At 63.5% G+C, this 55,892-nt stretch carries 56 protein-coding genes and 1 tRNA gene (2 of these 57 only partly in view); 30 read left to right on the plus strand and 27 right to left on the minus strand.

The window, feature by feature from the left end; all coding sequences use genetic code 11:
- Positions 1-905, plus strand: the 3' portion of a protein-coding gene (ggt, locus tag KUF59_RS00525; RefSeq protein ID WP_212456430.1) for a gamma-glutamyltransferase. The gene continues 844 nt to the left of window position 1, outside the view; 905 of the gene's 1,749 nt are visible here — the last part of the coding sequence; the start codon falls outside the window, past its left edge; it ends in the stop codon at positions 903-905.
- A gap of 133 nt (positions 906-1,038) precedes the next feature.
- Here the strand turns inward: ggt and KUF59_RS00530 are convergent, their stop codons facing one another.
- Positions 1,039-1,704: a glutathione S-transferase family protein gene (locus KUF59_RS00530; protein ID WP_212456429.1), complete on the minus strand. Its 666-nt coding sequence runs from the start codon at positions 1,702-1,704 to the stop codon at positions 1,039-1,041.
- A gap of 160 nt (positions 1,705-1,864) precedes the next feature.
- Here KUF59_RS00530 and KUF59_RS00535 point away from each other — a divergent pair, with 160 nt between their 5' ends.
- From KUF59_RS00535 to panE, 4 genes are all read left to right on the plus strand, one after another.
- Positions 1,865-2,449, plus strand: coding sequence for a DUF2239 family protein (locus KUF59_RS00535; protein WP_212456428.1), 585 nt, complete (start codon positions 1,865-1,867; stop codon positions 2,447-2,449).
- An 88-nt stretch (positions 2,450-2,537) separates the two neighbouring features.
- Positions 2,538-3,887 (plus strand): MATE family efflux transporter, encoded by a 1,350-nt coding sequence (locus KUF59_RS00540; RefSeq protein WP_212456427.1) that lies wholly within the window; start codon positions 2,538-2,540, stop codon positions 3,885-3,887.
- 100 nt (positions 3,888-3,987) lie between these two features.
- Positions 3,988-4,596, plus strand: coding sequence for a 2-hydroxychromene-2-carboxylate isomerase (locus KUF59_RS00545; RefSeq protein ID WP_212456554.1), 609 nt, complete (start codon positions 3,988-3,990; stop codon positions 4,594-4,596).
- Positions 4,597-4,706: 110 nt separating this feature from the next.
- Positions 4,707-5,630, plus strand: a complete 924-nt coding sequence (panE, locus tag KUF59_RS00550) for a 2-dehydropantoate 2-reductase (protein WP_212456426.1) — start codon at positions 4,707-4,709, stop codon at positions 5,628-5,630.
- 112 nt (positions 5,631-5,742) lie between these two features.
- Here the strand turns inward: panE and KUF59_RS00555 are convergent, their stop codons facing one another.
- The 7 genes from KUF59_RS00555 to KUF59_RS00585 all read right to left on the minus strand — a co-directional run bounded on the left by KUF59_RS00555 (position 5,743) and on the right by KUF59_RS00585 (position 11,176).
- Positions 5,743-6,327: a c-type cytochrome gene (locus KUF59_RS00555; protein ID WP_212456425.1), complete on the minus strand. Its 585-nt coding sequence runs from the start codon at positions 6,325-6,327 to the stop codon at positions 5,743-5,745.
- A gap of 212 nt (positions 6,328-6,539) precedes the next feature.
- Positions 6,540-7,814, minus strand: coding sequence for a PQQ-dependent sugar dehydrogenase (locus tag KUF59_RS00560; RefSeq protein WP_212456424.1), 1,275 nt, complete (start codon positions 7,812-7,814; stop codon positions 6,540-6,542).
- 380 nt (positions 7,815-8,194) lie between these two features.
- Positions 8,195-8,680, minus strand: coding sequence for a hypothetical protein (locus KUF59_RS00565; RefSeq protein WP_249140075.1), 486 nt, complete (start codon positions 8,678-8,680; stop codon positions 8,195-8,197).
- Complete coding sequence (locus tag KUF59_RS00570) at positions 8,677-8,904, minus strand: hypothetical protein (RefSeq protein WP_212456423.1); 228 nt, start codon at positions 8,902-8,904, stop codon at positions 8,677-8,679. Before KUF59_RS00570 ends, KUF59_RS00565 begins: the two co-directional genes overlap by 4 nt.
- Positions 8,905-8,936: 32 nt before the next feature.
- On the minus strand, positions 8,937-9,932 hold the full coding sequence (locus KUF59_RS00575) for a L,D-transpeptidase family protein (RefSeq protein ID WP_212456422.1): 996 nt from the start codon (positions 9,930-9,932) through the stop codon (positions 8,937-8,939).
- A gap of 102 nt (positions 9,933-10,034) precedes the next feature.
- Complete coding sequence (locus KUF59_RS00580; RefSeq protein WP_212456421.1) at positions 10,035-11,021, minus strand: NAD-dependent epimerase/dehydratase family protein; 987 nt, start codon at positions 11,019-11,021, stop codon at positions 10,035-10,037.
- A gap of 80 nt (positions 11,022-11,101) precedes the next feature.
- Positions 11,102-11,176: transfer RNA gene (locus KUF59_RS00585), tRNA-Gly, on the minus strand.
- 277 nt (positions 11,177-11,453) lie between these two features.
- On the opposite strand from KUF59_RS00585, the gene trxA reads away from it, so the two are divergent.
- The gene (gene trxA, locus KUF59_RS00590; RefSeq protein ID WP_212456420.1) at positions 11,454-12,377 is read left to right on the plus strand and encodes a thioredoxin; all 924 of its coding nucleotides are present in this window, start codon (positions 11,454-11,456) and stop codon (positions 12,375-12,377) included.
- Between the two features lie 40 nt (positions 12,378-12,417).
- Complete coding sequence (locus KUF59_RS00595) at positions 12,418-13,095, plus strand: LON peptidase substrate-binding domain-containing protein (RefSeq protein WP_212456419.1); 678 nt, start codon at positions 12,418-12,420, stop codon at positions 13,093-13,095.
- Between the two features lie 67 nt (positions 13,096-13,162).
- On the opposite strand, the gene KUF59_RS00600 is transcribed toward KUF59_RS00595, so the two are convergent.
- From KUF59_RS00600 to KUF59_RS00610, 3 genes are read right to left on the minus strand one after another with little or no spacing between them, the layout of a single operon-like run.
- Positions 13,163-13,975, minus strand: coding sequence for an SDR family oxidoreductase (locus tag KUF59_RS00600; RefSeq protein WP_212456418.1), 813 nt, complete (start codon positions 13,973-13,975; stop codon positions 13,163-13,165).
- A gap of 10 nt (positions 13,976-13,985) precedes the next feature.
- Positions 13,986-14,435 (minus strand): PaaI family thioesterase, encoded by a 450-nt coding sequence (locus KUF59_RS00605; RefSeq protein WP_212456417.1) that lies wholly within the window; start codon positions 14,433-14,435, stop codon positions 13,986-13,988.
- A gap of 13 nt (positions 14,436-14,448) precedes the next feature.
- Positions 14,449-14,799 (minus strand): hypothetical protein, encoded by a 351-nt coding sequence (locus KUF59_RS00610; RefSeq protein ID WP_212456416.1) that lies wholly within the window; start codon positions 14,797-14,799, stop codon positions 14,449-14,451.
- A gap of 115 nt (positions 14,800-14,914) precedes the next feature.
- On the opposite strand from KUF59_RS00610, the gene KUF59_RS00615 reads away from it, so the two are divergent.
- Together KUF59_RS00615 and KUF59_RS00620 are read left to right on the plus strand one after the other, a co-directional pair.
- Positions 14,915-15,460, plus strand: coding sequence for a TetR/AcrR family transcriptional regulator (locus KUF59_RS00615; protein ID WP_212456415.1), 546 nt, complete (start codon positions 14,915-14,917; stop codon positions 15,458-15,460).
- Between the two features lie 60 nt (positions 15,461-15,520).
- Positions 15,521-15,718, plus strand: a complete 198-nt coding sequence (locus KUF59_RS00620) for a Trm112 family protein (protein WP_212456414.1) — start codon at positions 15,521-15,523, stop codon at positions 15,716-15,718.
- A 58-nt stretch (positions 15,719-15,776) separates the two neighbouring features.
- On the opposite strand, the gene KUF59_RS00625 is transcribed toward KUF59_RS00620, so the two are convergent.
- Positions 15,777-17,006 (minus strand): ubiquinone biosynthesis hydroxylase, encoded by a 1,230-nt coding sequence (locus KUF59_RS00625; protein ID WP_212456413.1) that lies wholly within the window; start codon positions 17,004-17,006, stop codon positions 15,777-15,779.
- A gap of 196 nt (positions 17,007-17,202) precedes the next feature.
- On the opposite strand from KUF59_RS00625, the gene tesB reads away from it, so the two are divergent.
- Positions 17,203-18,063, plus strand: coding sequence for an acyl-CoA thioesterase II (gene tesB, locus KUF59_RS00630; protein ID WP_212456412.1), 861 nt, complete (start codon positions 17,203-17,205; stop codon positions 18,061-18,063).
- Between the two features lie 16 nt (positions 18,064-18,079).
- Here tesB and KUF59_RS00635 read toward each other — a convergent pair whose 3' ends face one another.
- Positions 18,080-18,964, minus strand: coding sequence for a DUF4339 domain-containing protein (locus KUF59_RS00635; protein ID WP_212456411.1), 885 nt, complete (start codon positions 18,962-18,964; stop codon positions 18,080-18,082).
- A gap of 239 nt (positions 18,965-19,203) precedes the next feature.
- Between KUF59_RS00635 and KUF59_RS00640 the strand changes: the two genes are divergently transcribed.
- On the plus strand, positions 19,204-19,542 hold the full coding sequence (locus KUF59_RS00640; RefSeq protein WP_212456410.1) for a P-II family nitrogen regulator: 339 nt from the start codon (positions 19,204-19,206) through the stop codon (positions 19,540-19,542).
- Positions 19,543-19,676: 134 nt separating this feature from the next.
- Complete coding sequence (locus KUF59_RS00645; RefSeq protein ID WP_212456409.1) at positions 19,677-20,984, plus strand: ammonium transporter; 1,308 nt, start codon at positions 19,677-19,679, stop codon at positions 20,982-20,984.
- 24 nt (positions 20,985-21,008) lie between these two features.
- On the opposite strand, the gene KUF59_RS00650 is transcribed toward KUF59_RS00645, so the two are convergent.
- Entirely contained in the window at positions 21,009-21,425 is a 417-nt protein-coding gene (locus KUF59_RS00650) for a hypothetical protein (protein ID WP_212456408.1), read from the minus strand.
- 504 nt (positions 21,426-21,929) lie between these two features.
- On the opposite strand from KUF59_RS00650, the gene KUF59_RS00655 reads away from it, so the two are divergent.
- Positions 21,930-22,268, plus strand: a complete 339-nt coding sequence (locus KUF59_RS00655) for a P-II family nitrogen regulator (protein WP_258768082.1) — start codon at positions 21,930-21,932, stop codon at positions 22,266-22,268.
- 36 nt (positions 22,269-22,304) lie between these two features.
- A complete protein-coding gene (locus tag KUF59_RS00660) occupies positions 22,305-23,753 on the plus strand; it encodes an ammonium transporter (RefSeq protein WP_212456407.1) in 1,449 nt (482 codons plus the stop codon).
- 220 nt (positions 23,754-23,973) lie between these two features.
- Here KUF59_RS00660 and KUF59_RS00665 read toward each other — a convergent pair whose 3' ends face one another.
- The gene (locus tag KUF59_RS00665; protein WP_212456406.1) at positions 23,974-25,104 is read right to left on the minus strand and encodes a DUF3800 domain-containing protein; all 1,131 of its coding nucleotides are present in this window, start codon (positions 25,102-25,104) and stop codon (positions 23,974-23,976) included.
- A gap of 192 nt (positions 25,105-25,296) precedes the next feature.
- Here KUF59_RS00665 and KUF59_RS00670 point away from each other — a divergent pair, with 192 nt between their 5' ends.
- Positions 25,297-25,701, plus strand: coding sequence for a GFA family protein (locus KUF59_RS00670; protein ID WP_212456405.1), 405 nt, complete (start codon positions 25,297-25,299; stop codon positions 25,699-25,701).
- A 219-nt stretch (positions 25,702-25,920) separates the two neighbouring features.
- Here the strand turns inward: KUF59_RS00670 and KUF59_RS00675 are convergent, their stop codons facing one another.
- The gene (locus tag KUF59_RS00675) at positions 25,921-26,703 is read right to left on the minus strand and encodes a GGDEF domain-containing protein (protein ID WP_258768083.1); all 783 of its coding nucleotides are present in this window, start codon (positions 26,701-26,703) and stop codon (positions 25,921-25,923) included.
- Between the two features lie 307 nt (positions 26,704-27,010).
- Between KUF59_RS00675 and KUF59_RS00680 the strand changes: the two genes are divergently transcribed.
- From KUF59_RS00680 to xth, 4 genes are all read left to right on the plus strand, one after another.
- A complete protein-coding gene (locus tag KUF59_RS00680; protein ID WP_212456403.1) occupies positions 27,011-28,225 on the plus strand; it encodes an aminotransferase class I/II-fold pyridoxal phosphate-dependent enzyme in 1,215 nt (404 codons plus the stop codon).
- Positions 28,226-28,233: 8 nt separating this feature from the next.
- Positions 28,234-30,708: a DNA translocase FtsK gene (locus KUF59_RS00685; protein ID WP_212456402.1), complete on the plus strand. Its 2,475-nt coding sequence runs from the start codon at positions 28,234-28,236 to the stop codon at positions 30,706-30,708.
- A gap of 164 nt (positions 30,709-30,872) precedes the next feature.
- On the plus strand, positions 30,873-31,634 hold the full coding sequence (locus KUF59_RS00690; RefSeq protein ID WP_212456552.1) for an outer membrane lipoprotein carrier protein LolA: 762 nt from the start codon (positions 30,873-30,875) through the stop codon (positions 31,632-31,634).
- A gap of 167 nt (positions 31,635-31,801) precedes the next feature.
- Complete coding sequence (xth, locus tag KUF59_RS00695) at positions 31,802-32,617, plus strand: exodeoxyribonuclease III (RefSeq protein ID WP_212456401.1); 816 nt, start codon at positions 31,802-31,804, stop codon at positions 32,615-32,617.
- On the opposite strand, the gene KUF59_RS00700 is transcribed toward xth, so the two are convergent.
- Complete coding sequence (locus tag KUF59_RS00700) at positions 32,618-33,061, minus strand: cyclic nucleotide-binding domain-containing protein (RefSeq protein WP_212403298.1); 444 nt, start codon at positions 33,059-33,061, stop codon at positions 32,618-32,620.
- Between the two features lie 59 nt (positions 33,062-33,120).
- Positions 33,121-33,807, minus strand: a complete 687-nt coding sequence (locus KUF59_RS00705; RefSeq protein ID WP_027525091.1) for a response regulator transcription factor — start codon at positions 33,805-33,807, stop codon at positions 33,121-33,123.
- A gap of 200 nt (positions 33,808-34,007) precedes the next feature.
- Between KUF59_RS00705 and KUF59_RS00710 the strand changes: the two genes are divergently transcribed.
- A complete protein-coding gene (locus KUF59_RS00710; RefSeq protein WP_212456551.1) occupies positions 34,008-34,577 on the plus strand; it encodes a L,D-transpeptidase family protein in 570 nt (189 codons plus the stop codon).
- A gap of 6 nt (positions 34,578-34,583) precedes the next feature.
- Positions 34,584-35,369 (plus strand): 2-keto-4-pentenoate hydratase, encoded by a 786-nt coding sequence (locus KUF59_RS00715; RefSeq protein ID WP_212456400.1) that lies wholly within the window; start codon positions 34,584-34,586, stop codon positions 35,367-35,369.
- A 41-nt stretch (positions 35,370-35,410) separates the two neighbouring features.
- On the opposite strand, the gene KUF59_RS00720 is transcribed toward KUF59_RS00715, so the two are convergent.
- Positions 35,411-36,100, minus strand: a complete 690-nt coding sequence (locus KUF59_RS00720) for a YggS family pyridoxal phosphate-dependent enzyme (protein WP_212456399.1) — start codon at positions 36,098-36,100, stop codon at positions 35,411-35,413.
- 106 nt (positions 36,101-36,206) lie between these two features.
- Here KUF59_RS00720 and KUF59_RS00725 point away from each other — a divergent pair, with 106 nt between their 5' ends.
- From KUF59_RS00725 to holA, 4 genes are all read left to right on the plus strand, one after another.
- Entirely contained in the window at positions 36,207-37,904 is a 1,698-nt protein-coding gene (locus KUF59_RS00725; protein ID WP_212456398.1) for a diguanylate cyclase domain-containing protein, read from the plus strand.
- Between the two features lie 123 nt (positions 37,905-38,027).
- Positions 38,028-40,664, plus strand: a complete 2,637-nt coding sequence (gene leuS, locus KUF59_RS00730; RefSeq protein ID WP_212456397.1) for a leucine--tRNA ligase — start codon at positions 38,028-38,030, stop codon at positions 40,662-40,664.
- On the plus strand, positions 40,651-41,202 hold the full coding sequence (gene lptE / locus KUF59_RS00735; protein WP_212456396.1) for an LPS assembly lipoprotein LptE: 552 nt from the start codon (positions 40,651-40,653) through the stop codon (positions 41,200-41,202). The genes leuS and lptE overlap by 14 nt, the downstream gene beginning before the upstream one ends.
- Before the next feature lie 112 nt (positions 41,203-41,314).
- Entirely contained in the window at positions 41,315-42,343 is a 1,029-nt protein-coding gene (holA, locus tag KUF59_RS00740) for a DNA polymerase III subunit delta (protein WP_212456395.1), read from the plus strand.
- Positions 42,344-42,634: 291 nt separating this feature from the next.
- Here holA and KUF59_RS00745 read toward each other — a convergent pair whose 3' ends face one another.
- The 7 genes from KUF59_RS00745 to hemJ form a co-directional block, all read right to left on the minus strand.
- Positions 42,635-43,519, minus strand: a complete 885-nt coding sequence (locus KUF59_RS00745) for a ParB/RepB/Spo0J family partition protein (RefSeq protein ID WP_212456394.1) — start codon at positions 43,517-43,519, stop codon at positions 42,635-42,637.
- A 161-nt stretch (positions 43,520-43,680) separates the two neighbouring features.
- Positions 43,681-44,535 (minus strand): ParA family protein, encoded by an 855-nt coding sequence (locus KUF59_RS00750; RefSeq protein WP_212456393.1) that lies wholly within the window; start codon positions 44,533-44,535, stop codon positions 43,681-43,683.
- Between the two features lie 29 nt (positions 44,536-44,564).
- A complete protein-coding gene (rsmG, locus tag KUF59_RS00755) occupies positions 44,565-45,206 on the minus strand; it encodes a 16S rRNA (guanine(527)-N(7))-methyltransferase RsmG (protein ID WP_212456550.1) in 642 nt (213 codons plus the stop codon).
- Between the two features lie 105 nt (positions 45,207-45,311).
- On the minus strand, positions 45,312-47,195 hold the full coding sequence (gene mnmG / locus KUF59_RS00760) for a tRNA uridine-5-carboxymethylaminomethyl(34) synthesis enzyme MnmG (RefSeq protein WP_212456392.1): 1,884 nt from the start codon (positions 47,193-47,195) through the stop codon (positions 45,312-45,314).
- A gap of 205 nt (positions 47,196-47,400) precedes the next feature.
- Positions 47,401-48,753: a tRNA uridine-5-carboxymethylaminomethyl(34) synthesis GTPase MnmE gene (mnmE, locus tag KUF59_RS00765; protein ID WP_212456391.1), complete on the minus strand. Its 1,353-nt coding sequence runs from the start codon at positions 48,751-48,753 to the stop codon at positions 47,401-47,403.
- Between the two features lie 318 nt (positions 48,754-49,071).
- The gene (gene rho, locus KUF59_RS00770; RefSeq protein ID WP_091882608.1) at positions 49,072-50,337 is read right to left on the minus strand and encodes a transcription termination factor Rho; all 1,266 of its coding nucleotides are present in this window, start codon (positions 50,335-50,337) and stop codon (positions 49,072-49,074) included.
- A 246-nt stretch (positions 50,338-50,583) separates the two neighbouring features.
- Positions 50,584-51,006: a protoporphyrinogen oxidase HemJ gene (gene hemJ / locus KUF59_RS00775; RefSeq protein ID WP_212456390.1), complete on the minus strand. Its 423-nt coding sequence runs from the start codon at positions 51,004-51,006 to the stop codon at positions 50,584-50,586.
- A gap of 462 nt (positions 51,007-51,468) precedes the next feature.
- Between hemJ and KUF59_RS00780 the strand changes: the two genes are divergently transcribed.
- The 4 genes from KUF59_RS00780 to dnaQ are packed head-to-tail and all read left to right on the plus strand — an operon-like array spanning position 51,469 to position 54,288.
- Positions 51,469-52,308 (plus strand): pyruvate, water dikinase regulatory protein, encoded by an 840-nt coding sequence (locus tag KUF59_RS00780; protein ID WP_212456389.1) that lies wholly within the window; start codon positions 51,469-51,471, stop codon positions 52,306-52,308.
- A 9-nt stretch (positions 52,309-52,317) separates the two neighbouring features.
- Positions 52,318-52,926 carry a Maf family nucleotide pyrophosphatase gene (locus KUF59_RS00785; protein WP_212456388.1) on the plus strand — a complete coding sequence of 203 codons (609 nt, stop codon included), beginning with the start codon at positions 52,318-52,320 and terminating at the stop codon, positions 52,924-52,926.
- A gap of 22 nt (positions 52,927-52,948) precedes the next feature.
- Positions 52,949-53,548, plus strand: coding sequence for a dephospho-CoA kinase (gene coaE, locus KUF59_RS00790; protein ID WP_212456387.1), 600 nt, complete (start codon positions 52,949-52,951; stop codon positions 53,546-53,548).
- A gap of 26 nt (positions 53,549-53,574) precedes the next feature.
- Positions 53,575-54,288, plus strand: a complete 714-nt coding sequence (gene dnaQ, locus KUF59_RS00795; RefSeq protein WP_212456386.1) for a DNA polymerase III subunit epsilon — start codon at positions 53,575-53,577, stop codon at positions 54,286-54,288.
- A 140-nt stretch (positions 54,289-54,428) separates the two neighbouring features.
- Here the strand turns inward: dnaQ and secB are convergent, their stop codons facing one another.
- Entirely contained in the window at positions 54,429-54,911 is a 483-nt protein-coding gene (gene secB, locus KUF59_RS00800) for a protein-export chaperone SecB (protein WP_212456385.1), read from the minus strand.
- A 403-nt stretch (positions 54,912-55,314) separates the two neighbouring features.
- On the opposite strand from secB, the gene KUF59_RS00805 reads away from it, so the two are divergent.
- Positions 55,315-55,892, plus strand: the 5' portion of a protein-coding gene (locus tag KUF59_RS00805) for a Tim44/TimA family putative adaptor protein (protein ID WP_212456384.1). The gene runs 127 nt beyond the window's last position; the window shows 578 of its 705 coding nt (coding positions 1-578); the start codon lies at positions 55,315-55,317; its stop codon lies beyond the right edge, outside the window.

Raw genomic sequence — 55,892 nt, forward strand, 5'->3', positions numbered from 1 at the left:
GCGGCACCTATCGCGGCCACGACATCGTGTCGATGCCGCAGCCGTCGTCCGGCGGCATAGTGCTGGTGGAAACACTCAACATTCTGGAAGGCTTTCCACTCTCCGACCTGAAACAGGGCTCGCCTGCATCGCTGCACCTGCTGATCGAGGCGATGAAGCGCGCCTATGCGGATCGTGCGCGCTACCTCGGCGATCCCGCCTACGTCAGGGCGCCGATCCAGACCCTGATCGCAAAGGATTATGCGGACAGACTGCGCGCCGGCATCAAGGCCGATAGCGCCACGCCGTCGCGCGAGATCGTCGCGGCCGCGACGCCGCCGCGCGAAGGCAGCAACACCACGCACTACTCCGTCGTCGACAGCCGCGGCAATGCCGTGAGCAACACCTACACGCTCAACTTCAGTTACGGCGTCGGCCTCGTTGCCGAGGGCACCGGTGTGCTGCTCAACAACGAGCTCGACGATTTCACCGCCGCGGTCGGCGCATCCAACGCCTATGGCCTCGTCGGCTACGAGGCCAATTTGCCCGGCCCCGGCAAGCGGCCGCTATCCTCGATGTCGCCAACCATCGTGCTCAGGGATGGCAAGCCGGTGCTGGTCACGGGCTCGCCCGGCGGCAGCCGCATCATCTCGAGCGTGCTCCAGGTGATCGTCAACGTGCTCGACTACAAGATGGACGTCGCCGCCGCGGTCGCCGCGCCACGGCTGCATCATCAATGGCTGCCCGATGAAGTCAGGATGGAGCGCGGCTTTTCCGACGATGCAATCAATGAGCTGAAGCGCTTGGGCCACGCCATCGGCGGGACCATGGAACAGACCTCGGCCAATTCGATCGCGGTGACGCCGAACGGTCCGCTCGGCGCGCCCGATCCGCGCACCCGCGGCGCGGAGGCGGCTGGGCAATAGCGCCTCGTTGGGCCGCGCGTCAGGGAGGTGATCGCGGCGGTGAACTAGGTCGTCATTCCGGGATGGTGCGCTAGCACCAGACCCGGAATCTCGAGATTCCGGGTTCACGCTTCGCGTGCCCCGGAATGACAATCTACCGCGCCAGCTCGTACGGCCCGCCCTTCTGCAGCGCGCGTTGATAGGCGGGACGCGCGTGGATGCGCTCGAGGAACGCCATCGCCTTCGGATGGCCCTGCTCCAGACCGCCGCGCGACTGCGCGGCTTCCAGCGGAAAGCTCATCTGGATGTCGGCCGCGGTGAACTCATTGCCTGCGAACCATTCGCTCTTGCCGAGCTCGCCTTCCCAATAGTCCATGTGCTGCTTAAGCTGCGGATTGACCAGCGACGTTAGCGCCGTGTTCGAGACCTTGCGCACCAGAGGACGCAACAGCGCCGGCGCGCGCTTCGGCATCAGCGTGAACAACAGTTTGAGCAGCAGCGGCTGCATCGCGGATCCCTCCGCATAGTGCAGCCAATAGGTGTAGCGCAGCCGTTCCGGCGTGTTCGGCGGCGGGACGAGCCTGCCGTTGCCGTAGGTGCTGACGATGTAGTCGATGATCGCGCCTGACTCGGCGACGGTGTTGCCGTTGTCGGTGATGACAGGCGACTTGCCGAGCGGATGGATGGCGCGCAGCTCTTTTGGCGCGCGCATGTCCGGCTGGCGCTGATAGCGCACGATCTCGTACGGCACGCCCAGCTCCTCGAGCAGCCACAGCACGCGCTGCGAGCGCGAATTGTTGAGGTGATGAACGGTCAGCATCGCTTTGATCCCCGGTCGCGTGGTCGATTGGCCCGCGTTCGTGCCAGCCCGGCGGGGGAATGTCGAGCCACCCGCCGATGGAATTTTACCCGGGCATATTGACGGGACTATTTTATCCGGGTATTAATCCGTCGAACTGATCAAATTGGCAATGATTCCAATGACTGACACTTTCACAGCCTTCGCCGGCCAGCGGCGCCTGGCATCCGGACCGATGACCGAAGTCGCGCTCGCGGTGAAGCGGGCGCAGGCCCGGGGCAACGAGCCGATCGTGATCTTCACCGATGCGACGGGACGCCCGATCGATTTCGACCTGCGCGGCGATGAACGCGAGGTGGTGGCGCGGCTGGCGAAACTCGCGCCGCCTCCTTCCGCCCAAGCAACCGAGCCGCCGAGCGAACCGCGCGGCCGCGGCCGGCCAAAACTCGGCGTGGTCGCGCGCGAGGTGACATTGCTGCCGCGGCATTGGGAGTGGCTCAACGACCAGCCGGGCGGCGCATCCGTTGCGCTGCGCAAGCTCGTCGACGACGCGCGACGTGCGAGCGGCGACAAGGATCGCGAGCGTCAGGCGCGCGATGCCGCCTACCACTTCATGGCGACCATGGCGGGCAATCTTGCGAATTTCGAGGAGGCTTCGCGCGCCTTGTTCGCGGATGACCGGCGACGCTTCGTCGGACTGATCGCGGATTGGCCCACCGACATCCGCGACCACATCGTCAAGCTCGCCTGCAGCGACCGCGCCTAGGCGAGCCTCACTCTCACACTGATCGACGGCCCAAGCCGCGCGCACCTCGCGCGGCAACGGCTTCGCACGCCCATTGAAAGGAAGACCCATGTCCGCCCCCCATTTACTCTGGAAGACGTTCCTCGCCTTCCTCACACCTTTGATGCTGAGCAACGCCCTACAGTCGCTGTTCGGGACCGTCAGCAATGTCTATCTCGGCCACATGATCGGGGTCGACGCGCTCGCGGCCGTGTCGGTGTTCTTCCCGGTGATGTTCTTCCTGTTCGCCTTCGTCATGGGGCTCAGCACGGGTGCGACCGTGTTGATCGGCCAGGCCTGGGGCGCCGGCGCACACGACAAGATCAAGGCTGTCGCCGGTACTACGCTTGCAGTCGGGCTCCTGCTTGCGAGCGCGGTCGCGCTGTTCGGCGGCCTGTTCAGCCGGCAATTGATGACGGCGCTCGCAACGCCGCCTGACATTCTCGACCAGGCCAGCCACTACGCGCGCATCATGCTGCTCACGATGCCGCTCGGCTTCGCTTTTCTGTTGTCGACGGCGATGATCCGCGGCGTGGGCGACACGCTGACGCCTCTGCTGGCGCTGGCGTTGTCGACCTTCATCGGCCTCGTGCTGACGCCGGTCCTGATCCGCGGCTGGTTCGGACTGCCGACGTCCGGCATCGCCGGTCCGGCTTGGGCGTCCGCGATCTCGAATGCGCTGACGCTCGTCGTGCTCACGATATACCTTCGCCGCAAGAAGCATGCGCTGGCGCCGGACGCGGCGCTCGCGCGTCATCTGCGGATCGATGGCGCCGTGCTCGGCAAGGTCCTCGGCATCGGGCTCCCGAGCGCCGTCGGCATGGTCGCGATGGCGATCGCCGAGCTGGTGCTGCTCGGCCTCGTCAACGGCTTTGGCTCGGCTGCGACCGCGGCCTATGGCGCCGTCAACCAGGTGATGGGCTACACGCAGTTCACCGCGATGTCGATTTCGATCTCGGTGTCGATCCTCGGCGCCCAGGCCATCGGCGGCGGCAATGCGAACAGGTTGAACGAGATCGTGCGAACCGGCCTCATGTTCAACCTGTTCCTGACCGGCGGATTGGTGGCGCTGATCTATCTCGCACCGCGCGCGGTGCTCGGCATCTTCATCACCGATGCCGCGGTGCTCGATCTCGCGAAGGGACTGCTCTACATCGCCTTGTGGAGCTCGGTGCCGTTCGGCATGGCGACCGTGTTCTCGGGCGCCATGCGGGCCGGCGGCGTCGCGCTGACGCCGATGCTGCTGTCGACCCTGGCCATCGTCGCGATCGAGTTGCCGTCCGCGATCATCCTGAGCCGCAGCATCGGCATCCAGGGCGTCTGGGCCGCCTACCCGATCGTGTTCTCCGCCATGCTCATCCTGCAGATGGGCTATTACATGCTGGTGTGGCGGAAACGCGCAATCCGGCGCCTGATCTGATCGAACGCGGGCCGCTTAGGTATTATGACCGTCATTAAACGATGGACCTCCGCTCGGCCCTGCGCGACAATGCGATGAAGAAGATGTCATGGAGGTAACATTGACGCGCGCGGCCCCACAGTTCCTGTTCGATTTCGGCAGCCCCAATGCCTATCTCAGCCATGAGGCGATCCCGGCGATCGAGCAGCGGATCGGTGTAAAGTTCGCGTATGTACCGGTGCTGCTCGGCGGCATCTTCAAGGCTACCAACAACAAATCGCCGGCCGAGACGCTCGCCGGCATCAAGAACAAGCGCGAATTCCACGCCGTCGAGACCGAGCGTTTCCTCAAACGCTTCCACGTCCAGCCCTATGTATGGAACCCCGACTTTCCCATCAACACGCTGAACCTGATGCGCGCGGCGGTCGCCGCACAGCGCGAAGGCGTGTTCGAAAAATATGTCGAGGCCGCCTTCCACCACATGTGGCGCGAGCCGAAGAAGATGGATGACCCGGACATCGCGATGAAGGCGCTCGCCGCCTCCGGGCTCGATGCCCAAAAGCTGTTCGCCCGTGCGCAGGAGCCCGAGATCAAGGCCATCCTGATCAAGAACACCGAAGACGCCGTCGCCCGCGGCGCGTTCGGCTCGCCGACCTTCTTCGTCGGCAAGGAGATGTTTTTTGGCAAGGAGCAGTTGCGCGAGGTCGAGGAAATGGTGATGGGGAAGTGAGAGTGCGAATGGCGGGTGGCGAATAGCGAATGACCGCCGGATTGTGCTATGCGCTACTCCCTATTCGCCATTCGCCCCTTTCCGAAGAACAACAATAACGGAGTTCTCCCATGCGTATCCTCGTGGTCGGCGCCGGTGCCATTGGCGGTTATTTTGGCGGCAGGCTGTTGCAGGCCGGCCGCGACGTCACCTTCCTGGTACGGCCGCGGCGCGCCCAGGAGCTTGCCAGTGCAGGGCTCGTCATCAAGAGCCCGAACGGCGACTCCACGCTGAAGAATCCGCCGGCCGTGCAGGCGGACAAGCTCACCGAAAAATTCGACGTTGTGCTGCTGAGCTGCAAGGCGTTCGATCTCGACGACGCCATCAAATCCTTCGCGCCGGCCGTCGGTCCCTCGACCACGATCGTCCCCGTGCTCAACGGCATGCGGCATCTCGACGTGCTCGACCAAAGATTCGGCGCCGACCGGGTGCTGGGCGGGCTCTGTGCGATTGCCGCGACGCTGAACGAGCAGCGCGAGGTGGTGCAGCTCCAGCCGATGCAGTCGATCAATTACGGCGAGCGCGACGGCAAACTGTCGGACCGTGTGAAGGCGATCGACGAGGCCTTCAAGAGCGGCATCGCGGGCGCCGGCGCCAGCCAGAACATTTTGCAGGACATGTGGGAGAAGTGGGTCTTTTTGTCGTCGCTCGCCGCTTCAACCAGCCTGATGCGCACCTCCGTCGGCAACATCCTCGCCGTGCCTGGCGGCAAGGATTTTCTGCTCGGCATGCTCGACGAGACCAGCGCGATCGCAACCGCGTCTGGCTATACGCCGGCCGGGCCGTTCTTCGAGCGCGTCAAGGGCATGATCACCACCGAGGGCTCGCCGATGACGGCATCAATGTTCCGTGACATCAAGGCCGGTCTGCCGGTGGAGGCCGATCACGTCATCGGCGACCTCATCGCGCGCGCGGACGCGGCGAAAGTGCCGGTGCCAAAGCTGCGCATCGCCTATACGCATCTCAAGGCGTATGAGAAGCAGCGAGCGGATTAGCCGCAAACTCCGCTGTCGTCCCGGATCAGCGCTCCCGCTCTGGACAACGCTACGCGTTGCCAGGAACTGCGCTTGTCCGGGACGACAGCAGAATTTGCCGCTACACCTACCACTACTTCAAATGCGCCAAGTAATGCGCGACGGCCGTGATTTCCTCATCGCTCATGTGATAGGCGACGTCGGCCATCGCGGCGACACCGCCGCCGACGCGCTGGCCGGCTTTGTAGTCGTGCAGCGCCTTGACCAGATATTCCTCGCGCTGGCCCGCGAGACGCGCGACGGCCTTGGTGCCGGCATAGCTATCCGTATGGCATGAGGCGCAGCGGCGGCCGACGGCAACTTGTGCGCCCTTCTTCGATAAGTCCGGATCCTTGTCCTCAGCACCCTTCGGCGGCGTCATCTGCGAAAAATAGGCGCCGAAACTGCGGATGTCCTCGTTGGTGACTTCTTCGGCGACCGGCTGCATCTGCTCGTTCTTGCGCGAGCCGGCGCGGAAGAACACGAGCTGCCACTGGATGAATTGGTCCGGCTGGCCCGCGAGCGAGGGGATGTTCTCGGTCTGCGAAATACCGTTGTCGCCATGGCAGCCGGCACAGACCGCGGCCTTCTCCCTGATGTCGACAGCGTGGGCCGGGACGCAGGCGAGCGCTACGAGCGCAAGCGCGCTGATGGCATGCGAAACGATCGGCCGGCGCATGATCGGAAATCCACTCTCTAAGGGTTCGTCATTCCACATTACGCAATTGTGCAATGGGGCGCCCGAAGGGCGAGCCCGGAATCCATAACCCCCGTTCGTGGTTATGGGTTCCGGACTCGCGCTTCGCGCGATCCGGAACGACACTGTCCAAAAAAAAATCAAGAGGCTGCGGCCGCCCTTCGGCCACCGCAGCCTCTCGTTCACATCGTCAGCTACTTCTTGCTGTAGCTGATGCGATAGATCGCGCCGGCCCAATCGTCGGCGACGAGGATCGAGCCATCCTTGGCGAGGATGATGTCGTTGGGACGGCCGAGATAGCCCTGATCACCCTCGAGCCAGCCGGAGGCAAAGATCTCCTGCTTGGCGTTCTTGCCGTCGGGCCCGACGATCACGCGCTTGATGCGCGCGCCCTGGTACTTGTGTCGGTTCCAGGAGCCGTGCTCAGCAATCAAAATGTTGTTCTTGTACTCGGCGGGGAATTGGTCGCCGGTGTAGAACTTCATGCCGAGCGGAGCGACGTGTGCGCCGAGATTCGCCACGGGCGGCGTGAACTCGGAGCATTTGTGGCCCATCGCGAACTTGTCGTCAGGCAGATTACCCTGGTGGCAGTACGGATAACCAAAATGCTCGCCGATCTTCGAGATCATGTTGAGCTTGTCGCTCGGCAGATCGTCGCTGATCCAGTCGCGGGCGTTTTCGGTGAACCAGTACTTGCCGGTGCGCGGATCGACGTCGCCGCCGACCGAGTTGCGGACGCCGAGCGCATAGATCTCGGCATTGCCGGTCTTGGGATCGACGCGCCGGATCTGCGAGACGCTGGTCGGCGGAATGCCGATGTTGAAGGGCGGTCCGAACGGCAGATAGAACCAGCCGTCCTTGTCCACCGCGATGTACTTCCAGCCATGCGCGGCATAGGACGGCATATCGTCATAGACGACCTTGCCCTGGCCGAGATTGTCCACGTTGGCTTCGGCGTTGTCGTAGCGAATCAGCTTGTCGGTCGCGATGACGTAGAGTGCGCCATCCTTGAAGGCGAGGCCGGTCGGCATGTTCAGGCCCTTGAGGACCGTCTTGACTTCGCGTTTGCCGCCATTGTCCTTGATCGCATAGACGTTGCCGAGGCCGAACGAGCCGACGAACAGCGTGCCCTTGTCACCCCAGGCCATCTGCCGCGCGGCCAGCACGCCGGGCGCCCAGACCTCGATCTTGAAGCCGGCCGGTAGCTTGATCTTCTTCATCATGGCGGCGAGCTCTGCCTCCGACGCGCCGGTCGGCGGGCCCGAAGGCGGCGCGAGGCCCTTCTGCGCCTCGGTCTCGTCGCCGAGGAACCAGTCATCCGGCGGATGGGTCCAGAATTCCTTGGTGCCGGATTCGTACTTCTTCAGCGCGCGGTTCTTGTCCTGTTGCTGCGCATTGCCGGCGCTTGTCCCTGCGAGAAGGGCAACCGCTGCTAGCGCCAGGACCGATTGAAAGAATACCGATTTCATCGCGTCACTCCCCTGAGCCAGCCGCATGGACTGGCAGTTATTTGTTTTGGCTATTCGAGAGACGAAGTTCGGAGTCTGTCGAAACGACAGATGCGAAAAAGGTTAGCACATCTGCAAGCGGTGAGAAGCGCAGCCCGCCCGTCGCAATTGGGCTCAGCAAAAATTGAGACGGAAACAAAAGTGGTGAAGTGGCCTTGCGGGCCTGATCGTGTCAGCCGGTCGCGCTGCAGCGCAATATTTGGCCGGTGCTAACGCGCACCTGGGATCGGTCAAGGTTGAGGCAACGGCGCCCGCGCTCCTCCCACAGATCACGACGCCACGTCACCCACCTCGCAACCTTGGGCAGCCTCCGCTGCAACGCAGAATTTGCCGACGGACGCTTAGCCGCCGCTCAGTGAATGACTTATTCGTGTGACGATTGCGTCCCACTGCCGCTTCTCGGCTGCTGGGTAGTTGATCAGGACACATTGGGCGTAACCGCCACCGAAGTTGCAGCGGTTATACCAAATCTTGTCGCGCTTGATGCTGGAGACGACGAAAAAACGTGGTGTGACCCGCTTGTAGATGATGCCGGCCGGCGGATTCTTGCTGGCGAGGAAAGCCGCCGGCGATACACCGGGCTCAATCGGAGTGGACTGCACGCTCAGAACGGCCTGGCCGTCCGCCCTGCGCAGCCGCAGGCCGCCTCCGTCCATCTGGCCCCCGTCCTCGGTAAAAACGGAAGATGGAATATCCACGGACCCTCCGGTGTCGGGGATCCGATAGTTCATCCAGGTCTCCGCGGAGACAGGCGCGCACATTGCGGTCAACGCAAGTGCAATCACGGCAAGCTTCGTTCCAAGGTTCGTTCGATATTTCTGCATCATCGTTGATCCGTTCGTGGAATCAGGCGGAGCTCCAGCAGAGCGAGCCGCGCTAACGACTCGACGTTACGCTCACCGGCGCTGGCGGAGCGTAGAATGGACTCCGCGACTAGGTTGACGTGCCGTGATTGAATCGGCTCCGGCAGGGTGGCGATCGCAGCTTCCAATGCAGCGGTCATGATCTCGATGACCTCGGGAGAAAATGCGGTGTTGGAAAGGTTCTTCATGATGTCAGATCGGACCGCCGCTTGCGCGCCGCTCAGCGCGTCCTTTCGACGAAAGCGACCTGTGTACCCTTGGCTACGCGTTCTGCGACCCGTTCGGCATCCCAGTTCGTCAGTCGCACACAACCGTGTGACTCCCCCTTCGAGACCTTTCCCGGATGCGGCGTGCCATGGATGCCGTACCCGTCGGCCGAGAGGTTGATCCATATTGTCCCGACCGGGTTGTTCGGGCCGGGCCTGATCTTGAAGGGCCTGCGCGCGTGAACGCCCCTAAAATGATAGTCGGGATTGTAGCGATAGGTCGGGTTACGATTGACTTCGGTCACCTTCAGCGTGCCGGAGGGCGATGGCTTTTCCTCACTTCCGACCGTCGCGGGATAAAAGCCGATCAGGGCATCCGCCTTGTCGAACAGCCTCACGGTTTGCCGACCCTTGTCGACCTCGATCCTCTCGGCCTTGGCGGCAGAAGGATCTTGTCCGCCACTCGTATCGACGACGATGATCTTGTCTCCCGCGCGGTCAAAACGTTGGCCAGGGTTCAGGACTGAGAGAAGTTGTTCGCTCATGTGGAATTTTTCGGCGAGCGCTTCCCGCGCGCTGGTGAAGCCCAGCTTGGGAATGTCCTTCATGTCCTCCATCCTGGAGGGCAGTTTCGCCAGGAAGGGTCCCGAAACATCTTTGTCCGTGATCGTGTAGTCAGCGAGCACAGGCCGGTCGTCGGCGACCAACCTCTTCCAGAGCTCGTCGGTCACGGTATCGCCGCTCGGCAGTTGCAGGGCCTCAGCATAGGCCCGCAGCGCCTTCCTGGCGTTCTCTCCGAACTTGCCGTCGATCTCGCCCGGCGAGAAGTGCGCGCGATCCAGGAGGACCTGAAGACGAATGCCCAAAGGGCTCGCCTTCTCGCTCGACAGAGCTTTTGCAGGGGATTGTGCCGAATTGATCGCGTCCGGCTTCATCTCCGCGCCTGATGCCGAACTCCCTATCAGGGCAAACACAAGCCCGACACAGATGCGCCTCGCGCGGAGCGCCATGCCAAACATTCCCTGTTGTCCTCGCCATCATTGAGAACATCGGTCGGGGCTTACCGTTCCCAAGCCGGGACGGAAGTTGCCGAGTTTTCCCAACCATCCGGGTCACGAGGCGACGGGGTAAGGTCCATCGTCAAAGACGGCGTCGTGATATCCCTTCGCGCCAACCTGGCGCGCCAGCTCGCTGCGAAAATCCCGTTCCGCGCGAAGGCTATTCAGAACATGGGCAAAGTCGAACCTGGGTTGCCAGCCCAGTTCGCGGCGCGCGCGATCGTTGACGTAGACGCGGTCGATCTCGTCGAACAGACGCCAGCCGCGCCTCGCGTAGAGAGAATCGCACTCCGGATAGAGTTTTCGCACCACGCCGGCCGCATCGCGCGGAAGAGCGGCAAGGTGACGTTGCGTGAAGGGGCTCGTCGCCGACACGATGTAACGCGCAAAGCCGATCTCGCCTGCCTTCTTGCTTGCCAGGAGATGCGCCGTCACCGCGTCCTCGATATCGAGGCGGCGATAGAGGAGCTCATTCGCCTGCGCATTGTCCAGCACGTAGCTGGCACGCGCGACCGGATCGTCATCGTCTTCGGGGAAGAAGCGCGACGTTCGCAGTACGATGACGGGAAGACGATGCTCGCGGAAGAACAGCTCGCACAGATTCTCCGCCATCAGCTTTGTGGTGCCATAAATGTTCTTCGGCACCGACGGCAATTCTTCGGTGACCCAGACAGCAGCGCCGCCTGTGTCAGGCTTCAGCATCGAGCCGAATGCGCTCGTCGTGCTCGTGAACACAAAGCTCCGCACACCGGCGGCAACGGCCGCCTCGAGCAGATTGAGTGTGCCGGTGACGTTGGTGTCGATGAAGTCCCGCTTCGAATGCGTCGCGACATGCGGCTTGTGCAGCGTCGCCGTGTGGAGGACGGACGTGACGTCCTTCATCTGCGCGCGGACGAAGCCGGCGTGGACGATGGAGCCGGTGGCATCGGTGAAGGCCGACGGCTTCAGGTCGATCCCGCGCGCGGCCATGCCCCGTGCGCGCAGTGTCCGGAGGATCGCTTCCCCGAGATGGCCCGCGCTGCCGGTGACCAGGATCGTCATTGCAATTCCATGCGTCCCCGGACGAACGGCAGGACCGACGGAGGATCCGTCTCAGTCACGCCAGACGCTTGGGGGAAAATTGGAGCGGGCGAAGGGGCTCGAACCCTCGACCCCGACCTTGGCAAGGTCGTGCTCTACCACTGAGCTACACCCGCGTCCTGTGTCGGTCGCATGACGCGCCGGCAACGGCTGTCGTATGCCAAAAGCCGCCGGCGAATGCAACAGCTACCGGCGACATAGAATCGCATTCGAAGACCCCATATGGGCCCCAAACCGAAGAAAACGAGGTCGAATTGGCCTGGAAGCACCCGAATCGGTTCCGGCGGATTGAAAATCGGCCGGCCCGGCCCAATTTAGGGGCCGGTACGGCAGCATCCGCCTTGGCGGCGTGCTAAAGACCGCCCAGTTCATTTGGATAAGACGAGGGACCCCGTGACGATCATCGACCAGGGTAACGGAGCCACGGGCCAGGCTGCGGCCGATCTGATCAAGGACACGACCACCCAGACCTTCGTGAAGGACGTCATCGAGGAATCGAAGCGCCAGCCGGTGCTGATCGACTTCTGGGCCGAGTGGTGCGGACCGTGCAAGCAGCTCACCCCCGTGCTGGAAAAGGCGGTCAAGGCGGCCAAGGGCAAGGTCAAGCTGGTCAAGATGAACATTGACCAGCATCCGGCGATACCCGGCCAGATGGGTATTCAGTCGATTCCCGCCGTGATCGCCTTCGTCAACGGCCAGCCGGCCGACGGTTTCATGGGCGCGGTGCCTGAGAGCCAGGTCAACGCCTTCATCGAGCGGCTGACCAAGGGCGTCACGGCGCCCGGCGAGGTCAATGTCGCCGAGATCATCCAGGAGGCCGAGGCCGTGCTCGCCGAAGGCGACGCCGCGGCCGCAGCCCAGATCTATGCCGAGGCGCTGCAGGTCGATTCGACCAACATCGCCGCGCTTGCGGGCCTCGCCAAATGCTACGTCGTCTCGGGCGCGATCGAGCAGGCCAAGCAGACGCTTGCCATGGTGCCGGAATCCAAGCGCAATGACGCCGCCGTGAAGGCCGTGCAGGCCTCGATCGATCTCGCCGAGCAGGCACAGTCGCTCGGTCCCGTTGCCGAGCTGGAACAGAAAGTCGCCGCAAACCCGCTCGATCATCAGGCACGTTTCGACCTCGCGACCGCGCTCAACGCGCAGGGCGACCGGGCGGCGGCAACCGACCAATTGCTGGCGATCGTCAAGCGCGACCGCAAATGGAACGACGACGGCGCGCGCAAGCAGCTCGTGCAGTTCTTCGAGGCCTGGGGCGGCACGGATGATGCAACCGTCGACGGACGCAAGAAGCTGTCGACCATCCTGTTTTCTTAGGCAGGCTATGCGCTAACAAGACCACCGGGGACGGCTCCAGATGCCGATCAACATCGAATATCGCGGGCCCGCCGATCTTCCGGAAATCATCCCGGTGTTTCCGTTGCCGGGTGCGCTACTGCTGCCGCGCGGCCAAATGCCGCTCAACATTTTTGAGCCGCGCTATCTCGCCATGGTCGACGATTCCTTCCGCGACGGCCATCGGTTGATCGGCATGATCCAGCCCGATGTGGCGCATTCGCCGAAGGATTCGGACAAGCCGACGCTATTCCAGGTCGGCTGCGTCGGCCGCATCACCCAGCTCGCCGAATCCGGCGACGGCCGCTACATCCTCGAACTGACCGGCGTCGCGCGCTTCAAGGTGGTCCAGGAGCTCGAGGTGCTTACCGCCTACCGGCAGTGCAAGGTGGACTTCTTCGCCTTCACTGACGATTTTACCGCGCGCAAGGGCGAGGACGAGGTCAATCGCGATGCGCTGCTCGTCGCACTGGCGGAATTTTTGAAGGCCAACAACCTCAAGGTCGATTGGGAGGGCGTCGAGAGCGCCCCCAATGAAGCCCTCGTCAACGCGCTCGCGATGATGTCGCCCTATGGTCCCGCGGAAAAGCAGGCCATGCTGGAGGCGCCCGACCTCAAGACGCGCGCGGAAATCCTGATCGCGGTCACCGAGATGGATCTCGCCAAGAAGCGCACCAGCGGCGATCCGCCGCTGCAATAGCGGTCTTCTTGTTTTGACGCGTTTTCCAGACGCGAACCGGCGTCCACTTCGCTGGAAAACGCTCTGGCTAAGCCGCGGCGCGCGCGGCCGGATACTGACCGCGCAGCCAGTCGGCCCATGACATTTGTCCGCGCACGCCATGGCTGACGACAAAACCCATGCCGCGTGCCTTCCGCTCCGAAAGCGACATCGGCAGGATTTTCCGGTGCATGCCGCGGGCGTCGAGATACTGGCGCGCGAACTCGGTGCAACTGAGATCATCCGGCCCGCCGATCTCGGGGCGCTCGCCGCGTCCGCCGTCGAAGGCACATTGCACGATATGGTCGGCAACATCTGACGTGTCGACCGGATTGAACAGCGTCGTCGGCACCGGCCACATCGGCAACCAGCTCAAGCCAGCCAGCAGTTTGTCGAGCAGATAGTAGAACGGCATCGCGCGGACGATGGACCAGGGCAGCGCCGACCTGCGAACCAGTTGCTCGCCGGCGAGCTTGACCCGCGCGTAGGGCAGCGTGGCCTCGTCGAGCCCGACGATCGACACATGGAGGAAGTGCTGCACCGAAGCCGCGCTGCAGAAGGACAACAGCCGCTCGGTTCCTTCCACATCGACTGCAGAGGGCGAGGTGAAGAAGTCCATGGGCCGGACGCCGCCGCGGCGCGCGATCGGCGAATAGGTGGCGGCATTGATGACGATATCGACGCCCTGCAGCGCCTCCCGCAGTCCGGCGCCGGTGGCGAGATCGCCGATCGCCCATTCGACGTCGGTATCGGCTTGCGGCGAGCGGGCAAAGACGCGCACACGATGACCCTCGCGCACGAGCCGTGTGACGATGTCCTGACCAAGATGGCCTGTGCCCCCGGTGACGAGTGTCAGTGGCATGTTTTGGCCCTCACCGATTTTGCGCGTCCGCGCTGACGGGAACCAGCACGGTTTCGCCGGTTGCGACGAGCGACAAATCGCCCTGCTGGTTCGCGGCCAGGAGCTCGGCCCTGGCGAATATCTGCTTACGCCCTGCGCGTACCGTCGTTCCCTTGGCAACGAAGTAATCGCCGACCGCCGGCCGCAGGCAGTTCATCGAGAAATGCGAGGCTGTCACCGAACCGACCCTGGTCGCCGCGGCGAATCCGCAGGCCGTGTCGAGCAGGGCCGCGATCATGCCGGCATGGAGATATCCGGAATATTGGGCAAAACCGTCGTTCCAGTTCATGCGGATTTCGGCGTCGCCGTCCGCAGCCATCGTCACCTCGAACCCGGCCCAGACGTTGAAATTGGCCCAGGCATTGATGGCTGCGAGATAGCGCCGGTCGAAGCCGGCCTCGGAAGGGGCGTGCACCTCCATCGCAGCGGCACCGCTAATAGGCGGCGACCGAAAGCGCCACGACGGCACTCATCCCGATCCAGCCGAGATGCACCGTGCGCGTCGCCAGCGCATTGGCAACGGCGGCGAAGCCGAACACCACTGCCAGTGTTCCGACGATCCAATGCCGCGCCGCATCCGACCCCATCCAGGGCACCGCGATCAACAGCACGCCGCCGGCAATCCACGCCACGGTGCCGGCCTGCCAGACCAGACGGATGAGGGTGCGCAGCCGCGGAGGCTCGATCGTGGCGCGGGCAAATACTTTGGTCTCGCCGAGCACGGCGTGGGCAAGGCTGACGAGAATGGCGATGACACCCGCAGCCTGCAACAGAAGATCGCGCATTCGAACCTCCGAAAACCATACGGTGCTGACCATACAGCACTGTATGGATATAGGCTCGTGCACTGGCACCTGTCAATACACTAGTGTATGGTTGGATTTCACGAGGCGGGGAACCATGGCCGATCAGCTCTCGGCGAAGGACTGGGTCGATCTCGGCCTGAAGATACTGGCGAGAAGCGGCTTCACGGCGTTGAAGGCCGAGCCTTTGGCCAAGGCGATGGGCGTGTCGCGCGGCAGTTTCTACTGGCACTTTGCCGATATCGGCGCCTTTCACGCCGCGATCCTCGACCGCTGGCGCGAGGTCGCCACCGAGCAGATCATCGCCGGGGTCGAGGCTGCCAAAAACCAGGACAGCGGCGAAGACCCGCTGGCCGTGCTGCTGCGGCTGACTTTCGGCCGCAAGCTGTTGCTGGAGAAGGCGGTCCGGAGCTGGGCCGCGAACGACGCGCGGGCACGCGCCGCGGTCGTGGCGATGGACCGGCGCCGGCTCGACTATATCGAGGAGCTCCTGAAGCAAGCCGGCCTTGCCGAGGAGATCGCCCGCGCCCGCGCGCAAATCCTGTTCTGGGCCTTCTTCGGCTTCGCGCTGTCGGACCAGCAGCTATCGCCGGACCGGCAGCAGGACGTGCTCGACGAACTCTTGCGGATCGTCGCGCGCTAGCCATGTTACGCCGCGCGAACGGATGTGCTAGAGCAAGCCGCGAACCCGAGATTTGATGTGATGAACACGCCCACCGAACGCCCCGAAAACACCGTCGATCCCAAGCTTCTGGAGATCCTGGTGTGCCCGCTGACCAAGGGACCGCTGGAGTTCGATGCGAACAGGCAGGAACTGATCTCGCGTTCGGCCAAGCTCGCCTATCCCATCCGCGACGGCATCCCGATCATGCTGCCGGAAGAGGCGCGGAAGATCGATTGAAGAGGGCGAATGGGGAATGGCGAGTAGCGAAAGACCCATTCGCCATTCGCTACTCGCCTTACAACGCCTCGCCCTTCAACAGTTTTGGCACGTCGCCGGTAAGTCCGGCCGCCTCGCGGATGAAGAGATTCTTCAGCGGCGGGGCGCGGTCGACGAGGCCGAGGCCGATGTCGCGCACGGTGCGCAGAAGCGTCGACTTGTTGGAGAACAGGAAATTCAGCGTGTTGGTCGCAAGCCCCATCGCCATGGTGTCGAAGCGGCGCCAGCGCTGATAGCGCTCGAGCACGTCGGCCTGGCCGATATCGATGCCGAGCCGTGCCGCATCGACCACGACTTCCGCCAGCGCCGCAACGTCCTTCAGGCCCATATTGAGGCCCTGGCCCGCGATCGGATGGATGACATGCGCGGCATCGCCGACCAGCGCCAAACGCTCCGCGATGAAGGAGCGCGCCACGAAATAGGACAGCGGAAACGCGCGCGGCTTGTCCAGCGCCTTCACCTCGCCGAGATGCAGGCCAAAGCGCTGTTCGAGCTCGCTGTGAAATTCCTCGTCACTGAGCGCGATGATGCGCGCGGCCTCCGCGCGTCGCTCGGTCCACACCAGCGACGAGCGCTTTCCCGTGAGCGGCAGGATCGCAAACGGACCTGCGGGAAGAAAATGCTCTTCGGCGCGGCCCTCATGATCGCGCTCGTGACCGACGGTGACGACGATGCCGGATTGATCGTAGTCCCAGCCATGGGTGGCGATCCCGGCGCGTTCGCGCAGTTTTGACTTCGCGCCGTCGGCCGCGATCAAGAGGCTCGCGGCAATGGTGCTGCCATCGCCGAGCGTCACGTCGATGCCGTCGGGGCGCGCGTCATAAGACGTCACAGCCGTCGCCCTGAGATCGACGCCGGCGGCTTCCGTGCGCGCAACCAGCGCGTCGATCAGCCGCCTGTTCTCGACCATATGCGCAAAAGGCTCGCCCGGCGCGACATCGCCGGCGAAGGTCAGGAAGGTGGGGCGCGTCGCGTCTTCCAGCTTGGAATCGGTGACGACCATATCAAGGATCGGCTGCGCCTCGCCCCTGACGTCGTCCCAGGCGCCGATCGCCTCGAACAGCCGGCGGCAAGCCGCGACGATGGCGGTGGCGCGAGGATCGCGGCTCGGCCGCATGCTGAGGGCGGGATCAGCGACGATTACAGGAATTTCGGGCCCCAAGCCCTGGCGCAGCGCCAACGCCAGCGCCAGGCCGGCAAACGCGCCGCCGCCAATGACAATACTTCCTTGGCTACCCTGTACTGACATACCCGAAATCCCGGTCAATTCTTGGACTTGCTAGCAGGTTATAGCTGGGCGAAACAGTGAGATGAAACAAGGGCCGTTCCTCGCTGTCATTCCGGGGCGCGCAAAGCGCGAACCCGGAATCTAGAGGTTACTGGCTCGAGATTCCGGGTTCGATGCTCCGCATCGCCCCGGAATGACGAAATCCGAAAGCGACCCCATGTCCAAAAGCCTGATCGACCTCATCGCCATCCTCGACATCGAGCAGCTCGAGGTGAACCTGTTCCGCGGCAACAGCCCGAAGACGAGCTGGCAGCGGGTCTTTGGCGGCCAGGTGATCGGCCAGGCGATGGTCGCGGCCTGCCGCACCGTCGAGGGACGGCTGCCGCATTCCTTGCACTGCTACTTCATCCTGCCTGGCGATCCGCAGGTTCCGATCATCTACCAGGTCGAGCGGCTGCGCGACGGCAAGAGCTATTCGACGCGACGCGTCACCGCGATCCAGCACGGCAACGCGATCTTCTCGATCATGGTGTCGTTCCATGCCGAGGAGGAGACCGCGTTCGATCATCAGGAGAAGATGCCGGATGTGCCGCCGCCGGATAAGCTGACGGCCGAAGAGGTCGCCAAGCAGCCGATGTTCCGCGAAATGCCGGAGTTCATCCGCCGCTACTACGAATCCGATCGTCCGATCGAGCTACGCCCGGTCGAGCTCGGCCGCTACTTTGGCCAGAAGATCGAGGACGGCCGCATCCATGTCTGGATCAAGACCGCGGCGACGCTGCCAGACGATCCGGCGCTGCACATGTGCGCGCTCGCCTATGCGTCGGACTTTTCGCTGCTCGATGCCGTGATGGCGCGCTACGGCCGTACGCTGTTCGACAAGCGGATGATGCCGGCGAGCCTCGACCACGCGATGTGGTTTCACCGCCCGTTCCGCGCCGACGGATGGCTGCTCTACGCGCAGGATTCGCCGAGCGCACAAGGCGGCCGCGGGCTGACCCGCGGCCTGATCTTCAAGCCCGACGGCACGCTGGTGGCATCGGTGGCGCAGGAAGGCTCCGTGCGTCAGCGCAAATAGCCCTGACGCTTCACGCTCAGGCGTGCGCCATCGCGCCGCGTTCGACGACCGCGAATTGCGACACGTACCAGGCCACGTACCAGCGCAGCACCCACGGAATCGGGATGATGAAGCCGCAGGCGATCACGAACACCAGCGTGCGCCACAGGATCTGCAGGCCCGAGCCGTTGAACGTGACTTCACGCCGCGTGCCGTCGATGTTGCTGCACATCCAGCGCATCCAGAACGCGAGCACCCAGGCCCAGCCGATGATGGTGATCGCGGAGATCAGCATCAGGACATACCAGCCGATATAGCCGATCGCGCTGCCCTTGAACGAGATCGGCAGGCGTTCGCCGTTCGACGTGAGGTTTGCGGCGATCCACCGGATGATCATCCAGTTGAGGAAGGCCTGGAGCACGGTCGCGACAAGTTGCACGAACGAGCTGCCGCTGGCGCCGGCGTAGCTCAACAGCGCTGTGCCCATCAGCACGTACCAGATGTCCATCGGCTGGCCCGCGAAGCCGAAGTTGGGCCGGCCCGGCACCTGGATGTGGGACGACATCCATTGGTAGAACCAGCAGGCGACCCACGGCGCCGGAATCACGAGCAGCATGCCGATGACGAACACGATGCTGCGGCCAAGCAGGCCGAACACGCTGACGTCAGTTGAAAGCGGGCCGCTTCCGCCACCGCCGGCACTGGCGCGCGTGGCAACGCCGCCCATCTGCGGAACGACCGGAGGCCCACCGGCGCCTGCCATCAGGCCGGGGATTTCTGCCGCCTTTTGCCAGCCGGCCATGCCCTCGGACCAGACCAGAGTATCGGCCCGCACCACGCCCTGTGCGATCAACTCGCGGAATTGTGCTTCTTGATAGGGCCCCTGCTGCTTGCCCTCGGATGCGTAGAACCAACTCGCCATAGACGCCCCCCTTCCTGACTTACTTATGTGCCGATTGGGACAGGCAGGTTCACCCGATCCGGCCCCAAACGGAAATTTTGGAAACAACCCCATGCACTGTACAGAGGCGCGGGTGTGTCGTCCCCCGCGTTTTCCCCCTTCATTCTGCAACTTTTTTATGCCATTTGCCTAGAAAGATGCCAAATTGACGCAGCGCCACCAAACCGCTGCGTGGCGAAGCCCGGGGATAAGGCCTGACCATGAAACTCGTCGTCGCGATCATCAAACCCTTCAAGCTCGATGAGGTGCGCCAGGCGCTGACATCGATCGGCGTCCACGGCATGACGGTGACCGAGGTGAAGGGGTACGGCCGCCAGAAGGGTCATACCGAGATCTATCGCGGCGCCGAATATGTCGTGAACTTCCTGCCCAAGCTTCGGATCGAAATCGCGGTGCCGTCCGAGATCGCGGACAAGGCGATCAGCGTGATCACATCGACCGCGCGCACCGGCCAGATCGGCGACGGAAAGATCTTCGTCACGCCGATCGACCATGCGCTGCGCATCCGCACCGGCGAAACCGACAGCGACGCGCTCTAGATTTTTGTTTTGACGCGTTTTCTTTACGCGAACCGGTATCCACTTCGCTCGAAAGCGCTCTGACTTCGTCTTCGATCCGACGCGGGCAACGACGCCAACGCGTGCGGTCGCGATAACATGCTGGGGGAAACGACATGGCGGGATTGGTGCGCCGCGCAGCCAGGACGGCTGCGCCGATCGCGATCGCATTTGCGACTTCACTGGTAACGCCGGCGCAGGCCGCGACATCGGACATCAGCCCCGCTGACACCGCCTGGATGATCGTCGCCACCGCCCTGGTGCTGATGATGACGATCCCGGGACTCGCGCTGTTCTATTCGGGCATGGTGCGCAAGAAGAACGTGCTCGCGACCATGGCGCAGAGCCTCGCCGCGGTGACGATGATTTCCATCCTCTGGGTCGCGTTCGGCTATTCGCTGGCCTTCGTCGGCGACGGGCCCTGGCTCGGCACGCTCGACCGCTGGTTTCTCGCCGGCATGACCATGGACAGCGTCCATCCGGGCGCCAAGACGATTCCGGAAGCGTTGTTCATGCTCTACCAGATGACGTTTGCGATCATCACGGTAGCGCTGGTCGCAGGCTCGGTCGCCGACCGCATGCGCTTCTCGGCCTATCTCCTCTTTTCAATTGGCTGGTTCATCTTCGTCTACATCCCGCTCGCACATTGGGTGTGGGGCGGCGGCTTCCTCGGCAGCATGGGCGTGCTGGATTTCGCCGGCGGTCTCGTCGTGCATCTGTCCGCCGGCACCGGCGGCCTGGTCGCCGCGACGGTGATGGGACGCCGTTACGGCTATGGCAGCGAAAATCTCTCGCCGTTCGATCTGTCGCTCGCGGTGATGGGCACGGGCCTGCTGTGGGTCGGCTGGTTCGGCTTCAACGGCGGCTCGGCGCTTGCGGCCAACTCACGCGCGGTGATGGCGATCATCGCAACCCATCTGGCGGCCTGCGCCGGCGCACTGACCTGGGGCGCGATCGAATGGTCGACGCGGCGAAAGCCCTCGGTGCTCGGCATGATCTCCGGCGCGGTCGCAGGCCTCGGCACGATCACGCCGGCGTCCGGCTACGTCGCGCCCTGGCACGGCATCGTCATCGGCATCGTCGCCGGCGCCATCTGCTACTGGGCCTGCACCTGGCTGAAGCAGCGCTTCAACTATGACGACTCGCTCGACGTGTTCGGCGTCCATGGCATCGGCGGACTGACCGGGACCCTGCTTGCCGGCGTGTTCGCGACCTCGGCCATCGGCGGCACCTCCGGGTTGTTCGAGAACCATCCGCAGCAGGTCCTGATCCAGCTTTACGGGATCGCGGTGACCTTCGTCTGGTCGGGCGGGGCAACCTTCATCCTGCTCAAGCTGGTCGGCCTGTTCGTGCCCTTGCGAGTCTCGAAGGAGCACGAGCTCGAGGGGCTCGACATTTCCCAGCACGGCGAGGCGCTGCAGTAGGCGCCGGGTTCACAGGGCCAGGAACTACAGGGTCAGGACGAAGACGCCGGCAAGCGTGAGCGGCGCGACGACCGGCGCGTCACGGCGTGTGGCATAGCCAATGGCTGCGGCGGCGAACAGGCCCACCGAGACCACGATAAAATAGCTTTCCATCGTGAACCAGGGCAGCAGCGCAATCAGCGTCTTGGCGACGCCGTATGAACCGCCGATCGACGGGACGACCACGAGCAGGACAGCCGCCCCGGCGATGATCCAGACGCCGGATGCCAGCAGGGATCGGTCGCTCCATCCCGTGCCGCGATCAAGGGCAAGCATCGCGAGGCCGCCGAGCAGCAGGATGAGGTTGTTTCCGTTGGTCGCTCTGCGGGTGCGCAGATTGTCGATCAACAGCGGCAGGATGGCCAGCAGGAACCCCGCCAGCTTGACGATAAGCGGAAGCATGGGAGGTGCATGGACGCCCCGTTCAGGACAATGCCGCCCACCGATCTTGCGGACCAGGATCTGCGGCCAGGGCGTCGACGCTAAGCGCGAATTCGTAAAACAACCCTTGATTGGGCTCTTTGGATTGTTGCGCGTTTCTCGCGAGCACGCGCGCGGGGTTCGACATCCCCGGAACGGTGAGGCGCTGCAGGAGCCGCCTATCAGTAATTAGACACCGTTTCCTTGCCCGGCGCATGAGCAACAATGTGTCGGGACATTGTCATGCCTGCGTTTTGAGCAGGCGTGGCTAGGTTTTGAGCGCGACGTAATAGCGCACTGCCTCGCAGTACCCGACAAACGCGAAAAGTCCCGTTTTCATAATCCGTTAGGCAAGCCCTTCGATCTGGCACGGCATTTGATTCTATGGGCCCGGCTGTGCCCGCGTAGTGAAACGTCTCTCTCGTGGCGAACCAGTCGAGAAGCGCCCGGCCACGTCCGGACCGGGCCCAAGCGGGGATAGGACCCATGAAAATTGTTATGGCGATTATCAAGCCATTCAAGCTGGAAGAAGTCCGTGACGCCCTGACCGCCATTGGCGTTCACGGACTCACGGTGACGGAAGTCAAGGGATATGGCCGGCAGAAAGGCCATACGGAAATCTATCGCGGTGCCGAATGCGCCGTGAGCTTCCTGCCCAAGATCAAAATCGAGGTCGCGATCGCCTCCGACCAGGTCGACAAGACCATCGACGCGATCACCTCCGCAGCCAAGACCGGCCAGATCGGCGACGGCAAAATCTTCGTCATCAACCTCGACCATGCGGTTCGCATCCGCACCGGCGAGGCCGATGCCGCGGCGCTTTGATTTCGCGCTCAACCCAATTCAATCAGGAGAAATGCAATGACGTCTAAGCGTCCCTACGGCGCGGGATTGGCGGCCCTCGCAGTCGGCATGTTCGCTGCGACCGCAGCCTACGCCGAGCCAACAGTCAACAAGGGAGACAACGCCTGGATGCTGACATCGACAGTGCTCGTGCTGTTGATGACGATCCCCGGCCTCGCGCTGTTCTACGGCGGCCTCGTCCGTTCCAAGAACATGCTCTCCGTCCTGATGCAGGTCTTCTACACGGTCTGCGTCGTCACCGTGCTCTGGGCCCTCTACGGCTACAGCCTCGCCTTCACCGGCGGCTCCGACTTCATCGGCGGCTTCTCCAAGGCCTTCATGATGGGCATCACGACGGACTCCAAGGCAGCGACCTTCAGCGTCGACGCCAACATCTCGGAGCTGGTCTATGTCTGCTTCCAGATGACGTTCGCGGCGATCACGCCCGCGCTGATCGTGGGCGCTTTTGCCGAGCGCATGAAGTTCTCGGCCATTGCGCTGTTCATCCCGCTCTGGGTCACGCTGATCTACTTCCCGATCGCGCACATGGTCTGGTACTGGGCGGGTCCGGACGCGATCCAGGACGCTGCCAAGGCGATTGCCGCGGCGACTGACGCGGCCGCGAAGACGGCAGCCGAAGCCAAGCTCGCCGAGATCAAGGCCGACGCCGGCTGGATCTTCAAGAAGGACGCCATCGACTTCGCCGGCGGCACCGTGGTGCACATCAACGCCGGCATCGCCGGCCTCGTGGGCGCTCTTCTGATCGGCAAGCGCGTCGGCTACGGCAAAGAGTTGATGGCCCCGCACTCGCTGACCATGACCATGATCGGCGCCTCGCTGCTCTGGGTCGGCTGGTTCGGCTTCAACGCCGGCTCCAACCTCGAAGCCAATGGCGGCGCTGCGCTCGCCATGACCAACTCCTTCGTCGCCACCGCAGCCGCCGCGCTGTCGTGGATGTTCGCGGAGTGGATCCTGAAGGGTCATCCCTCGGTGCTCGGCGCGCTCTCCGGCGCGGTCGCGGGCCTCGTGGCGGTGACGCCGGCGGCCGGCTACGCCGGTCCGATGGGTGCGATCGTCCTCGGCCTCGTCGTCGGCATCGTCTGCCTGTTCTTCTGCACCGTGGTGAAGAACTCGCTCGGCTATGACGACTCGCTCGACGTGTTCGGCGTGCACTGCATCGGCGGCATCGTCGGCGCTCTCGGCACCGGCATCCTGGTCAACCCGGCTTTGGGTGGCGCTGGTGTCATGGACTACACCGCGATCCCGCCGAAAGTCGGCGATTACGACCTCGTGGCGCAGATGACCGCCCAGATCTGGGGCGTCTGCACCACGCTGGTGTGGTCGGGCATCGGTTCGGCGATCCTCTACAAGGTAGTCGATGTGATCGTTGGCCTGCGCGCCAATGTCGAGACCGAGCGTGAGGGCCTCGACATCGCCGAGCACACCGAGCGCGCCTACAACATGTAACTCTCTCCTCCCGGATGCGATCTCTTCGGGGATCGCATCCAGACCTACGGTTTGGGCACATACCCGGCAATGCCCTGACCGTTGAGGGGCTCCAGCGCAAGTTGGAGCCCCTTTCTTTTTGTGATCGCGGTGGTTGCAGAAAAAGGGGCGCGTTGTACCTCTCAAGCCTGAAATAGCTCACTCAAGGAAGTCGCCATGTTCGAGTGCTCGATTGAGAGGATCATTTGTCGTCCGCGCTCGGGGTCAGATGCTTTTTCATTTCAGCTAGAGCATCATCCGACAGCCGAATTGCAATTGTCGCTCCACCGCTGATCTTGACCTTCAGGAGCGCAACTCCATTGACGTATCTGACGTCAATTTTTTCCGCGCTCAGCATCGGTGCGAGGCTGCTGTTCTGATATGCCCCAGTTGCCCCTAGAAACACTGAGATCGCTTCGAAGAGCCTGGGTTCATCAAACGCAAGGGCGAAGCGATCTCCCATCAATCCGTCGAATCCCAGATAAGTGAGTTGCCCTCCACCGGCTCGCCACGTCGCGGTGCGTTCTACAGGAATGATCGGAATCGGGCTGCCGTCTTCGTACAGATGTCGAACAGCTAGGTTCTCTTCGACCTTTAAGTTGACGGAGTGTTGGGATCGCCTGCTAAGCGGCCATGCCTCCAGCGCCATTGATGACTCTTCGCCATTGGTCCCCATGTATGCAAACATGTGGGGGTGCTCCACGAGGCTTTGAAAGTCCTTGCGGGGAGGTCGCTTTGGCTTTTCGCCGCGCATAGTCGGATAACGCCAATCCTTTGCGTATTTGGTGCTCTGCCAAGCCAGTAGGTCTGCAGCACCGAGTAGTGGTGTTCCCACCTTAGACCCGAAAACGACGCTATCAATTTCGCGTGGCAGTTTCCTTGCGATATGACCGTATGCTTCGCTGCGGTTCGCATGACCGGCCTCAAAGAAGTAGGAGACGTTCCCGCTTACCCTCTGCATCCTGAGAAAGGACTTTACTGCCTGAACGCAGCCAGCCGCACAGTCGCTGTAAACATCTGGTGCCTCGGACAGGGTTTTGTAGCTATCCACGCTCGCAAAAATGGAAAAGCCCTCGACGGTATATTTTTTGATGATGGCGATTAGCTCGGTAACAAGCTCGATCCTCTCCGGCTTGCTTAGGGGCGCAAAGATGCCGTTTCCATGAGCGCAGTCCACCATATGAAAATATGCCAGTTGCCGTCGCTGTAAGGCCTCCACCCATTTTGCCTGCATCCGTCTGGCAGCTTCGGTGACCACGAAGTAGCCCGACAAGCAGAAGATGCCTGACTCCTCTTCTAAATCTCCACTTTCATCGAAGTACGCCTCAAACATGCGCAGCATCTCTCCGACCGGCCCGAGGACCTCCCAGTTACCCTAAAAGGCGTGCACGGCGGTCCCGGCGCTCCTCATGGCAACCGATTCCGTTTGGGTATTGCAAGTATAACATTCGCAAGAAAGGGATTGCCAAGCGCAGCCGACGGCGCAGAAATACCAACCTCAAGAAAACAACAACGGGAGGTCGTCATGCGGTTGGAAGGTGGATGCTACTGCGGCGAGGTGCGCTATGTCGCCGAGGGCGATCCGATGATGCAGGCGCAATGCCATTGCCGCGAATGCCAGTACATCACGGGCGGCGCGCCCAACATGTTCATCGCCATGCCGGCAGACGGCTTCACCTACATCACCGGTAAGCCAAAGCAGTTTACGCGCAAGGATCTGGAACGCGCCGTCACACGCGAGTTCTGCTCCGAATGCGGCACGCACCTGGTGACAAAAGTTCCGGGCCTGCCGGCCGTGGTGGTGAAGGTCGGCTCGATGGACGAGCCGGCCCAGTTCCAACCGCAGATGGCGATCTACACCTGCGATAAGCAGGCCTTCCACCAGATTCCCGCTGGGATAGCGACGTTCGAGAAGCTGCCGGGGCGGTAGGGGCGGGTCACATCGCGCAGCTCGTCATGCCCGGGCTTGTCCCGCCTGCGGGGCCGAAGCCCCTTCGGCGCGGCGAAGGCCCGGGCATCCGCGTTCTTGGCACGACGGGAAAAGTCGTGGATGGCCGGGACAAAGGCGAGCGGAAGCGACGCCGTCCTTTGGACGGCTATGCCCGGCCATGACGATGTGGAAACAACTCAATCCAAAAAGAGACGGAATTTACGCCGCCAACGACTGGTCATCCGCCTGGACCACACGGTCGCGGCCGCGGCGTTTCGCGGCGTAGAGCGCACGGTCGGCGATCCGCATCAGCTCGGACAGCTCCGCATCGGCGCAGGACACCGTGAAGCCGAGGCTGATGGTGACGCGCTCGAGATTTTCGCCGATCGGAATTTCACGCGCGGCGCAGGTGATCCGGAGCGCCTCCGCATATTGCTCGGCCTCGTCGCGGGTGACGCCGACCATGAGGCCAGCAAATTCCTCGCCGCCATAGCGTGCGACCAAGACGCCTTCCTTGCGCGCGAGCTGCCGCAGCACGTCGGCCACCTCGACCAGCACCTTGTCGCCGGACTCGTGACCAAAACGGTCGTTGATGGATTTGAAGTGGTCGATGTCGCACAGGAACACGGTGACGGGCACGCTGCGCTTGCGCGCCGAGGTCAGCGCCAGCGCAGCCGCATCGTCAAAGCCGCGCCGATTGAACAGGCCGGTCAACTGGTCGGTCTGGGAGATGCGCGACAGTTCGCTGCGGGTGAGGGTGAGCTCCTGCATCAACAGCGCCGAGCGATAGCTGAGCGCGCCGGACACCGCGGCCGAGATCAGGGTCGCAATGCAAAGGCCGAAGCCGACGATATAGCCGACCGTCACGGTCGCGCTGAAGTCGGTGCCGAAATGCAGCAGCAGCGTCGTCGCCGTCATGACGATGGTCAGACCCGCTGATATCGCCATGCGCCTGCCGGTGTGGCGAAGAACATCGCCATGCGTGGAAATATGAATGGTCACGAACCCGCCCCGTTGCCTGGGCGCAGCCATAGCACCGACGGGACGAACGAATCGCCAAGGCAAAAATGAAGTTGGCCGGGGCAGTTAACGATACGCGAGGCGCTTGCCTAAAATGCCCCGCACCGAGCGGCAGGGCTTGCGCATCCCTTGGCGCATCCCGTTGTTATCGGCCGAATTATTCGGCGCTGGACGGACGGGCCGGCCGATGGTTAATCGCGTCTTAACCTCGCCCTATCTATGGTGAACTGAAACGCTTCCCGCCGGCGCTCCCGCGCGACCGGCTGTTCCAAGAGTACTGGCGCCCAGAATGGCTATGACCGCTTCATCCCGTGCGCCGCTAGCCGGTGGAAGCTCCGACAACCAACGCTCGCCCTTCGTCCGGCTGAACGAGCTGCTGGCGCCGCATCAGCCCGGCAAGCCCTTGATTTCGCTCGCGGTTGGTGAGCCGCAGCATCCGGTGCCGGATTTCGTCGGCCCTGAGCTCGCCAAGCACATCGCCGATTTCGGCCGTTACCCGATGAACCAGGGCACCGAGCCGTTCCGCCAAGCAGCGGGCGCCTGGCTGTCATCGCGCTTCAGGCTGCCGCGATCGCTCGACCCCAAGAGCGAGATTCTGGTCCTCAATGGCAGCCGAGAGGGGCTGTTCCTCGCGGCGATCGCAGCAGCGCGCTATGTCGGCCCGCGTCCCGGCAAGCCCGCGATCCTGATGCCGAACCCGTTCTACCCGGTCTATGGCGCTGGTGCCGGCGCTGCGGCCTGCGAGTCGATCTATCTGCCGACGACAGTCGAAAACGGATTTCTGCCCGATCTCGACGCCATCGACGAAGCGACACTGGCACGCACGGTCGCATTCTATCTGGCCTCTCCCGCCAATCCGCAGGGCTCGGTCGCCAAGCCCGACTACTTCAAGCGGTTGAAGAGCCTCGCCGATCGCTACAACTTCATGATCCTCAGCGACGAATGCTATTCCGAGATCTACACGCGCGAAGCGCCGGGCAGTGCACTTGAATGCGCCGGTCCCGACTTCACCCGCGTGGCTGCGTTCCAGTCGCTGTCGAAACGATCCAACCTGCCGGGCCTGCGCGTCGGCTTCGCCGCCGGCGACAAGAAGTTCATCGGCATGTTCCTCGAGCTGCGCAATATCGCAGCGCCCCAGGTGCCGGTGCCGCTCCAGCATGTCGCAACCGTTGCCTATGGCGACGAAGCGCATGTCGAGGAGAACCGCAGGCTCTACCGGATCAAGTTCGATCTCGCCGACCAGATCATCGGCAATCGTTACGGCTATCGCCGGCCCGACGCCGGCTTCTGCGTCTGGCTCAATACGTCGGAGCTCGGCGACGACGTGTCCGTAACCCTCAAGCTCTTCAAGGAGGCCGGCGTGCGCGTGGTGCCCGGCTCCTATCTGGCGCGGCTTCAGCCCGACGGCTTCAATCCCGGTGCCGGCTACATTCGCCTGGCGCTGGTGCAGGATAGTGAGACCACGGCGCAGGCGCTGCACCGGCTGGTCGAAACTCTGGGTTAGGCGGGCCCATGAGCATGTCGGCAATCGAACGTGTCATTCCCCTGGTCGGCCATCTGCCTCCGTCGATCCGCGAGGCGCTGACGAAGCGCCTGCGCGAGCTCACCGGTTTCGGTCTGATCGGACTGACCGGCATTGCGTCGGCTGCGCTGATGACCTGGTCGGTGCAGGATCCCAGTCTCAGTCACGCGACCTCGCGGCCGATCCGCAACATTCTCGGCTATGCCGGCGCGATCGGCGCCGACCTGTCGATGCAGATCCTCGGCCTCGGCGCGATCATGCTGATCCTCACCGTCGCGGTGTGGGGTTGGCGCATGATGACCCATCGTCCGTTCGATCGCGAGGCGCTGCGGCTCGGCTCCTGGATTCTCTGCACGGTCATCGCCGCCGGTTTTGCCAGTTGCTGGCCGCATGGCGGCGCCTGGCCGTTGCCGACCGGGCTCGGCGGTGTCGTCGGCGACGCGCTGGTGCGCGCGCCGGCCGTGATCTTCGGGCCCGCCAGCACGATCTATCGGCTGATCCTCGGCGCGTTGCTCTTCGTTGCGATGGCTGCGACCTTCCTGATCGCCTGCGGTTTTGGCGCACGCGAGCAGGACGAGGAGCTGACGCCGATCGAGGACGACGATACGCCGTTCGAGGAAGAGGGCGAGGATCGCGGTTCCGTGTCGCTCGGCTGGCTGTTCCATGCCGTGATGAGCACCAAGGCGCGGCTGGTCTGGTTGTGTGGCGCCGCCTATCGCTCGCTGGTGTCGAGCGGAGCAAAGCCTCGCGCGGTTTCCTTCGACCGCCAGGAACCCTCTCTCGGCGGCCGAAAGGCGCCTTCGATTTCGCCGCACGCTGACGACGAGGACCACGAGGAGGAGGAGGAAGACGTCGAGGAGGAGGACGAGGAAGAAGAGGAGGCGCCCGCCGCACGCGCGCCGCGCAAGAAGGCGGCCGCGAAAACGCCTGCGAAAAAATCCTCCGACAAGTTCGATCTTCCCTCCGTCTCCATGCTGGCCGCGCCGAAGGCCGGCGACCGCCAGCCGCTCAGCAAGGCCGAGCTGGAAACCAATTCGCGCTCGCTCGAAGGCGTGCTCGGGGACTTTGGCGTGCGCGGCGAGGTCGTGAAGGCCAATCCGGGTCCGGTCGTCACGCTTTACGAGCTGGAGCCTGCGCCCGGCATCAAGTCCTCGCGCGTGATCGGCCTCGCCGACGACATCGCTCGCTCGATGAGCGCGCTGTCGGCGCGCGTCGCTGTCGTCCCCGGCCGCAACGCCATCGGCATCGAGCTGCCGAACGCGCATCGCGAAAAGGTCTATCTGCGCGAGCTGCTGGTCGCCAAGGAAGCCACCGACACGGTGGCAAAGCTGCCGCTATGCCTCGGCAAGACCATCGGCGGCGACCCCGTGATCATCGATCTCGCGCGCACGCCGCACATGCTCATCGCCGGCACCACCGGCTCCGGCAAATCGGTCGCCATCAACACCATGATCCTCAGCCTGGTCTACCGGTTGCGTCCGGACCAGTGCCGCCTGATCATGGTCGATCCAAAGATGCTCGAACTCTCCGTCTATGACGGCATCCCGCATCTGCTCACGCCCGTCGTGACCGATCCGAAGAAGGCGGTGGTCGCGCTGAAATGGGCCGTGCGCGAGATGGAAGAGCGCTACAAGAACATGGCCAAGCTCGGTGTGCGCAACATCGACGGCTACAATGCGCGCCTGCTCGAGGCCAAGGGCAAGGGCGAAGAGCTGACGCGCACGGTGCACACCGGCTTCGACAAGGAGACCGGCAAGGCGATCTACGAGGAAGAGAAGCTCGCGCTCGATCCGCTGCCCTACATCGTCATCATCGTCGACGAAATGGCCGACCTGATGATGGTGGCCGGCAAGGACATTGAAGGCGCGGTGCAGCGCCTCGCACAGATGGCGCGCGCCGCCGGCCTGCACGTGATCCTCGCGACACAGCGTCCGTCGGTCGACGTCATCACCGGCACGATCAAGGCGAACTTCCCGACCCGCATCGCCTTCCAGGTCACCTCGAAGATCGACAGCCGCACCATCTTGGGCGAGATGGGTGCCGAGCAACTGCTCGGCCAGGGCGACATGCTCTACATGGCGGGCGGCGGACGCATCAGCCGCGTACACGGACCCTTTGCCTCGGACGAGGAAGTCGAGAAGGTGGTGCGCCACCTCAAGACGCAGGGGCAGCCGGAATATCTCGAAGCGGTCACCGCGGAAGAACCGACCGCCGACGAAGACGGCGCGGTGTTCGATGCGACCGGCATGGGCGCGGACGGCGGCGGCGACCTGTTCGCGCAGGCGGTTGCGATCGTCAAACGCGATCGCAAGGCCTCCACCAGCTACATCCAGCGCCGGCTCCAGATCGGCTACAACCGCGCCGCCTCGCTGATGGAACGCATGGAACTGGAAGGCATCGTCGGCCCCGCCAATCACGCCGGCAAACGCGAGATTCTGGTCGAGGAAGAAGACAGCCATATGTGAGGCAAGGGCTCCCGGGCCTGCCTCGGAATGCGATTTTCACGCAAAAACGATATCCGCTTTTGACCGAAATCACGGTAAAAGGGCGCCTAGCCACACAGGACGACGCGTTGATCAGAACTCCGAAAATTCCGCTTGCCGCTTCCTTTGCTGCGCGAGGCGCGCGCATCGGGGGCGCGCTTCTCGTCACTGCGTCCCTGCTCACGGCGACGTCCTATGCGCAGACCGTGCCCGTTCCGAAGCCGGCGCCGAAGGGCCGCGACGGCGGATCGGCCGATACGCCGAAGGGTCCGGCAACGACCGGCGCGACGCAGGCGCCGCCGAATCCGATCATCCCCGATCCGCGCCGCAACGTACCGAGCAACATCTTCCAGACCTTCGATGCCACCCAGAAGGCGCAGGCCGCCAAGGCGAGCGCCTATCTGTCGTCGATGCAGACGCTGGTCGGCAATTTCGTGCAGGTCGGTCCCGACGGCAACAAGACCCAGGGCGACTTCTACATCCAGAAGCCCGGCAAGATGCGCGTCGAATACGATCCGCCGAACCCGATCGACATCATTGCCGACGGCTCATCGCTGGTGGTGCGCGACCGCAAGCTTGCGACCCAGGACGTCTATCCGCTGTCGCAGACGCCGCTGCGCTTCCTGCTGTCCGACCGCATCGACCTGATGAAGGATACCAACGTCATCGGCGTCACCGCGGACGATATGTTCGTCAGCGTCACCATCGAGGAGAAGCAGGCGCTGGTCGGCACCAGCCGGCTGTTGCTGATGTTCGGCGCCAAGGACGGCCAGTTGAAGCAATGGACCGTGACCGATCCGCAGGGCTACGACACGACCTTCGCGGTCTACAATCTGGATTCGACCAAGAAGCTCGATCCCGGCATGTTCAAGATCGATTTCACCAATTACAGCGTGCCGCCGGGTTAGAGCCTTTTCCGTTCCGATGGAATCGGAACGGGGCTCTAGACTCTTGTTTGACGCGTTTTCTTGACGCGAACCGGTATCCACTTCGCTCGAAAACGCTTTGGGAAACGGTGGGCACGGCGCTTTGCGCCTTTGCCCACCCTACAACGGCTTGCTAAGACGCAACTCCCATGCGTCTTTCCCTGACAACCTGGAACATCAACTCGGTGCGGCTGCGCATCGACCTGGTCGCGAAATTCCTGAAGAGCGCGCGGCCGGACGTGCTGTGCCTGCAGGAGACCAAATGCATCGACGATGCCTTTCCGCTCAAGCGTTTCAAGCGGCTCGGCTATGAGCACGTCGCGCTGAACGGACAGAAGGGCTATCACGGCGTCGCCATCGTCTCGAAGCTGCCGTTCGAGGACAAGGACATCCGCACTTTCTGCGACAAGGTGGATTCGCGCCACATCTCGGTATCCTTCGGCGAGAAGGCGAATATCGCAAAGCCGCTGGTGCTGCATAATTTCTACGTGCCGGCCGGCGGCGACATTCCCGACCCCGCACTGAACGAAAAGTTCGACCACAAGCTCCGCTTCCTCGACGAGATGAAGGCGTGCGAGCCGCTGCATCCGCGGGGCGAGGATCGCCACATCCTGGTCGGCGATCTCAACGTCGCGCCGCATGAGAACGACGTATGGTCGCACAAGCAGCTTTTGAAGGTGGTCTCGCACACGCCTGTTGAGACCGAGAAGCTCCTGGCGGCGTTGGCGGCCGGCGAGTGGATCGACGTCGCGCGCGAACGCATCCCGATGTCGGAGAAGGTCTACACGTGGTGGAGCTACCGCGCCGCGGACTGGACCGTCGGTGACCGCGGCCGCCGGCTCGATCACATCTGGGTCTCACGCGCGCTGAAGGACGCGGTCAGCGATTTCAAAATCTTGCGCGATGCCCGCGGCTGGGAGCGGCCGTCCGACCATGTGCCTGTCACCGTGACGCTGGACGTCTGATCAGATGCTCAGCTTCGCGCCGGCCATCAAGATGTCGCTGGCGATCTGGCTGGCGCGGACCGCAAACTCGTCGCGCAGCCGGCGCGCGGCGGCGGGATCGCTCTCCAGCACACGCTGAAACAGGCTGCGCGCGATCCGGATCACCGCAGAGTGCTCGATCGCGATCGCCGTCGACGGCCGTTTCATCGGCACCACCAGCGCGAGCTCGCCGATCAGCGTGGCGGGGCCCGCGATCATCTCGGCACCAGCGCCGTCCTCGACGCGAAAGGCGCCGCGCTGAACAACGAAACCGGCGTCGGCTTCATCGCCCATGTTGAAGAGGGTGTCGCCGCGCGCAAAGCCGCGCTGCTCGGAGCCGATCGCGAGCATGCGCAACGAGGCGTCTCCCAACAGGCGCAGTGTCGGGACTCGCTCGAGCAGCGCTACGTCGTCTTCGATCGACATTCAGGACCGAGGCTCAAGGGACCGGCGAAAACGGTCGAATCGTAGGTCCTTCAAGCGTATCACGGCACCAGCTTGTAGCCACCGGCTTCGGTGACCAGGATCTCGGGGTTGGCCGCGTCCTTCTCGATCTTCTGGCGGAGGCGGTAGATGTGGGTTTCCAGCGTGTGGGTGGTGACGCCGGAATTGTAGCCCCAGACCTCCTGGAGCAGGGTCTCGCGCGAGACCGGCATCTGGCCGGCCCGGTAGAGGAAGCGCAGGATGGCGGTTTCCTTCTCCGTCAGCCGCACCTTGCGGGCATTGGCCGCAGTCAGCATTTTTGAGCCGGGGCGGAAGGAGTAGGGGCCCACCGAGAACACCGCGTCCTCGCTGGCCTCGTGCTGGCGGAGCTGGGCGCGGATGCGGGCCAGCAGCACGGCGAAACGGAAGGGCTTTGCCACATAGTCGTTGGCGCCGGATTCCAGGCCCAAAATCGTGTCGGAATCGGTGTCGTGCCCGGTCAGCATGATGATCGGGGCCTTGAAGCCGCCCTTCCTCAGCGAGCGCACGACCTCGCGGCCGTCGGTGTCGGGCAGGCCGACGTCCATCAGGACGAGATCGGGGGAATTGGCCTTGGCCGCGCTCGCGCCCTTGGCGCCGGTGTCGACGGCGGAGGCCTCGAACTCTTCGTGCAGCGATAATTGCTCCACCAACGTATCGCGCAGATCGGAATCGTCATCCACGATCAGGATCTTGCGGGCATTGGCCATGGGGTCATCCTTTTGGGGTCGGGCGCGCCGCAGGTGCATGCCGCGCCCAGTCGCGATGGTAAGTTGAGGGTCGGCTGATTTATTGTTGTTCGTGTTGAAGTAGTGGGCTGTTACCGATTCACAAGCCAGAACCACTCTAACTCAGAATAACAGGTCATTTTGATGAATGTCCTGTAATGAAGCTGCCATCCCGCATTCATATGAAAAGACATTCTGCATCAGTGGCTTACGCCAAGAAAACCACCGCAGGGCCGCTCTCGGCGATCACTGTGAGGGCCGCCGCCGGTAACCCGCGGCGGGGCTGGCTGACCGCGGGACCGCTCGTCATTCCCGTGGCGCTGGGGCGCGGCGGCATCCTCGCCAACAAGCGCGAGGGCGACGGCGGCACCCCGAAGGGCAGCTTCAGGCCGCGGCAGCTCTGGTGGCGCGGCGACCGACACAGCCGGCCCAAGACCTTCCTGCCGGTGCGCGCGATCAACCCCGCGGACGCCTGGTGCGAAGACCCCACGGACCGGCATTACAACCGGCCGATCCGGCTGGAGCGGGAGCAGGGCGGCGACCGGCTGACGCGGGCCGACCATCTCTATGATTTCATCGTCGAGATCGACCACAACACGCGGCCGCGCATCCCTGGCCGGGGCAGTGCCGTCTTCCTGCATCTTGCGCGCGACAATTTTGGCCCGACCGCGGGCTGCGTCTCGATGACGAGACGAGCCATGCTGCAACTTTTGCGGCGGATGGGACCGCGAACAAAAATCATCATCGGGTGAGGGACCATGCTCGAGAAGGACGGAATCTCAGCCGCGTCGAAAACCCTGTTCGACCATTGGCGCGCGGGCACCAAGCTCGGCGAGCTCGAGGCCGCGCAGCGCCCGCGCAACCGTGCGGAAGGCTATGCGGTGCAGGCCGCGCTCGAATCGCAGTCATCGGAAAAATTGTTCGGCTGGAAGATCGCGGCCACCAGCGAGGCCGGACAGAAGCACATCAATGTCGCGGGTCCGATGGCCGGACGTATCTTGAGCGATACCGTGATCGCCGACGGCGGCACGGCTTCGATGAAAGGTAATGCGATGGCCGTCGGCGAGCCGGAATTCGCCTTCCGCATGGCGCGGGACCTGCCGCCGCGGCCTACGCCTTACAGCGTGGACGAAGTGCTCGCCGCCGTCGGCAGCCTGCATCCCGCGATCGAGATTCCGGACTCGCGCTTCGCCGATTTCGTCAGCGCCGGCGAAGCCCAGCTCATCGCCGACAATGCCTGCGCGCATCTGTTCGTGCTGGGCGCGTCAACGAGCGCGAACTGGCGTGCGATCGATCTCGTCGAGGAGCGACCGACCATCACGCTGCGCGGCCGGACTTACATCGGTCACGGCAAGAACGTGCTCGGCGATCCCCGCGCCGCACTCGCCTGGCTCGCCAACGAGCTCAGCGGCCTCGGCCTCACGCTGCGGACAGGGGAGGTGGTGACGACAGGCACGTGCCATCCGCCATTGCCGATTCAGGCCGGCGATCATTTTGCCGCGGATTTCGGCGTGCTGGGAAAGGTGTCGGTGAGGTTTGCGTAGTAACCGATGTCGTCCTGGCGAAAGCCAGGACGACTGCAAAACTATCTGTGCCCGAAAATCGCAGACCCCACGCGGACATGCGTGGCTCCGAGCGCAATCGCGGTCGCAAAATCCGCGCTCATGCCCATCGACAAATTCTTCAGCCCGTTGCGCGCAGCGATCTTCGCGGTCAGCGCAAAATGCGAAGCCGGCGGCTCGTCGACCGGCGGGATGCACATCAACCCGGAAATCTGAAGTCCATAGGTTTCGCGGCAGCTCGCCAAAAACGCATCGGCTTCCGCAGGCGCGATACCGGCCTTCTGCGGCTCCTCGCCGGTATTGATCTGCACGAAGAGCTGCGGGTGCTTTTTCTGGGATTCGATTTCTTTGGCTAACGCCTGGCAAATGCTGGGGCGGTCCACCGAATGGATGGCGTCGAACAGCGCCACCGCCTCCTTGGCCTTGTTGGACTGCAGCGGCCCGATCAGGTGCAGGGCGATGCCACCGTAAGCGGACGTTAACGCTGTCCACTTGCCTTTGGCTTCCTGCACGCGATTTTCGCCGAATACGCGCTGTCCGGCTTCGATAATGGGCGTGATTGCGTCAGCGGCGAACGTCTTGGACACCGCGATCAGCGTCACCGAGGCCCGATCGCGCCGCGCGTCCTTGCAGGCACGCGCGATCTCGGCTTCCACGGCGGCGAGCGCGTTTGGTGAATCCGCGGTTAGCGGCGAGGCGTTGGCGTGTGTCATGACGTCGATTGACCGTGATCTTACGGAAGTAGGTCCAATTTTACCGAGTTCAAGAAAGGCTTTTTGAACCCTTCAAGCTACCTTGCGCGCGGGGTGGGTAGCGAAGATGGCAAACGTCAGTCTCAACCGCAAACGGGCGAAACTCAAGCAGGTTCTCGGGATCCGGGCACGCCTTGCATTGCTGGCCGTGATTCTGGTCGCGCCGCTGATGTTCGAGCGCGTCCGCTCGCTCGAAGAGGCGCGCGTCAAGCAGATCGCGCAGGCCACCGCTGAATTCACCATCGTTGCACGCCACAGCGCCGATGCGCAGCGCGAGGTGATCTCCTCGGTCGAGACCATTTTGAAAGCGGAAGCCTTCATCCGCGCGTCCGCCGGCGGCATCAGCCGCAGTTGCGATGTGCTGCGCGCCAGCCTGCCGACGAGCCTGCCCTGGATCCGCACGCTGCTGATCGCCGGCCAGGACGGACGCATCCAGTGCTCGACCAACAACATGTATGTCGGTCTCGACCTGAGCGACCGGCCCTACTTCCAGCAGGCGCAGGAGACCGGCCGCTTCGTGCTGTCTGATTTCCTGCTCGCGCGTCCCGCGCAGACCCCGACTGTCATGGCCGCCTATCCGGTCGCCGCGATGGGCAGCGAATCCGGCGCCGTCGTGCTCGCGACCGTGAATCTCGACTGGATGTCGAAGGTCATGGGCAATCTGGGCGGCCGCCCCGGCATCTCAGCTATTCTGGTCGACAGTGCCGGCATCGTGCTTGCCGCGCCCGCCGATCAGCGCAGCGAGATAGGGCGTCCGCTCGATAACGTGCCGCTGATGTCGGCGATATCAGACATGGCGCTGCGTTCGGACCAGGACGAAGGTTCGCTCTCCTTTATGGCGGTCGACGGCTCCAAGCGCGCCGTCAGCTTCATTCGCATCGCCGGCACCAATGCGCGCCTCATCACCAGCATCGATGAGGACAAAGTGTCCGCGGCGGTCAACCGCGACATCCGCACCGCCTATCTCCAGCTCGGCTTCGTCGTCGTGTTCGTCCTGCTCGGCGCGCTGATTGCCGCCGAAAAGCTCGTGATCAAGCCGATCGAGATGCTTGCCGACATGGCAAAACGTTTTGGCGAAGGCGACCTCTCGGCGCGCGCCGCGCGCAATCGCCTTCCGTCCGAATTCGTGCCCTTGGCACGCGCCTTCAACGCCATGGCCGCACAGCTCGGTCAGCGCGAGCGCGAACTGGTCGCCAGCAACGATCGTCTGACCGTGATGGCGTCGATCGACATGCTGTCGGGCCTCGCCAACCGCCGCGGCTTCCAGAGCCGCCTCGACTTCGAATGGATGCGGGCGCAGCAATATGGCAGCGACCTGTCGCTGATGATGATCGATGTCGACCATTTCAAACTCTACAACGACAGCTACGGCCACCTCGAGGGCGATGCCTGCCTGACCAGGCTCGGCGAAACCCTCTCCGGCATCGCCGCCGACACCATGGGCTTTGCGGCCCGCTATGGCGGCGAGGAATTCTGCCTGTTGCTGCCGAATACGGACCTGGCAAAGGCCGTCGAGATCGGCGAGAAGGTGCGCGCGGCGGTGTTGCAGCTCTCCCTGCCCCACATCACCTCGAACCACATGCTGGTGACCGTCTCGATCGGCGTCGCCGCGACCAAGCCGAACGAATCCCTGCGCCCCGGCGACCTGATCGAAGCCGCTGACGCCGCCCTCTACACCGCCAAACACCGCGGCCGGAATACCGTCGCCGAGCACGGCATCGTGCGGATGACCGAGGGTGACGCCGAAATGGCGATGGCGGGGTAACCCGCCTCCCGACTGCCTGTCCTGCGGTCTTTTCGGGGTCCCGGGCGTTGACCCAACAGCCTTTTTTGTGGCCTAGTCCGCCGTCTTTAGGACGGCCAAAGCACACAAAACCCCAACGATTCCATGACCTCCGAACGCTATAACGCCCGCGATTCCGAACCGCGCTGGCAACGCCAGTGGGACCAGAAGGCGATCTTCGCCTCCAAGAACGACGATCCGCGGCCGAAATATTACGTGCTCGAGATGTTCCCCTACCCGTCCGGGCGCATCCATATCGGCCATGTCCGGAACTATACGCTCGGCGATGTGCTGGCGCGCTTCATGCGCGCCAAGGGGTTCAACGTGCTGCACCCGATGGGCTGGGATGCGTTCGGCCTGCCGGCGGAGAACGCCGCGATCGAGCGCAAGGTGGCGCCGAAGGCGTGGACCTATGACAACATCGCCGCGATGAAGAAGCAGCTGCAGTCCATCGGACTGTCGCTCGACTGGTCACGCGAATTCGCGACCTGCGACCCCAGCTACTACAAGCATCAGCAGAAGATGTTCCTGGACATGCTGCGCGCGGGCCTCGCCGAACGCGAGAAGCGCAAGCTCAACTGGGATCCTGTCGACATGACCGTGCTCGCCAACGAGCAGGTCATCGATGGCCGCGGCTGGCGCTCGGGTGCTGTTGTCGAACAGCGCGAGATGAGCCAGTGGGTCTTCAAGATCACGAAGTATTCGCAGGAGCTGCTGGACGCGCTGGAGGGTCTGGATCGCTGGCCCGACAAGGTGCGGCTGATGCAGCGCAACTGGATCGGTCGCTCCGAGGGCCTGCTGATCCGCTTTGCGCTGGATCAAGCGACGACGCCGGCCGGCGAGAGCGAGCTGAAGATTTTTACGACGCGCCCGGACACGCTGTTCGGCGCAAAGTTCATGGCGATCTCGGCCGATCATCCGCTGGCGCAGGCAGCAGCTGCGAAGAACCCGAAGCTCGCGGAGTTCATCGCCGAGATCAAGAAGATCGGCACCGCGCAGGAGATCATCGACACCGCCGAGAAGCAGGGTTTTGACACCGGCATCCGCGCCGTGCATCCGTTCGACCCGAGCTGGAAGCTGCCGGTCTACGTCGCGAACTTCGTGCTGATGGAATACGGCACCGGCGCGATCTTCGGCTGTCCCGCGCACGATCAGCGCGACCTCGACTTCGTCAACAAATACGCCCTAGGCAACACGCCGGTGGTCTGCCCCGAAGGTCAGGATCCGAAATCGTTCGTCATCACCGACACCGCCTATGACGGTGAAGGCCGCATGATCAATTCGCGCTTCCTCGACGGCATGAGCATCGAGCAGGCCAAGGAAGACGTCGCAAAACGCCTGGAAAACGAGATGCGCGGCAACGCGCCGGTCGGCGAGCGGCAGGTCAATTTCCGGCTGCGCGACTGGGGCATTTCGCGGCAGCGCTATTGGGGCTGTCCGATCCCGATCATCCACTGCCCGACATGCGACGTCGTTCCGGTGCCGGACGATCAGCTGCCGGTGACGCTGCCGGAGGATGTGAGCTTCGACAAGCCGGGCAACGCGCTCGACCATCATCCGACCTGGAAGCACGTCAGCTGTCCGAAATGCGGCGGTAAGGCCCAGCGCGAAACCGACACCATGGACACCTTCGTGGACTCGTCCTGGTATTTTGCGCGCTTCACCGATCCCTGGAACGCGAATGCGCCGACGACGCCCGCGGTCGCCAATCGGATGTTGCCGATCGACCAGTATATCGGCGGCGTCGAGCACGCGATCCTGCATCTGCTCTACAGCCGCTTCTTCACCCGCGCGATGAAGGCGACCGGCCATGTCAACATGAGCGAGCCGTTCGCCGGCATGTTCACCCAGGGCATGGTGGTGCACGAGACCTATCAGAAGGCCGACGGCAGCTGGGTGCAGCCGGCCGAGGTGAAGATCGAAGTCGGCGGGAATGGCCGGCGCGCCGTCCTGATGGCGACCGGCGAGGACGTCACGGTCGGCCCGATCGAGAAGATGTCGAAGTCGAAGAAGAACACGGTCGACCCCGACGACATCATCGAGACCTACGGTGCCGACGTCGCCCGCTGGTTCATGCTGTCGGACTCACCGCCCGATCGCGACGTGATCTGGAGCGACGAGCGCGTCCAGGGCGCCTCGCGCTTCGTGCAGCGGCTGTGGCGTCTGGTGAACGAATCGGCCGAGCTGGCAAAGGCCGCGCCGGCGGCCCGGCCGGCTGCGTTCGGCGCGGATGCATTGGCACTGCGCAAGGCAGCCCATGGCGCGCTGGACAAGGTCTCGTCCGGAATCGAGCGGCTGCACTTCAACGTCTGCCTGGCCCATATCCGCGAATTCACCAATGCGCTGGCCGAGGTGCTGGGCCAGGAAACTACGAAGACCGGCACGCCGACGCCGGATGTCGCCTGGTCGGTCAAGGAAGCCGCAATCATCCTTGTTCAACTGTTTGCACCCATGATGCCCCATCTGGCCGAGGAGTGCTGGGTGGTGCTGGGCCAGCAGGGGCTGATTTCGGAGGCCTCATGGCCCCAAATCGAACGCGATTTGCTGATTGAAGACACCGTGACCCTGGTGGTTCAGGTCAACGGCAAGAAGCGGGGTGAGGTCACGGTTGCAACAGCGGCCCAGAATCCGGAAATCGAGGCTGCCGTTTTAGCCCTCGATGCGGTAAAACTGGCCCTGGACGGCAAGCCCGTCCGCAAGGTGATCATCGTCCCCAAGAGGATCGTGAATGTTGTCGGCTAGGATCCGCATTGCAGCCCGTCTTGTGGCGGTCGCCGCCCTGGCGGCCATGACGGCCGGCTGCTTCCAGCCGATGTACGCCGAGCGGACCGACGGCACCCCGGGCCTGCGCGAGAAGCTGATGGGGGTCGAGGTTCCCCCGGTCGACAAGCCGAACGCCTCCCGCGAGGCCCGCGTCCAGGTCGAAGTCCGCAACGCCCTGGCGTTCAAGCTGTATGGCACGGCGACCGGCATGCCGCCGACCCACCGGCTTGTGCTGCGCTTTACGACCAACCGCCAATCGCTGATCGTCGACCCCAATACGGGCCTGCCGAGCAGCGAGAACTACGGCATCGACGCCCAGTACAATCTGATCGAGATCGCGACCAACAAGTCGGTGATGACGGGGACGACCTTCTCACGCGTGTCCTATGACATGCCGGGCTCCTACCAGCGCTTCGCCCGCTCCCGCGCCTATCGCGACGCCGAGGACCGCGCCGCCAACGAGATCGCCGAGAACATCACGACCCGGCTGGCCTCGTTCTTCACCGCCGGCACTTAAGACACACCCCCGTCATTCCGGGGCTCGCGCAGCGAGAACCCGGAATCCAGAGATTGTGGATCGAGATTCCGGGTTCGCGCGTTGCGCGCCCCGGAATGACAAATGGGGCACAATGGTCGCGCTTCGCGGAAAAGAGATCGACTCCTTCCTCGCCCGGCCCGACGCCGGCCGCCCGATCATCCTGCTCTACGGCCCCGATGCCGGCCTGGTACGCGAGCGCGCCGACGCGCTGATCGCGTCCGCCGTCGACGATCCCAACGACCCCTTCTCTCTCGTGAAGCTCGACGGTGACGAACTCTCCGCCGAGCCATCGCGCCTGGTCGACGAGGCCATGACAGTGCCGCTGTTCGGCGGTCGCCGCGCGATCCGCATTCGCGCCGGCTCGCGCAGCTTTGCCAGCGGCGTCGATACGCTGGCCGAGATGAGCGTCAGGGATTGCCGCATCGTGATCGAGGCCGGCGAGCTGCGTCCGGAGTCGCCGCTGCGAAAAGCCTGCGAGCGCGCCAAGACCGCGGTCGCGATCGGCTGCTATCCTGACACCGAACGTGATCTCGCGAAGCTGATGGATGACGAGCTCCGGATCGCAAATTTGCGCATCGCCCAGGATGCGCGCGCGGCGCTGATGTCGTTCCTCGGTGGCGACCGCCAGGCCTCGCGCAACGAGCTGCGCAAGCTGACGCTCTACGCCCACGGCAAAGGCGAGATCACGCTCGACGACGTCATGGCCGTCGTTGCCGATGCCTCGGAGCTGAAGCTCGATCCGATCGTCGACGGCGCCTTCGCAGGGAGACCCGACATCGTCGAGAGCGAATTCGCAAAGGCAATGATCGCCGGCACCTATCCCGGCGTCATCATCTCGGCGGCCCAGCGCCAGGCGGCGTGGCTGCACAAATCGGCGCTCGCGGTTGCCGAGGGCACGCCGATCGCCGCAGTGCTCGATGGCGGCTTTCCGCGGCTGCATTTTTCACGCAAGGGCGTGGTCGAAACCGCGCTGCGCAATTTCAGCGCGCCGCGCCTGTCCGGTATCATCGAGCAGCTCGCCACCGCAGCCCTCGATACCCGCAAGCAGCCGGCACTCGCCGCCGCGATCGCCCAGCGCACGCTGATGGCCATCGCCGCGAACGCGAAGCGGCGGGGTTAGGCACCGCCCTCCCCGCAGGTCATTGCGAGCGCAGCGAAGCAATCCAGAGTCTCTCCGCGGAGGCAGTCTGGATTGCTTCGCTGCGCTCGCAATGACGGTGTTGAGCGAACGCGCCAATGCCTTCCCGACGTCGTCCTGGCGAAAGCCAGGACCCATTACCACCGGCAGTAATTTGGCGAGCGGTACTGGCTCCAACTTCTTATTGATAGATCACGCGGTATGGGTCCTGGCTTTCGCCAGGACGACACCGAGAGTTCGGTCGATTGCTCAGTTCGCAACGACAGAAGGGATCTACAGCACGCCCTTCGCCAACCGCTTCATCACCTCGTCGAGCTGATCGAGGTTGCGGTAGCTGATCTGGACGCTGCCGCCGGGATCGCGGTGGTTGACGACGACCTTGAGCCCGAGCGCGTCGCTGACGCGCTTTTCCAGATCGAGCGTGTCGGGGTCCTTTTCCTTGACCCCTGCACGCGCCTTCTGCGGCTTGCGTTCCGGCACGCCTTCTTCATGCGCGAGCGCTTCGGCCTGGCGCACGTTGAGGCCCTCTTCGACGATGCGCTTGGCCGCGGCGAGCGGATCGGGCACGCCGATCAGCGCACGGGCGTGGCCTGCCGTCAATTGACCGGTCGCAATGAAGGCCTGCACCTCGGCCGGCAGTTTTGTCAGCCGCATCATGTTGGCGACGTGGCTGCGGCTCTTGCCGACGACCCTCGCGATATCTTCCTGGCTGCGTTTGAACTCGCCTGCAAGCGCGTGATAGCCCTGCGCCTCTTCCATCGGATTGAGGTCTTCGCGCTGCACGTTCTCGATGATCGCGAATTCCAGCGCATCGCTGTCGCTGATGTCGACCGGAACGATCGGCACCTCGTGCAGGCCCGCGATCTGCGACGCGCGCCAGCGCCGCTCGCCGGCGATGATCTCGAAGCGGTCCTGCGCACCCTTCAACGGACGCACCACGATCGGCTGGATCACGCCGTGCTGCCGAATCGAGTCGGAGAGCTCCTTGAGCTCGACTTCCGAAAACGTCCGGCGCGGGTTGCGCGGATTGGGCTTGATGAACTCGATCGGCACCTTGCGCTGCGCGCGCGGCCGCTCGACATGCGCGGCCTCGCCGCCGACGTCGCCGATCAGACTCGCAAGACCCCGGCCCAGTCGCGAACGCGCTTCGTCGGCCATCGCCAGCTCCCTTGGATTCACTCGAACGCTCCTGTTACCTATCTTCGTCATTCCGGGGCGCGCGAAGCGCGAACCCGGAATCTCGACATTGTTTCATTTCGAATCTCGAGATTCCGGATCAATTCGCGTGCCGCGAATTGTCCGGAATGACGTTGTTGGATTCAATCCGTGGTGCGCAGCTCGCGCTCGCGCTGGATCACTTCGGTGGCGAGCCGCAGATAAGCTTCACTGCCGACGCATTTGAGATCGTAGACCAGCACCGGCTTGCCGTAGGACGGCGCCTCGGAGATGCGCACGTTGCGCGGGATCATGGTCTTGTAGACCTTCTCGCCCATGAACTGCCTCACGTCGGCGACGACCTGGTTCGAGAGGTTGTTGCGCGAGTCGAACATGGTCAGCACGATGCCGTGGATCGACAGGTTCGGATTGAGCGTCGAGCGCACCTGCTCCACCGTCTGCAGCAATTGCGACAGACCTTCGAGCGCGAAGAACTCGCACTGCAGCGGCACGAGGATCGCGTCCGACGCGGCCATCGCATTCACCGTGAGCAGGTTGAGCGAGGGCGGGCAGTCGATCAGCACATAGGTGTAATCGGCATCGGGCGAGACGTTGTTGTTGAGCGAACCGATGGCGTCACGCAGCTTGAATGCGCGGCCGGGCGTGTGGCCGAGCTCGAGCTCGAGGCCGGAGAGGTCCATGGTCGAGGGTGCGATGTGCAGCCGTGGCACCGCGGTCGCGACAACAGCTTCGCGCAAGGCAGCCTCGCCGACCAGCACGTCATAGGTCGAGCAGGAGCGGTTGCGGCGGTCGATGCCGAGGCCGGTCGAGGCGTTGCCCTGGGGATCGAGATCGACGATCAGGACGCGTTCACCAATCGCCGCGAGTGCCGTGCCGAGATTAATCGCCGTGGTTGTTTTTCCCACGCCGCCCTTCTGATTCGCAAGCGCCAGGATCCGGGGATGGCCCGGCGGGACAATGTCGGTCTGTTCGTGCTGCGGTTCGTCGATCACGGCCATGCCTGTATCCCCACTCACCCCTTGACCCCTCACCCGCGCCGCGTGGCCGCGGTGAGCTCCACGATCCAGCCGTCACCCGTGCGGCTTTGATGGAGTCGAGGCTGAATATTCCAATATTTAGCGGCTTCGGTCAATTCAGCCTCTACATCTTGACCCTTGAGGAACAGCGCTTTTGCACCGTGGCGCATCAGCGGCTCCGCGAAGCCGATGAGTTGATGTAGCGGAGCCAGCGCACGCGCGGTGACGCAATCGACCGGGCCGGTGATTCTATCCACATTATCCCCGATCTCGGCGAGATGTACGACCCCTGGCGACGCGGTAACGCGAATAGCCTCGCGCAGGAACGCCGCTTTTTTTGCGATTCGCTCGACGAGGTGGACGCTCGTGTCCGGCACCTCGGCCATGACGCAGGCCAGGACCACGCCGGGAAAGCCGCCGCCGCTGCCGAGATCGGCCCACCGCTTTGCGCTCGGGGCAAGCGACATGAGCTGCAGCGAATCGGCGATGTGCCGGGTCCAGAGATGCGGAAGTGTCGAGGGCGCGACGAGGTTGGTCTTGGCCTGCCACTCCAGCAGCAGCGCGACATAGCGATCGAGGCGCGCCTCCGTTTCACGTGAAACCGGTGCGAGTTTCAGTGCAGCAGATTTGTCCGCCGCGATCGCCTCGTCCAGTGACCGACCTCGAGGTGCAGCAGGCTTCGTCGCCCCCTCTCCCGCGTCAGGTCGTCGTGGATCGGATCTTCCTTTGCCGGGTCCGCGCTGTTTCACGTGAAACGCCTAGGCCATCGCCTTCGAAGTCTTCCGCCGGGCTTCACGGCGGAGATAGGCCGCGAGGATGCCGAGCGCAGCCGGCGTCATGCCGTCGAGCCGGCCGGCCTGACCGATGGTGAAGGGCCTGGCGCGTTCGAGCTTGCCTCGGACTTCGTTGGAGAGACCCGGCACCAGGGCGTAGTCGACATCGGCCAGCACCAGTCCCTCGTCTCGCCGGAAGGCTTCGACGTCAGCGCTCTGGCGCTCCAGATAGACGTCGTACTTGGCGTCGATCTCCAGGTGGGTCGCAATGACGGGGTCAATGGCCGACAGCTCCGGCCAGATGGTGCGAACCTGGCCCCAGCCGATCTCGGGATAGGCCAGGAGCTCAAAGGCCGACCGGCGCTGTCCGTCCCGGTTGAGGGACAGTCCGTGCTTGCTCGCCTCGTTCGGGGTGATGGTGAGCGACTTCGACAGCGTCTTCGCCGCCCCCAGAGCAGCCATCTTGGCCCGATGATGCCGGGTCCGAACGCTGCCGACACAGCCGAGAGCCATGCCCTTTTCAGTCAGACGCTGGTCGGCATTGTCCGCCCGCAGGGTCAGGCGATACTCGGCCCGCGAGGTGAACATCCGATAGGGTTCGGTGATGCCGCGGGTCACGAGGTCGTCGATCATCACGCCGAGGTAGCCGTCGGCACGGTCGAAGACCGTCAGCGCCGCTCCGCTGGCGGCAAGCGCAGCATTGAGACCGGCCACGATGCCCTGGGCGCCGGCTTCCTCATATCCCGTGGTGCCATTGATCTGTCCGGCCAGGAACAGGCCGCGCAGACGCTTGGTCTGAAGGGTCGGGTCGAGCTCGCGGGGATCGACATGGTCGTATTCGATGGCATAGCCCGGCCGGACCATCTTGACCCGCTCCAGGCCCGGAATGGTGGCGAGGATCGCGAGTTGGACCTCCTCCGGCAGCGAGGTGGAGATGCCGTTGGGATAGACGGTCGTATCGTCGAGCCCTTCGGGCTCCAGGAAGATCTGGTGGCCGTCGCGGTCGCCGAAACGGACGATCTTGTCCTCGATCGAGGGACAGTAGCGCGGGCCGGAGCTCTTGATCTGGCCAGAGTACATCGGGGAGCGATGCACATTGGCCCGGATCACCTCATGGGTCGCCGAAGTTGTCCGGGTGATGCCGCATTGGATCTGGGTCGTCGTGATCCGCTCGGTCAGGACCGAAAACGGTTCTGGCGGATCATCGCCGGGCTGCATTTCGACCGCCGACCAGTCGATCGTGGTCCCGTCGAGCCGCGGCGGAGTGCCCGTCTTCAACCGGCCCAGCGTAAAGCCGGCGGCTTCAAAAGACTTCGAGAGCCCCATCGCGGGGGCCTCATCCACACGCCCGGCGGGCCAGTTCTTCTCCCCGAGATGGATCAGGCCGCGGAGGAAGGTGCCGGTCGTGACGACAACGGCCCCTGCCCGCAAGGTCCGGCCATCAGCCAGGCGCAGACCCCTAACCCGGCCGTCCGAAACGATCAGCCCGTCCGCCTCGCCTTCGATCACGCTGAGACCATCGGTCTGACGGATCGCTGCCTGCATCGCGGCGGCATAAAGCTTCCGGTCGGCCTGGGCGCGCGGACCGCGAACGGCCGGACCCTTCCTGCGATTGAGCATCCGGAACTGGATGCCGCCGGCATCCGCGACCCGGCCCATCAGACCGTCCAGTGCATCGATCTCCCGGACCAGGTGCCCCTTGCCGAGGCCACCGATCGCGGGATTGCAGGACATCGCCCCGACAGTCGCAAAGCGGTGGGTCACAAGCGCCGTGGTCGCACCCATGCGCGCAGCCGCAGCCGCGGCCTCACAGCCGGCGTGCCCGCCGCCAATCACGATGACGTCGAAGGAATCTCGCTCTGTCCGCATAGCGCGGACTTCTATCCCAGAGCGCGAAAAGCCGGAAGCGGAAACTCAGGGAGATGTTTCACGTGAAACAGAGCGGCGGACGTCGGGGGAATAGAAATTCGGAAACAACCCCATGCAAAGTAGAGAGGGGCGCTTTGGGCGAGCTGTTTCACGTGAAACAACGAAGGAGTGGAACAAGCGATAGTTCTACAATGAAGAACTAGCACTACTTTCCGATACAGAACTTCTGGAAGATGGCCCCCAGGACGTCCTCGACGTCCACCCGGCCCAGCAACCGTCCGAGGGCATAGGAGGCCGCCCGGAGTTCCTCGGCCGCGAGCTCCTCGCCCTCGCCAAGAAGCTCCATGCTTCGCTGCAGGGAACCGGCGGTCTGGCGCAACAGCTCCCGCTGCCGGGCGCGGGTGACGAGCGCTCCTTCACTCGCCCCGAAGAACGCACCGGCGAATTCCACCAGGGCCTGGATCAGGTCCGGCAGTCCGTCGCCGCGCTGCGCCGAGATCGCAAAGACCCTGGAGCCCGACTCCGGCGCCTTAGCCTTCCCGGCCGCCGGACTCAAGTCTTCTGTGGCAAGATCGATCTTGTTTCGCACGATCCACACCGGCGCCGCTCCGGCGGATTGAGCGTCGCCGCTATCCCCATCATCGGAAAGCCAGAGCACGAGATCCGCTTCTTCCGCGCGCGCCCGCGCCCGGCGCACGCCTTCCTGCTCGACGGGATCGTCGGTCTCGCGGATGCCGGCCGTGTCGATGACCGTGACGGGATAGCCGTCGAGGTCGAGCTGCACCTCGATCACATCGCGCGTCGTGCCGGCGTGCGGCGAGACGATTGCGACGTCGCGCCGCGCGAGCTGATTGATCAGCGTCGACTTGCCGACGTTCGGCGGACCGGCGATCGCAACGACGAGGCCATCGCGCAAACGTTCAGCTTTGCCCTGCGCTGCAAGCACTCTTGCGATTTCGTCGTGCAGCGCCCTGATTGCCTTCAACGCCGGCGCCTGCAATTCCAGGGGCACATCGCCCTCGTCGGAAAAATCGATGCCGGCCTCGATCAGCGCCGATGCCTCGATGATCCGTTCGCGCCAGTCGCGCGCGCGGTCGCCGAGCAATCCCTGCAACTGACGCAGCGCCTGGCGGCGCTGCCGGTCGGTGTCGGCGTGGATGAGATCGTCGAGGCCTTCGGCCTCGGTGAGGTCGAGCTTGCCGTTCTCGAATCCGCGGCGCGTGAACTCGCCGGGCTCCGCCGCGCGGACATTCGGAATAACAGAAACTGCAGTAAGCAGCGCCGCCAGCACCGCGCGGCCGCCGTGGACATGGAATTCGGCGACGTCCTCACCCGTCGCGCTGCCTGGTCCCGGAAACCACAGCACGACCGCATCGTCGATCGCTCGTCCCTCGGCATCCCGCAGCGTTACCCGGTTGGCCTGCCGCGGGCTCGGGAGCTTGCCCGCCAGCGAGGTCAGCACCTCGCCAGCGACGGACCCGGAGACCCGCACGATCGCAATCGCGCTCGGCGGCCGTCCCGACGACAGCGCAAAAATGGTCTGATCCCTCGGATGCATGGCGGCCTATTTGTCGGCCAACCCGCCAAAAGGCAAATGTCGAATTCAAGCGCCGGACGCGCCTCCATCGACGGTCACCGCGCAACATCCTACTATTGTGCGGCGCAATATACGGCGCAGCATTTTCTTACGCGGTCTACGGCGTTTGACTCAGGTTATGCGCCAAAATCGACGGTTATATGTGTAAATACAATATCTTGAATACTACTCCGTGGCCATTGTCACCGCCGGCCATGCTGCACCCATCCCGCAGCAAAACTGCAACAAAAGCAAAAGGGCGCCCGGAGGCGCCCTTCGCAAACCTTGCTGCGCCAAAACTCAGGTGTTCATCGAGTCGAAGAACTCGGAGTTGCTCTTGGTCGAACGCAGCTTGTCGAGCAGGAAGTCGATCGCGTCCATGGTGCCCATCGGGTTCAGGATGCGGCGGAGCACGTACATCTTCTTCAGCACCTGCGGATCGGTGATGAGCTCCTCCTTGCGGGTGCCGGATCGCGAGATGTCGATCGCCGGGAAGGTCCGCTTGTCCGAGACCTTGCGGTCGAGGATCAGTTCGGAGTTACCGGTGCCCTTGAATTCTTCGAAGATGACTTCGTCCATGCGGCTGCCGGTATCGACCAGCGCGGTGGCGATGATGGTCAGCGAGCCGCCCTCTTCGATGTTGCGGGCCGCACCGAAGAACCGCTTCGGCCGCTGCAGCGCGTTGGCGTCGACACCGCCGGTCAGCACCTTGCCGGATGACGGCACCACGGTGTTGTAGGCGCGGCCGAGGCGGGTGATCGAATCGAGCAGGATGACGACGTCGCGGCCATGTTCGACCAGGCGCTTCGCCTTCTCGATCACCATTTCGGCGACCTGGACGTGGCGCACCGCCGGTTCGTCGAAGGTCGAGGACACGACCTCGCCCTTCACCGAGCGCTGCATGTCCGTGACTTCTTCCGGACGTTCGTCGATCAGCAGCACGATCAGATAGCAGTCCGGGTGATTCGCGGTGATCGAGTGCGCGATGTTCTGCATCAGCACCGTTTTACCGGTGCGCGGCGGCGCGACGATCAGCGCACGCTGGCCCTTGCCGATCGGCGCGACGATGTCGATCACCCTTGCAGACAGGTCTTTTCGCGTGGGGTCGTCGATTTCCATGCGAAAGCGCTGATTCGGAAACAGCGGCGTGAGGTTGTCGAAATTGACCTTGTGCTTGGCCTTTTCCGGGTCCTCGAAATTGAGCGTGTTGACCTTGAGCAGCGCAAAGTAGCGCTCGCCCTCTTTCGGGCTGCGGATGTGGCCTTCGATGGTGTCGCCGGTGCGCAGGCCGAAGCGGCGGATCTGCGAGGGCGAGACGTAGATATCATCCGGGCCGGGCAGGTAGTTGGCATCGGGCGAACGCAGGAAGCCGAAGCCGTCGGAGAGCACTTCGACGACGCCCTCGCCGACGATGTCGGTTTCCTGAATCGAGAGCTGCTTGAGGATGGCAAACAACAGCTCCTGCTTGCGCAGCGTGCTGGCGTTCTCGACCCCTTTCTCTTCCGCGAACGAGACGAGCTCGGCCGGAGTCTTGGATTTGAGGTCTTGGAGTTTGATTTCCCGCATTGGGGTGGTCCTGTGGAGTAACCTTGGAAGGGGGTGCGAGGAGGCTCAGAAATGCGGACGAGCAGGTAAGGTCCGCAGGTCTAGCAAGGTGAGTGCCGGTGGGGGCTTCAAACCTGATGCGGTGTCCGGCTCACAAAAAGCCCGGACACAACCACATCCGCCTGCGTTGGGTGGGATGTCGCTAATATAGAAAATCACTTCTCGCGGCGCAAGCCGAAGCGCTGAGCGGTCGATCACGATGATTGCCTAGAAGGGCTTCACGATCACCATGATGACGATAAAGATCATCAGCACCGTCGGCACCTCATTGATAATGCGGTAGAATTTCTGGCTGCGCGGCCTTTTGTCCGCTTTGAAATCTTTCACCCAGCGGGAAAAAAAGCCGTGGACCGCGGACAGCGCCAGCACCAGTGCCAGTTTTACGTGCAACCAGGGCGAGGCGAACCAATGGCCGGACCACGCGAGATAGAGACCGGCAAGCCAGGTGATGATCATCGCGGGGTTGATGATGACCTTGAGCAGCCGCCATTCCATGACCTTGAAGGTCTCGGACTGCTTTGAGCCGATCTCTGCCTCGCAGTGATAGACGAACAGCCGCGGCAGATAGAGCATTCCCGCCATCCAGGAGATGACGGCAATCACGTGCAGCGCCTTGATCCACTCGTACATGCGTCAAAACCTTCACTTCTCATCAATCGGTGGAGAAACCGGGATTGGTAAGAATTCGTTTAGAGATTGGAGCGCACACATATCCGCGCGCTCGGCTCTTCTAAACCTAAAACTTATAGATTCTTAAAGGTTTGAGTCTGAGTGACCGTGGATTGGACTCACACAATACCGTCCGCCAGTTCGCTCGCGCTTTTTCACATCCATCAACATTTCCAGCGTCGATCCGCCAGATCCGGATAAGCCCGCCATCTTCAAAGGCTTGCGTAGAATTCTCGGCAGCTTATCAAGAGACTTGTACGCGCAATCCCGTTTCCGCTTAGGTCAGGCGCCGGACTTGTCCTTTGGTGGAGCGGTGTGAAGAAACTTGCCGGTTATCCCGCCCCTGGTGTCGCGCAACCCCTTCCGAGGGGTTAAGCTCCACAGCTATTCACAGTTCGTCCCGCCGACATACAAAGAGATTTCGTGCCGACCTCGAACAATTATTTCCATCTACACCTCGTCTCCGATTCCACCGGCGAGACCCTGATCACCGTGGCGCGCGCGGTCGCCGCGCAATACGCCAACGTCACGCCGGTCGAACATGTCTATCCGCTGGTGCGCAGCCAGAAGCAGCTCGATCGCGTGCTTGACGAGATCGAGGAAGCGCCGGGCATCGTGCTGTTCACGCTGCTCGAGAAGGATCTCGTCGCCAGACTCGAGAACAAGTGCAAGGAGATCAACGTCCCGAGCCTCTCGATCATCGGGCCGGTGATGCAGTTGTTCGAGGCCTATCTCGGAGCCGCGACGACCGGGCGCGTCGGCGCCCAGCACGTGCTCAATGCAGAATATTTCAAGCGGATCGATGCGCTGAACTACACGATGATGCATGACGACGGTCAGCACGTCGAAGGCCTCGAAGAGGCCGACGTGGTGCTCGTGGGCGTGTCGCGCACCTCGAAGACGCCGACCTCGATCTATCTTGCCAACCGCGGCATCCGCACCGCCAACGTTCCGCTCGTGCCGGGGATTCCCGTCCCGCATCAACTCGAGACGTTGACGCGGCCGCTGGTGGTGAGCCTGCACGCCACGCCGGAGCGCTTGATCCAGGTGCGCCAGAACCGGCTGCTCAGCATGGGCGCCGATCGGGGCAGCGATACCTATATCGACAAGCAGGCCGTGACCGATGAAGTTGCCTTCGCGCGAAAGCTCAGCGCCAGGCACAATTGGGCGCTGCTGGATGTGACACGACGCTCGATCGAAGAAACCGCTGCCGCGGTCATGAAGCTCTACACCGACCGGCAACGTAACCGTCCCCCGGACTAAGTGCGGCCAATGACTCTCTGGCGCGGCAAAGCTCCGTTGATCCTGGCTTCCCAAAGCCATGCGCGAAAGATGCTGCTCGCGAATGCCGGCCTCACATTCGAGGCAAAGCCCGCGGATATCGACGAACGCGGCATTCAGGCCGGCTCAAAACTCTCGAGTCCGCGCGATATCGCCATGCTACTGGCCCGAGAAAAGGCGAAGGCGGTCTCGGTGCAGCAGCCCGATCGCTATGTGATCGGCGCCGATCAAACGCTGGCGCTCGGCGAACGCCTGTTCAGCAAGCCTGCGGGCCGGGAGCAGGCAGCCGGGCAGTTGCGCGACCTTGCGGGGCGCGTCCATGAGCTTCACTCCGCGGTCGCGATTGCCCGCGGCGGCAAGCTGCTGTTCGAGGATGCCTCGGTCGCCCGAATGACGATGCGATCGCTCTCCGAGGCCGAAATATCGGCCTATCTCGATGCCGCCGGTGAAGCCGTGACGACCAGCGTCGGCGCCTATCAGCTCGAAGGATTGGGTGTGCATCTGTTCGAGCGCATCGAGGGTGATCACTTCACCATCCTCGGCCTGCCGCTCCTGCCGCTGCTTGCCTTCCTCCGCCGCGAAGGGCTAGTTGCGGTGTGACCAGGTAGATGGCGGCGCGGCGATGTTGATCCTTGGACTGACCGGCTCGATCGGAATGGGCAAATCCACGACAGCAAAGCTGTTCGCGGAGGCGGGCGTTCCGATCTATGACGCCGACGCCGCGGTCCATCAGCTTTACGAGGGCGAAGCCGCGCCGGCGATCGAGGCGGCCTTTCCCGGCACGACAGCCAATGGCAAGGTCGATCGCGCAAAACTGTCGGCGCGCGTGGTCGGCGATGCCGCGGCCATGAAGCTGCTCGAGCAGATCGTGCATCCGATGTTAGGGGCCTCGCGGCAGAAGTTTTTCGCGGACGCCGAGGCGGCGAAGGTGCCGGTCGTGCTGCTGGACATTCCGCTATTGTATGAGACCGGCGGCGAGAAGCGCGTCGATGCCGTCGTCGTGGTGACGACGTCGCCGGAACTTCAGCGCGAACGAGTGCTGGCGCGCGGCACGATGGACGCGCAAAAACTCGATGCGATCATTGCGAAGCAAATGCCCGATACCGAGAAGCGCAAGCGCGCCGATTTCGTGGTGGATACCTCGCATGGCCTCGATCCGGTGCGGGCGCAAATCAAGGACATTCTGGCCGAGGTCGTTAAGATGCCGCAGCGGCGAAACTGATTCGCCTGATAACAGCACCTTGAATCATGCGTGAAATCGTTCTCGACACCGAAACCACCGGCCTCGATCCCCTGCGCGGCGATCGCCTGGTCGAAGTTGGCTGCGTCGAGATTTTTAATCGCATGCCGACGGGGCAGACCTTTCACCGCTACATCAACCCGCAACGCGACATGCCCGCCGAGGCCTTTGCCGTGCACGGGTTGTCGGCCGAATTCCTCTCGACCAAACCTCTGTTCGACGAAGTGGTCGACGAGTTCCTGGAATTCATCGGCGACGCGCCGCTGGTGATCCACAACGCTTCGTTCGACATCAGCTTCATCAATGCAGAGCTCGACCGCATCAAGCGTGCGGCGATCCCGCGCGAGCGGTTGGTGGACACGCTCTTGCTGGCGCGGCGCAAGCATCCCGGCGTGTCCAATCGCCTCGACGATCTCTGCTCGCGCTATGCGATCGACAATTCCCACCGCACCAAGCATGGCGCGCTGCTCGACGCCGAGCTGCTTGCGGAAGTCTATGTCGACCTGATCGGTGCGCGTCAGTCGCAGCTGATCCTGGCGGCGGAAACCGAGGAAATCCGCCTTGGCGCTGGTGGCGAGATGCCGCGGCGGCAGCGGCCGGCCCCGCTCACCCCACGCATCACGGATGCCGAGCGCGAAGCCCACCGTGCCTTCATCGCGACGATGGGGGACAAAGCGATCTGGAACGAGTATCTGGCCGCGCCTGCGGCCAGCCCGACCTGATTTCGAGCATGGTCAGATTAGGTCGAGTCGGGCCGCTGGCCGGAGAACTCGATTCACCTCTCCCCGCTGGGGAGAGGTGAGCACCGAGGCCACAGGCCGAATGCGATCGTTCAACTTGACCGAATTCAGCTCGGCTTGACTTAGCTCGGCTTGACCTGAGCCTGCTGCTGGGCCCGTTCCATGTTTTGGCGGTAGAGACCGACGAAATCGACGGGATCAAGCATCAGGGGCGGGAACCCGCCGTCGCGGACCGCGGTCGCGATGATCTCGCGGGCGAACGGGAACAGCAGCCGCGGGCATTCGATCATCACCAGCGGGTGCAGGTTTTCCTTCGGCACGTTGACGATGCGGAACACGCCCGCATAGGCGAGCTCGAACGAGAACATCACCTTGCCGGCGGTCTCGGCCTTGCCATCGACCGACAATGTGACCTCGAACTCCTGCTCGCTGAGATTATTGGCGTTGACGTTGATCTGGATGTTGATCTGCGGCTGCTGACCCTGCTGCTGCAACGAGGCGGGCGCGTTGGGATTCTCGAACGAGAGGTCCTTGGTATATTGCGCCAGCACGTTGAGCTGGGGAGCCTGGGCCGCGTCGGGGGCGTTGCCGTTACCGTTGGTCATGAAAATCTCTCCTTAACCCCGAATGGGCCTGATATCGCGGCCGGTTGGCTAACATATGGCCGCCTCGTTCCACAAGGACGAACCGACCCCGGAGGTGCTGTTCCGGCGGGGGTTGCGGGGGTGCCTCCCTACCCGTCCCGGTCTTCCCGTGTGCATCTTAAACGTTTGAAGATGCGTGATTTCCGGGCAGGATCGGGTTTCCCCTTAAGCATAAAACGCGCTACTATTCGCACTGTGCCAAAAGGCGCCATTGGCCGGGCAAGATTTCGTGCCTACATCCCGCGGACGTGAAGCGGTCCTAAAAAGGTGATGTAGTGTTGCCGTTCCGGTAAGGAACGGTCTACTCGCTGGGCTTATTTTCCCGGCAAAGGCCAGACGGCAAAGACCAGAAAGCGAATACGACGTGGATATCTACACTATCATCTTCCTAGCGCTGGCGGTCTTCATCTTTGTGCGCCTGCGCAGCGTGCTGGGGCAGCGCACCGGCAATGAGCGGCCGCCTTTCGACCGCACCGCGCGCAACGCCCTCCAGGGCGCCCAGGACAAGAACGTCGTGACGATGCCCGGCAAGGTGATCGATCAGGCTCCGCTCGCGCCGAGCGCCGATGTCGCGCCGCCGAGCGACCGCTGGAAGGACCTCGCCGAACCCGGTACGTCGCTCGCCCAGGGCCTCGATTCCATCGTCGAGAAGGATTCCTCGTTCGACCCGCGCCATTTCCTATCGGGCGCCCGCAGCGCCTACGAGATGATCGTGCTCGCCTTTGCCAATGGCGATCGTCGCGCGCTGCGCGACCTGTTGTCGTCGGAGGTCTATGAGAGTTTTGACGCCGCGATCAAGGAGCGCGAGAAGGCCGAGCAGAAGACCGAGACGCGCTTCGTTTCGATCGACAAGGCCGAGCTCGTCGGCGCCGAGGCGCGCGACCGCACCGCGCAGCTCACAGTGCGCTTCGTCTCGCAGATGATCTCGGTCACCCGCGACAA

The organism is Bradyrhizobium arachidis (assembly GCF_024758505.1).
Classification (GTDB): domain Bacteria; phylum Pseudomonadota; class Alphaproteobacteria; order Rhizobiales; family Xanthobacteraceae; genus Bradyrhizobium; species Bradyrhizobium manausense_C.

Coding starts and splice junctions, on each gene's coding strand:
- KUF59_RS00785 (WP_212456388.1), top strand. CDS start 52,318: ATGACTCTCTGGCGCGGCAAAGCTCCGTTGATCCTGGCTTCCCAAAGC.
- KUF59_RS00670 (WP_212456405.1), top strand. CDS start 25,297: ATGCGGTTGGAAGGTGGATGCTACTGCGGCGAGGTGCGCTATGTCGCC.
- KUF59_RS00620 (WP_212456414.1), top strand. CDS start 15,521: ATGAACACGCCCACCGAACGCCCCGAAAACACCGTCGATCCCAAGCTT.
- KUF59_RS00745 (WP_212456394.1), bottom strand. CDS start 43,519: ATGGCCGACGAAGCGCGTTCGCGACTGGGCCGGGGTCTTGCGAGTCTG.
- KUF59_RS00535 (WP_212456428.1), top strand. CDS start 1,865: ATGACTGACACTTTCACAGCCTTCGCCGGCCAGCGGCGCCTGGCATCC.
- KUF59_RS00680 (WP_212456403.1), top strand. CDS start 27,011: ATGGCTATGACCGCTTCATCCCGTGCGCCGCTAGCCGGTGGAAGCTCC.
- xth (WP_212456401.1), top strand. CDS start 31,802: ATGCGTCTTTCCCTGACAACCTGGAACATCAACTCGGTGCGGCTGCGC.
- secB (WP_212456385.1), bottom strand. CDS start 54,911: ATGACCAACGGTAACGGCAACGCCCCCGACGCGGCCCAGGCTCCCCAG.
- KUF59_RS00660 (WP_212456407.1), top strand. CDS start 22,305: ATGACGTCTAAGCGTCCCTACGGCGCGGGATTGGCGGCCCTCGCAGTC.
- KUF59_RS00705 (WP_027525091.1), bottom strand. CDS start 33,807: ATGGCCAATGCCCGCAAGATCCTGATCGTGGATGACGATTCCGATCTG.
- KUF59_RS00580 (WP_212456421.1), bottom strand. CDS start 11,021: ATGACGATCCTGGTCACCGGCAGCGCGGGCCATCTCGGGGAAGCGATC.
- dnaQ (WP_212456386.1), top strand. CDS start 53,575: ATGCGTGAAATCGTTCTCGACACCGAAACCACCGGCCTCGATCCCCTG.
- KUF59_RS00625 (WP_212456413.1), bottom strand. CDS start 17,006: ATGTCAGTACAGGGTAGCCAAGGAAGTATTGTCATTGGCGGCGGCGCG.
- panE (WP_212456426.1), top strand. CDS start 4,707: ATGCGTATCCTCGTGGTCGGCGCCGGTGCCATTGGCGGTTATTTTGGC.
- KUF59_RS00600 (WP_212456418.1), bottom strand. CDS start 13,975: ATGCCACTGACACTCGTCACCGGGGGCACAGGCCATCTTGGTCAGGAC.
- KUF59_RS00570 (WP_212456423.1), bottom strand. CDS start 8,904: ATGAAGAACCTTTCCAACACCGCATTTTCTCCCGAGGTCATCGAGATC.
- lptE (WP_212456396.1), top strand. CDS start 40,651: ATGTTGTCGGCTAGGATCCGCATTGCAGCCCGTCTTGTGGCGGTCGCC.
- KUF59_RS00650 (WP_212456408.1), bottom strand. CDS start 21,425: ATGCTTCCGCTTATCGTCAAGCTGGCGGGGTTCCTGCTGGCCATCCTG.
- KUF59_RS00645 (WP_212456409.1), top strand. CDS start 19,677: ATGGCGGGATTGGTGCGCCGCGCAGCCAGGACGGCTGCGCCGATCGCG.
- KUF59_RS00595 (WP_212456419.1), top strand. CDS start 12,418: ATGCCGATCAACATCGAATATCGCGGGCCCGCCGATCTTCCGGAAATC.
- tesB (WP_212456412.1), top strand. CDS start 17,203: ATGTCCAAAAGCCTGATCGACCTCATCGCCATCCTCGACATCGAGCAG.
- mnmE (WP_212456391.1), bottom strand. CDS start 48,753: ATGCATCCGAGGGATCAGACCATTTTTGCGCTGTCGTCGGGACGGCCG.
- KUF59_RS00615 (WP_212456415.1), top strand. CDS start 14,915: ATGGCCGATCAGCTCTCGGCGAAGGACTGGGTCGATCTCGGCCTGAAG.
- KUF59_RS00640 (WP_212456410.1), top strand. CDS start 19,204: ATGAAACTCGTCGTCGCGATCATCAAACCCTTCAAGCTCGATGAGGTG.
- KUF59_RS00700 (WP_212403298.1), bottom strand. CDS start 33,061: ATGTCGATCGAAGACGACGTAGCGCTGCTCGAGCGAGTCCCGACACTG.
- KUF59_RS00605 (WP_212456417.1), bottom strand. CDS start 14,435: ATGGAGGTGCACGCCCCTTCCGAGGCCGGCTTCGACCGGCGCTATCTC.
- rho (WP_091882608.1), bottom strand. CDS start 50,337: ATGCGGGAAATCAAACTCCAAGACCTCAAATCCAAGACTCCGGCCGAG.
- KUF59_RS00710 (WP_212456551.1), top strand. CDS start 34,008: ATGAAAAGACATTCTGCATCAGTGGCTTACGCCAAGAAAACCACCGCA.
- KUF59_RS00715 (WP_212456400.1), top strand. CDS start 34,584: ATGCTCGAGAAGGACGGAATCTCAGCCGCGTCGAAAACCCTGTTCGAC.
- KUF59_RS00555 (WP_212456425.1), bottom strand. CDS start 6,327: ATGCGCCGGCCGATCGTTTCGCATGCCATCAGCGCGCTTGCGCTCGTA.
- KUF59_RS00635 (WP_212456411.1), bottom strand. CDS start 18,964: ATGGCGAGTTGGTTCTACGCATCCGAGGGCAAGCAGCAGGGGCCCTAT.
- holA (WP_212456395.1), top strand. CDS start 41,315: ATGGTCGCGCTTCGCGGAAAAGAGATCGACTCCTTCCTCGCCCGGCCC.
- coaE (WP_212456387.1), top strand. CDS start 52,949: ATGTTGATCCTTGGACTGACCGGCTCGATCGGAATGGGCAAATCCACG.
- KUF59_RS00530 (WP_212456429.1), bottom strand. CDS start 1,704: ATGCTGACCGTTCATCACCTCAACAATTCGCGCTCGCAGCGCGTGCTG.
- KUF59_RS00665 (WP_212456406.1), bottom strand. CDS start 25,104: ATGTTTGAGGCGTACTTCGATGAAAGTGGAGATTTAGAAGAGGAGTCA.
- KUF59_RS00725 (WP_212456398.1), top strand. CDS start 36,207: ATGGCAAACGTCAGTCTCAACCGCAAACGGGCGAAACTCAAGCAGGTT.
- KUF59_RS00655 (WP_258768082.1), top strand. CDS start 21,930: ATGAAAATTGTTATGGCGATTATCAAGCCATTCAAGCTGGAAGAAGTC.
- KUF59_RS00565 (WP_249140075.1), bottom strand. CDS start 8,680: ATGATGCAGAAATATCGAACGAACCTTGGAACGAAGCTTGCCGTGATT.
- KUF59_RS00750 (WP_212456393.1), bottom strand. CDS start 44,535: ATGGCCGTGATCGACGAACCGCAGCACGAACAGACCGACATTGTCCCG.
- KUF59_RS00540 (WP_212456427.1), top strand. CDS start 2,538: ATGTCCGCCCCCCATTTACTCTGGAAGACGTTCCTCGCCTTCCTCACA.
- KUF59_RS00720 (WP_212456399.1), bottom strand. CDS start 36,100: ATGACACACGCCAACGCCTCGCCGCTAACCGCGGATTCACCAAACGCG.
- KUF59_RS00685 (WP_212456402.1), top strand. CDS start 28,234: ATGAGCATGTCGGCAATCGAACGTGTCATTCCCCTGGTCGGCCATCTG.
- mnmG (WP_212456392.1), bottom strand. CDS start 47,195: ATGCGGACAGAGCGAGATTCCTTCGACGTCATCGTGATTGGCGGCGGG.
- KUF59_RS00610 (WP_212456416.1), bottom strand. CDS start 14,799: ATGCGCGATCTTCTGTTGCAGGCTGCGGGTGTCATCGCCATTCTCGTC.
- KUF59_RS00560 (WP_212456424.1), bottom strand. CDS start 7,814: ATGAAATCGGTATTCTTTCAATCGGTCCTGGCGCTAGCAGCGGTTGCC.
- KUF59_RS00575 (WP_212456422.1), bottom strand. CDS start 9,932: ATGGCGCTCCGCGCGAGGCGCATCTGTGTCGGGCTTGTGTTTGCCCTG.
- hemJ (WP_212456390.1), bottom strand. CDS start 51,006: ATGTACGAGTGGATCAAGGCGCTGCACGTGATTGCCGTCATCTCCTGG.
- leuS (WP_212456397.1), top strand. CDS start 38,028: ATGACCTCCGAACGCTATAACGCCCGCGATTCCGAACCGCGCTGGCAA.